The following is a 57,671-nucleotide window of genomic DNA, read 5'->3' on the forward strand; positions in this document are numbered from 1 at the left end:
GTATTTCTAAATTTGATATTGATAAAGCTCAACAAAAAATTGATGCTTTAGAAGATCAGATAGCTCAAATAAAGCATCATTTGGCAAACTTGATAGATTATGCTATTGCTTATTTTGAAAGACTTAAAAAAGAGTATGGAGAAGGCAGAGAAAGGCAAACAGAGATTAGGACTTTTGATGATGTTGATGCTACTAAAGTGATTATTAGAAACACTAAACTTTATGTTAATAGAGCTGAAGGATTTGTTGGAACATCTCTTAAAAGAGATGAATATGTTTGTGATTGTAGCGATATAGATGATATAATAGTATTTACCAAAGAAGGTAAAATGATGGTGAGCAAAGTCGACACCAAAACCTTTGTTGGTAAAGATATTATTCACGTAGCTGTATTTAAAAAGAAAGATAAACGCACCATTTATAACATGATTTATAAAGATGGTAGCAAAGGACCATCTTACGTAAAGCGTTTTGCAGTTACAAGTATGACAAGAGATAGAGAATACGACTTAACCAATGGGAATAAAGGATCTGCAGTTTGGTATTTTTCAGCAAACCCGAATGGTGAAGCTGAAGTAGTTACTATAAATTTAAGACAAGTTGGTAGTATTAAAAAGCTAAAATGGGATTTAGATTTTGCAGAAGTTTTAATAAAAAATCGTACCTCAAAAGGAAATTTAGTTACTAAACATGCCATTAAAAAAATCGAACTTAAAGAAAAAGGAGTTTCCACTTTAAAGCCTCGTAAAATTTGGTTTGACGATACAGTTCAACGTTTAAATGTAGACGAAAGAGGAGAATTAGTTGGAGAATTTAGAGGCGAAGACAGAATATTAATTATTACTCAATCTGGTAATATTAAAACTATAGTGCCAGAATTAACAACTCGTTTTGAAGACGATATGATAGTTATGGAAAAATGGGTGCCTAAAAAACCTATTTCAGCTATTTATTTTGATGGAGAGAAAGAAAGATATTATGTTAAGCGATTTGTGGTAGAAAACGAATTAAAAGAAGAAAGCTTTATTTCCGATCATCCAAACTCTCAACTTGAAATTGTTTCAACAGATTGGAGACCAATGGCAGAAGTTGAATTTACTAAAGAAAGAGGGAAAGATAGAAAAGACAATATGGAAGTTAACTTCGAGGAGTTTATTGCAATAAAAGGTATTTCGGCTTTAGGGAATCAATTAACTAAAGATAAAATAAATCAGGTAAGTTTATTAGAATCATTACCATACGAAGCTCCTAAAGAAATTCCAGCTAATGACATTGAAGTAGTAGATGAAGAAAACATTACATCCATTGATTCAAAAACTGAAGAGCCAAATAAAAGTAAAGAAGATAAAGGTTTAAATGGTGAAGGGCAAATAACCTTATTTTAATAAAAAAATTATTGTGTATTAAGAGTTTGAATTATTTAAATATAGTTCAAACTCTTTTTTCTTAAATACATTAATAATAAAGTCAATTCTGTCCATTAGAAGTCATGATTTCTGCATAAATATCTTGTTGTTAATAATTTAACTGAAATCTATTCTGTAAAAAAGTTAAAATATCAAATTTTGTTTTGTATTTTTAAGTATTAATCAATCCTATATTTTATGAAAAATACTACAATTAAATTGCTGTTTTTGCTTACAGTCTTGTTATTCATTACGTCTGTATATGCTCAAACAGACAAGAACTCTTACGTTCCTTCCGAAGTTGGAAAAGTATTAGAAAAAGTTCAATCAGTTGGTACTACTGTTTTAAATTTTCCAAAAGATTTGCTCACAAAGGAAGAGCAACAAATTTTAAAAAATTATTATAGTGGATTAGAATCTAATAATTCAAATTTCAGAGCAGTTGGTGATGTATATGTTTTAGACATCTTTCCTACTAATGATGGTTATGGAAATCTTCCATTGGCAGGTCCTTTTGCTATAAATAATATCGCTACTATTGCTGGAGCTATATTCGCATCTGATTTTGGCCCAGGTGGAGATATTTATGCTATTGATAATGATACAAGAGGTTTGATGACTATAGCTAAAGACACTGGAGCTACTACTGCAGTAGCTACAATAACTGGAGTTGCAGCAACAATGACTATAACTGGATTATCCTGGAGCGAAACGGATTCTGTTATGTATATGCTTGCTACCGATGGTGTTATTACAACTCTTTTTACATTAGATATAACTACTGGAGTATCTACCACTCTTGGTGACACTGGAACAGCCTTAGGGATTTGGATTGCCATAGATAATGCAGGTATTATATACATGGCAGATATTGGTGATGATAGTTTATATGCTCTAGACTCAACAACTGGAGTTGGAACTTTAGTTGGACCTTTAGGTGTAGACCTTAATTTTGCACAAGAAGCTGATTTTAATGTGTTAAGTAATACTTTATATATGGCAAGCTATACAGCTGCTGGAGAAAGTAGAATTTTTTCAGTTAACACAGCAACTGGTGCTTCAACTTTAGTAGGTTCAATTACTAATGAGCCAGAGTTAGGAATTTTTGCAATTGATGCAATAATTGATGGTAATTTTATTTGCGATGATGCTATTAATATTGGATTAGGAATAACACCATCTAACGGACCTTCAAATGCTGGAGGAGGTGCTTCAAACGTTTGTTTATCTGGAGCAACAAATTCTGAATGGTATGCTTATACTGCTACAAATTCAGGCGATTTAACCATATCTTCAGATTTGGCATCTAATACTGGAGTAGATACAAGAGTTTCGGTTTATAACGACGATTGTAATGCTTTAGCTTGTATTGATTCAGATGATAATTCTGGAGCTAATAATACCTCAATTGTTGTCATTCCAGTTGTAAGTGGTATGACATATTATATTGAATGGGATGATGCTAATAATGCTGATGCTTTCGATTTTGAATTGTCTTTAACTATTTCTTGTCTAGATCCTACAAACTTTGCCGTTGGTACCATTACAGACACGTCAGCTGATTTTAGCTGGGATGCCGTATCTGGAGCTGCTAATGGATATATATTAAGTGTTTTTAATGCTGGAGACGATCCTGATGTAGATACACCAGTTTATACAGAAAATGTTCCTAGTGGAACTTTAACTGCAACTGCAATGCCATTAGTGCCAGAAATGATGTATGATGCTTATTTAATTGCAGATTGCGATACAAATGGGATGTCTAATGCTGTTTCCTTAAGTTTTGAAACGGATATAACTCCTCCAGTTTGTGGAGGAATATACGTAGATACAGGTGGAGCCTCAGGTGAATATTCTCCTAATGAAAGCACTACAACTACAATTACTCCAGATATTCCTGGAGATGTTGTAACTGTGACATTTACTTATGTTGATATTGAAACATCAGTAGGTGGTGGTAATCAAGATGGTTGCTGGGACTTTTTAACTGTTTATAATGGTCCAGATGCTACTTATCCAGTTTTAGCTCAAACTCTTTGTGGAGAGGAAAGTGGCGATGGAGGTGTACCTTCAGTTCCTGGAAGTTTATTGTCAGTAGGTATGTCTTTTACTTCTACGGACGCTTCTGGTGCTTTAACTTTTGTTTTCACTTCTGATGATATTGTTCAAGAAACAGGTTGGTTAGCAGATGTTACTTGTGGGCCACCACCAACATGTGTAACTCCTGGTGCATTTACAAATACATTAACGACTGATGTAACTGCTACTTATACATGGGATGAAATTGCTAATGCAAGTAATGGATATGTATTTAGTGTTTTTAATGATGGAGATGATCCAGATACAGACACACCAGTATATACAGAAAATGTTCCATTTGGAACAAATACAGCAACAGCTACGGGGTTATTGCCAGCAACAACTTATGATGCATATATTATGGCTGATTGTGATACGGATGGTATGTCTACAAGAGATGCCGACACATTTACTACAGAAGCTGCTGCTCCAATTTGCGATGGCAATTTTGTTGATTCTGGTGGAGTAGCAGGTTCTTATGCTGCTGATGAAAGTACAACTACAACTATTACTCCAGCTGTTTCAGGCGAAGCTGTAACAGTAACATTTACTCATGTTGATATTGAAACTGCAACAGGAACAGGTACTCAAGATGGATGTTGGGATTTCTTAACTATTTATAATGGTCCAGACACAACTTATCCAGTAATAGCTCAAACACTTTGTGGTGAAGAAAGTGGAGATGGAGGTGTTCCTTCAGTTGCTACTAGTTTACTTTCAGTAAACGATTCATTTACTTCTACAGATGCTTCAGGTGCTTTAACTTTTGTATTTACATCTGATGGAAGTGTTCAAGAAACTGGTTGGTTAGCTGATATTACGTGTGCCACTTTATCTATTGATGAGTTCTCAACAACTCAATTTAACTACTATCCAAATCCAACAACAGGTTTATTATATATAAATGCAAAACAGAATATAGATTCTGTAACTGTAGTAAATATGTTAGGACAAGAAGTTATAAGCGTCAATCCAAAAGCTATGGAAGCAACAATAGATTTTTCAAATTTAAGTCAAGGAACTTACTTTTTAAGATCATCTGTTAATGGAAATCAAACTACTCATAAAATAATAAAAAGGTAGTTATTATTATTTGTTAATAAAAAAAAAGACCATACGTATTGTATGGTCTTTTTTATTTAATATGTTTTACAACTATTTATTTAGCTTTATTTTTTTGAACTTTAAAATTAATAAACTCAACTAATAATGAGAAAGCAATAGCAAAATATAAATAACCTTTAGGGATAGCTCCAACTGTTTGATCAAAAACAGAAGTGTGAGATAGATGTGCAGCTTCTGTTATAAGCATAAAACCAATAAGAATTAAAAAGGCTAAACCGAGTATTTGCATACTTGGATGTACATCAATAAATTTTCTGATCGGATTTGCAAAAACAATCATAATTATAATCGAAATAACTACAGCAATAATCATTAACACCAGAGCGTAATTATGATTTGGATGCAACCCATTTGTCATCCCAACAGCAGTAAGAATAGAATCTATTGAGAAAATAAAATCAATTATCAATATTTGAGTAATGGCTTGAGTTAAAGATTTAATTTTTTTTCCCTTTACATGGTCTTCATCATGCGAAGGAGTTTCAACCTTTTCTCTTATTTCAGAAGTACTCTTGTAAATTAAAAACAAACCACCTAAAAACAGAATAATCGCTTGACCACTTATTGCAATATGCAGCCAACTGGTTTCAATTGTGTAAAAGGGTTCTTTTAATCCAATTAAAAAGGACACAAAAAACAACAGAATGATACGTTGAACCATTGCAAAAAACAACCCTATATTAGTAGCCTTTGCTCTTTGATGTTCAGGTAACTTATTAGCAGCAATAGAAATAAATACAATATTGTCTATTCCTAGAATAATCTCAAGGAAAGTCAATGTTAATAGTGCCATGATGGCATCACCAGATAATAAAAACTCTAACATCCTATTTAATTTTAGTTGCTATTCCTTTTTGCTTCGTAGTTTCTCCAACATAAGAATATTCAAATGTATATGTAGAGTCAGTTGTTGTTAATATTTTTAAATGTATATCCTTTTGTTCAGCCATACTTTTAGGATTGATAGTTTTAAAAACAACTTCACAATCATTTATCCATCTTACTTGTGACGAATCTATTTTATTGTTATAAATCTCTATTTGAAGGTCTTTAGTTCTAACAAAATCAGACTTATACAATTTGCCATCGATACTAATCTCACTGTAAAAGGAACCTGTTTGAAAATCAGTGCAATTACGCTCAACACTGTAACAGCTTATTAATGTGACAAATAACAAGATGGAAGAGAAATATTTCATATTAAAAAATTAATGATTCAAAAATACTAAAAAACCAATGGATTTATTCATTACGATTCTGTTTTATTTCTTCATTTATTATTAATAGATTAATTATTTATAGTTAATTAAATCTTTATAAATCTATCATAAAGTCTTTTATACTTCCTTTTAAATGTACTATTTTGGCATAGTTTTTAATACATATAATATTTGCTTTTAAAGCCTGAAGTTTATGCGTCAATTTTTTTGCCTCCTAGCGTTTTTTATTATCTCAATAAGCTTGTTTTCACAAACTTCTAATCCATTACTTTCCAAAGATATTGCTGCACAAAAAAAATGGGTAGATAATATCTATGATAATATGTCTTTAGAAGAAAAAGTAGGACAACTTTTTATGGTTAGAGCATTTTCTAATCAAGGTTTAGCACACGAAAACACGATTAGTCAGTTGATAACTAACTATCATATTGGAGGCTTGATTTATTCGACAGGAGGACCTGTAAAGCAAGCTAAATTAAATAATTTGTACCAGGCAACTTCTAAAACCCCTTTGTTAATTGGTATGGATGCAGAATGGGGTTTAGGTATGAGATTAGATTCCACCTATTCTTTTCCATGGAACATGACACTTGGTGCTGTAAAAAACAATCAGCTAATAGAACAAGTAGGCAGACAGGTTGGAGAGCATTGTAAACGCATTGGAGTACATTTTAATTTTGCTCCTGTAGTTGATATTAATACCAATCCAAAAAATCCAATTATTGGAAACAGATCTTTTGGAGAAGATAGAGATAATGTTACGGAAAAATCTTTAGCTTTTATGAAAGGGATGCAAGATGTTGGGGTTTTAGCAAATGCTAAACATTTTCCAGGTCATGGAGATACAGATAGCGATTCGCATAAAACCTTGCCAACTATAGCTTTTGATGAAAAACGAATAGATTCAGTAGAACTATATCCTTATAGAGCATTAATAGATAAAGGCTTATCTAGTGTTATGGTTGCCCATTTAAATGTGCCAGCATTAGAGCCTAGAGATGGTTTTCCTTCGTCTTTATCGAAACATATTGTTACAGATATTTTGAAAGATTCTTTAAATTTTAAAGGTTTAATCTACACAGATGCCTTAGAAATGAAAGGTGTTTCAAACTATAGTGAGCCTGGCGATATCGATTTAGCAGCATTTCAAGCAGGTAATGATGTTCTTTTAATTTCTGAAGATGTACCAAAAGCTATAGGAAAAATAATTGATGCTTATAATTCAGGAGATATATCTGAAGAGCGTTTAGCGCATTCTGTAAAAAAGATATTACAAGCAAAATATAAAGTAGGGTTGAACAATTTTAAACCTATTGAAACCGAACATTTAGTTGAAGATTTAAATAGAATACAAGATGTGATGCTTTCTGAAGTTATTTTCGAAAATGCCATTACTGTTATTAAAAATAAGGAAGACTTACTTCCTATTCGAAAATTAGAGGAAAAGAAGATTGCTTATGTAAAAATGGGAGACGATGATGGTTCAGTGTTTTTAAAAGAGCTTAAAAAATACACTAAGGTTCATGAAGTAGCATCAGAAAATTTAGATGAGCTTTTAATTAAACTCTCTGCTTATAATACAGTTATTGTTGGTTTTCATAGATCTAACGATCATCCATGGAAAAGTCATGAGTTTTCCGATCAAGAATTAACATGGTTGTTTGAAATTGCTAGAACAAATAATGTCATCCTGGATATATTTGTAAAACCTTATGCACTTATTGATTTAGCAACTGTGGAGAATTTTGAAAGTATTGTTGTTAGTTATCAAAATAGTGAAATAGCTCAACAAAAATCTGCTCAACTTATTTTTGGGGCTATAACCTCTAATGGAGCTCTTCCAGTTTCTGTTGGTAATGGTTTTAATGCTGGAGATGGAATTCATTATGCTAATTTATCTCGTTTAAATTATGGTGTTGCAGAACGAGTTGGAATGAGTACCGAAAAACTAAATAAATTAGATTCTGTAGCTCAATATGCTGTTGATAAAAAAATGACACCAGGAATACAATTACTTGTAGCTAGAAAAGGTAAAGTTATATATAATAAAAATTTTGGAACTCATGTTTATGGTACAGATTCAAATCCAGTAGTATTCGATGATATTTACGATGTTGCTTCTTTAACAAAAATACTTGCAACCTTACCATTGTTAATGGAGCTTGAAGAAAAAAAAGTAATTACATTAGACACTAAATTATCAACCATTCTTCCGGAATATTTAAATTCAAACAAAAAGAACATCACTTTAAAAAAGATGCTTTCACATAATGCCAGATTAAAACCTTGGATACCTTTTTATTATGCCACTTTAGATTCTGTAACAAAGCATCCTGCCTCTAAATATTATCAAAAAGAGTTTAGTAAAAAATTCAGTGTGAAAGTTGCCAATGAATTATATATGCGTAAAGATTATGAAGATACAATTCAAAAAATTATTAGAGAGACAGACCTGTTAAAAAAAGAGCGTTACAGATATAGCGACTTACCATATTATATTTTAAAGAAATATATTGAAACTTATTACGACAAAGGATTAGATGTATTAGTACAAGAACATTTTTATGAATCGTTAGGTGCAAATTATACCACTTATAATCCTTATAATAAGTTTAGTAGTAAAAAAATTGTCCCAACAGAAATTGATGATTATTATAGATATCAGGAAATTCATGGATATGTACATGATATGGGAGCAGCCATGCAGAATGGTGTAGGTGGTCATGCAGGAATTTTTAGTAATGCAAACGATGTTGCTAAACTTATGCAGTTGTATTTACAGAAAGGTTATTATGGAGGGAAGCGATATTTTAAGCCGGAAACTATTGATACCTTTAATACCTGCTATTTTTGCGAAAGTGACAATAGAAGAGGAATTGGTTTCGATAAACCACAATTAGGTGATGCTGGTCCAACATGTGGCTGTATTTCCATGACTAGTTTTGGACATTCTGGTTTTACTGGAACGTATGCATGGGCAGATCCAGAAGAAGAAATTGTATACATATTTTTAGCAAATAGAACCTATCCAAAAGCAGATTCTAATTTATTGCTAAAAGAGAATATTAGAACAGATATTCAACGTATGATTTACGAAGCAATTATAGATTAATCAAGGAATTAAAATTTTATAAATGAAAATAGGAATTGTTTGTTATCCAACATTTGGTGGAAGTGGAGTTGTAGCTACAGAATTAGGAATAGAGCTATCTAAAAGAGGTCATGAAGTCCATTTTATTACTTACAAACAGCCAGTTAGACTAGAACTATTAGGAAGTCATGTACATTTTCACGAAGTAACAGTTCCCGAATATCCATTATTTCATTATCAACCTTATGAATTGGCTTTAACAAGCAAGTTAGTCGATATGGTTAAGCTTCATGACATAGAAATACTTCATGTGCATTATGCCATTCCTCACGCTTACGCAGCCTATATGGCAAAAAAAATGCTTCAGGAAGAAGGTATCTATTTACCCATAGTTACAACACTTCATGGTACTGATATAACCTTAGTTGGATCTCATCCATTTTATAAAACAGCAGTTACATTTAGCATTAATAAATCTGATGCTGTTACCTCAGTTTCAGAAAGTTTAAAGAAAGATACTTTAAGATTATTTGATGTTAAGAATCATATAGATGTTGTTACAAACTTTATTGACCTAAGCAAACATACCAATCATTTTACCGATTGTCAACGTGATTTATTAGCTGATGAAAATGAAAAAATTATAACTCATATTAGCAACTTCAGGTCTGTAAAACGAATTCCAGATGTAATAAAAGTGTTTTATAACATTCAAAAAGAAATGCCAGCCAAATTAATGATGGTTGGCGAAGGTCCAGAAAAAGAGCCTGCAGAACAATTATGTAGAAAATTAGGTATTGAAGATAAAGTTGTTTTCTTCGGAAATAGTCATGAAATAGACCGTATTTTATGTTATTCAGATTTATTTATCCTTCCATCTGAAACAGAAAGTTTTGGATTAGCGGCTTTAGAAGCAATGGCATCTGGTGTTCCTGTAATATCAAGTAATTCTGGAGGAATTCCAGAAGTAAATATTCAAGGAGTTTCCGGTTATTTAAGCAATGTTGGAGATATTGAAGACATGAGTAAAAATGCGCTTTCCATTTTAAAAGATGAAGCCACTTTGTCTAAATTTAAAGAGCAGGCAAAAACTCAAGCTAATAAATTCGATATTCATAAAATAGTGCCTCAATACGAAGCTATTTATCAAGCTACACTTACAAAATGTAAAGCCTTGCTTTAATTTTCATAAATATATTTTATACCTTTCTGTTCTAAACAAATTCTTTCAAAAATGAACAGAAAATCCTTCTTAAATTTAACTGCAAGAGCTGGACTTTTTTTGGGCTTAGCTCCAAGCATGTTTGCAAATAAAAGCAGCGAAACTATAGAAAAAGAGCTTGTTGAAGAGCTGTTAAACCAGAAAAAAGCCCTTGGAAATGCTGTTGGCCTTTCTGCAGATCCTATATCTAAAGTATGTGTTGGTATTATTGGTATGGGAAATAGAGGAAGTGTGCTTATCCAAATGTTCGACTATCTGATAAAAAATAATCACGCTGAAATTGTAGCACTTTCAGATTTAAAGCAAGATAAAGTTGAAAAAAACAACGAATATCTTAAAACCATCCAAAATTCATCAGCAGATTTATATTATGGAAATGAAAACGAATGGAAGAAACTAGCAGAACGAGATGATATTGATTTGATACTTATTGCAACTCCTTGGAATTATCATACAGAAATGTCTGTATATGGCATGGAACAAGGCAAACATGTGGCTTGCGAGCAGCCAATGGCTATGACACTTGAAGATTGCTGGAAACTTATTGAAGTGGCTGAACGTACACAAAAACATTGTATGTACATGGAGAATTGCTGTTTTAATGGCGAAGAACTTTGGGTATTGAATATGATTGATCAAGGTGTTTTTGGAGATATTAATCATGCTGAAGGTGCCTATATTCACGATTTACGCAAACACATGATGGATGCTACATATTATGAAAATCAATGGCGCATAAAACATCATGAAACTAAAAACGGAAATTTTTATACAGGTCATGGTTTAGGACCTACCAGTTTCTATATGGATATTGGTCGTGGTGATAATTACGATTATTTAACATCTATGAGCTCTCGAGATGATAGTTTGAAGTTGGGAGCCGAAATTGAAGATTTTCCAGTTAAAAAATTTGCTTGTGGTGATATGAATACCACGTTAATTAAAACAAAATTAGGAAGAACCATCATGCTACAATTCGATACGCATACAGGAAGGCCATACTCTAGATTGAATAATGTGTTTGGAACCAAAGCTGCTCATGAAGGGTATCCATCCAGACTATATGTTGGACAAGATGAGTTACAATGGGGACACAGTTGGTTAAAAGACGAAGAATATAAAGAGTATAGAGAGCGTTACGATCATCCATTATGGAACAAGTTAAGAACTCAAATAGATGCCAATGCTGTTGGTCATGGAGGTATGGACTTTGTTATGGTTTACAGATTAATTCGTTGTTTAAATGAAGGTTTGCCTTTAGATATTAATTTATACGATAGTGTGCTTTGGAGTGCCATAACGCCATTATCTGAATTATCTGTAGCTAATAATAGTGCCAGAACAATAGTTCCAGATTTTACAGGAGGAACTTGGGAAACACCTAGAAAAAATGAAGTTCTAAGAGATATTCTTTAAGTTGAAACTAGAATAAGTGATTGTTTTTAACTCTTCATAATTCTGAATGACGCTTTTTAAAAGTGCCATTTGGTTCTTTGCACGCACTAAATTGTGAGTTGAATACGATGTTTTATAATAGACATCATTATTCAAATAATCGGTTAAAAAGCGTAAACCCATTATATATATCAAGGTTTTAGCACTTAACGGCAAAAAGCTTATTTCTTCTTTAGTTAACAGATTAGAGGTTTCAGAAGCAAATCCTTTACAATAAGCTTCATAGTATTTTAGATTAATTGTTGTTTGTTCTATATTTTCAGAATCTTCAATTGTATTCGAACAAATGGAACGTACAGAATCTCCAAAATCAAAATGAACAATTCCTGGCATAACTGTATCTAAATCTATAACAGCCAATCCATTATCATTTTCATCAAATAGAATATTAGAAAGTTTCGTGTCGTTATGCGTGACTCTTATTGGAAATGTGTTTTTTTCTTTTAATTCTGAAAGCTGAAACATCTCTGTTTTATGTTCTAAAACAAAATCAATCAATTCTTGAGCTTTACTTTTTCTAGATATTTTAGCTTGATTATGCGCTTCTTCAAATTGAAAAAATCGAAAAGGTACTGAATGAAACTCTGGAAGCGTTTCTTTGATTAGTTTTAGATCAAGAGTAGAAGTAGATGCAATAAAATTCCCGTATAATTTTCCAGCTTCAAAAACTTGTTTATTATTTTCAGCTCGTTCAATAGTTTTTGAGTTTGGAATATATTCCATTAATGTCCAAAAACCTTCATTAGTTTCAATAAAAAAAGTATCTGTTTTCGATTTAATAAAATTAGCTACATGATATTTTGTTTCTGTTTTATTGAACTCATTTTTTAAGTGATTACTAACAATAACTTTGTTTAAAATAATGCTATTAATATTGTTAAACACCTTATTGTTAATCTTTTGAAGTATGTAATTTAAATTATTACTACAGCTAATTAAATAAGTGTCGTTAATATGTCCAGAAGCCAAAACATCAATATTTATAACTGGTTGCTCTATTTGAAATTGACGACAAATGTCTTTAAGTGTTTCCATTAACTACCACAGTTTTTTTGGATAAAAACCTTCAGAAATAAGCTTTAGAAGTTGTTTCTTTACAATAGTTTCATCTTCTTTATAAGTTACTCCAAACCATTTGCTGTTAGATTCAAGCATTATAAAAGTACTTATCTGTTCCTTTATCATGTAATCAACCACTTGAGGTATATAAAACTCTGCTGTTTCAGAATGATTATTTTCTTCTAGAAATGTTTTAAATAAGGCATCAGTAATTTTAAAAACTTCAGGAGTAAATCCCCAAAAATTCATTGAAACTATGGTGTCCAAAGGCATTTTTAGGTCTTCTTTACTAATGTTTGTTCGTTCTTTAATACTAATAAGCTCGTTATTTTTGTTTAAAATACACTCTCCTCTAGAAACAGTTCCAAAATCTGACAATGTGTTTTTTAATTGATAGCCAATAAAGTAATTACTATTGTTAGTGCTTTTATATAAAGCATCATGCATCAACTTAAAAGCGTTTTGACCATAGAAATCATCAGCATTAATAAGTGCAAAATTATTGTTTATTGTATTTTTTAAAGAGAGTAAGGCATGTCCAGTTCCCCAAGGTTTCTTTCTTTTTGGTAATTTTTTAGTGTTTTGTAATACAAAATCGACTTGAATGTTTCTGGAAAGTTTGTTTTCATATCGCTCTTTAAAAACAGCTAAAATATCTTCTCGAACAATTATAACAATATGATTAAATCCTGCTTGAAGTGCATCATAAATGGAATAGTCTATAATGGCATAGTTGCTTACAACAGCATGTATTTGTTTTAAACTTCCAAATCTGGAACCCATTCCAGCAGCCATGATAGCTAAAGTTTTTTGCTTCATATTACAAAACTATATAAAAAAACACCTTGATTAAGGTGTTTTACATAGATTATTTAAGATGTTCCTTTAGAATTGGTATCTAACACCTAAACCAACATCAAAATCAAGATTGTCGTTGTCATACACATCATCTCCAAAGCCTAATTCTGGTCTTATATCTAAAGATAGCAATAAAGGAAAATCGAAATGATATTCAATACCAGCAACTCCAGCTAAAATAGCAAAATTATCTCTGTTATCACTACCATCCCGATTTTCGAAATGATATGAGCCAAAGCCAGCTCCTGGACCAGCATACCAATTAAAATTTCCATCAATATTCCAAACCCATTGAAATAAACTAATTAGTTTTATACCATCGTAATTTTTCCCGTCAGACCAACCAAAATTAAATTCTAGTCTATTTTGTTCTAAAATGGCACGTTGATAAGAAATGGAAGCTCCAAAACCATCAGCATCTCCTAGTCTTAATCCTACGGCGTTTTTTGAAATTTCTTGTGCATTTATTTGCATTGTGAAACCCAAGAATACACTTACTATTAAAAATACTTTTCTCATAAAAGGTTCAAATTTTAAATTCAAATAAACGGTTTAGATTAATAAATATTCATAAACTAATCTTAAATTTATAGCTATCATTTAAACTTCAATTTTTCAGAAATATTGCAACAAGATGTTTTTTTTAAAGATTTAAAAAGTCAGTTAGAAGGTGACTTACATTACGATGATTTATTAAAATCCATCTATGCTACTGACGCTTCAGTATATAGAATGTTACCACTTGCAGTAGCTTATCCAAAAACAATTAAAGATATTAAATGTCTAATTGCATTTGCTAGAGATAATAATACTTCACTAATTCCAAGAACTGCAGGCACGTCTTTGGCTGGACAGTGTGTTGGAAAAGGAATTGTGGTTGATGTGTCTAAATATTTTACAAAAATTCTTAATATCAATGAAAAGGAGAAAACTGTTGTTGTGCAGCCAGGAGTTATTCGAGATGAATTAAATAACTATTTAAAGCCATTTGGTCTTTTTTTTGGTCCAAATACATCTACTTCAAACCGTTGTATGATTGGTGGAATGGTTGGCAATAATTCTTCTGGTACAACATCTATTCAATATGGAGTAACACGAGATAAAGTCTTAAAGTTAAAAACCGTTTTAAGTGATGGCTCTGAAGTTGCTTTTGGAGCTATACAAAAAAATGAATTTAATAGAAAAATAGAGCTCAATACATTAGAAGGGCATATTTATAAAACAATTTATAATGAATTAAAGTCTGAATATGTTCAATCTGAAATTATAAATCAATTTCCAAAACCAGAAATCCACAGAAGAAATACAGGTTATGCTATAGATGAATTAATTAAAACGGATATTTTTTCTGAAGCTTTAGAGCCTTTCAATATGTGCAAATTACTTTCAGGTAGCGAAGGAACATTAGCTTTTACTACTGAAATTACTTTGGCATTAGATGTGCTTCCACCAAAAGAAAGCATCATGGTAGCTGCACATTTTAATTCGATCGAAGATTGTTTGCGAACTGTTGAAACCGTTATGGAGCACAATTTGCATACCTGCGAAATGATGGATAAAACTATTTTAGATTTAACAAAACATAATAAAACACAACAGGAAAACAGACAATTTATTGAAGACAATCCAAAAGCCATTTTAATGTGTGAAATTAAAGGTGAAACCATAGAAGACTCCAATTTTCAAGTAAATAAGCTTATAAAGTCTATTGAAGAGTTGGGTTTAAGCTATGCGAACCCTATCCTGAAGTCTGGAGAAATTGACAAGGCCATAGAATTGAGAAAAGCTGGATTAGGTTTGTTAGGAAACATGATTGGCGACAAAAAAACGGCTGCTTGTATTGAAGACACTGCTGTGGCTTTACCTGATTTAGCGAATTATATTAGTGAATTCACCAAGCTTATGTCTGGCTACAACCAAGAAGCTGTTTATTATGCACATGCTGGAGCAGGAGAGTTGCATTTGCGTCCTATTTTGAATTTAAAGAAAAAGGAAGATGTGGTTTTATTTCGAAAAATAACGACAGATGTTGCACACTTAGTAAAGAAATATAGAGGTTCCATGAGTGGCGAACATGGAGATGGAATAGTAAGAGCCGAGTTTATTCCCTTAATGATTGGTGAAGCAAATTATCAAATTCTAAAACGCATTAAAACTGCTTTTGATCCTGATAATATTTTTAATCCCGGAAAAATTGTAGATGCATATCCAATGGATAAAAGTTTGCGCTATCAAACAGATAGAAAAGAGCCAGAAGTTGAAACTTTTTTAGATTTCTCAGATTCATTAGGTATTCTCCGTGAAGCCGAAAAATGCAATGGTTCAGGAGATTGCCGGAAACTACCAGAATTCGGTGGCACTATGTGTCCAAGTTATAGAGCCACCAGAAACGAAAAAGATACTACTAGAGCCAGAGCCAATGCATTGAGAGAGTTTTTAACCCATTCAGAAAAGCCTAACAAGTTTGACCATCACGAATTAAAAGAAGTCTTTGATTTATGTTTAAGTTGTAAAGCGTGTGCAAGCGAATGTCCTAGTAGTGTAGATGTTGCTAGTTTAAAAGCCGAGTTTTTATACCAATATCAGAAAGCAAACGGTGTATCTTTAAGAACAAAATTGTTTGCTTATAATAATCAATTGAATGGTTTAGCAAGTAATGTTCCTAGTTTAACAAATTTCATGTTTTCTAATAGTTTTACGTCATCAGTAATAAAAAAATCATTCGGAATAGCAACAAAAAGAAGTTTGCCTTTAATTTCAAATAAAAGTTTAGGTAAACGTTATAAAAACTTTGTAAATCAAAGTTATACAAATAATTGTATTAAGACTATATATTTATTTAATGATGAATTTACAAATCATTTAGATACACAAATTGGGTTGGATGCTTTGACCTTATTAAAAGCCTTGAATTATAAAGTAATCATTTTAAATCATGCAGAATCTGGTCGTGCATTTTTATCAAAAGGACTTCTTGAACAAGCTAAGAAATTTGCTAACCAAAACATTTATCTTTTTAAAGATAAAATAACTTCTGAAACACCATTAATTGGCATAGAACCTTCAGCAATTTTAACTTTCAAAGACGAATATTTAAAATTGGCTGACGATAAACTTTCAGCAGAAAAGATAGCAAAACATACATTCTTATTAGAAGAATTCATTCAGCAGGAAATAAATTTAGGTAATATTAAATCTGAACAGTTTACAAAAGATGCCAAAACCATTAAGTTTCACGGACATTGTCATCAAAAAGCATTAAGTAATCAGAAGCCCAGTTTTGACATGTTGAATTTACCAGAAAATTATAAAGTAACTATTATTCCAAGTGGTTGCTGTGGTATGGCTGGCAGTTTTGGATATGAAAAAGAACATTATGAGGTTAGTATGCAAATTGGTGAACAAACCTTGTTTCCAGCAATAAGAAACGCTAAGGAAGGTATTATTATTTCAGCTAATGGAACAAGCTGCAGACATCAAATTATGGATGGCACTCAAAAAACAGCAAAACATCCAGTAACTATACTCAAAGAAGCCCTCTTATAATTTTTGTTTCTGTAATATAAAATATATTTTAGCATACTTGATACATAAAACTAACAACTATTATCTACTAGATGGCAGGAAATACCTTTGGAAAATTATTTAAACTAACCACTTTTGGCGAATCTCATGGCATAGCTATTGGAGGAATTATAGATGGCTGCCCTTCGGGATTAAAGCTAGATTTGGAAGCTATTCAAAATGAATTAAATAGAAGAAAACCTGGACAATCTGAAATTGTTACACAACGTAAAGAACCAGACACAGTCGAGTTTCTATCAGGTATTTTTGAAGGTATTACAACTGGAACTCCTATTGGTTTTACAATTATAAATACAAATCAAAAATCTAAAGATTATTCGCATATAAAAGATGTTTATCGTCCAAGCCATGCAGATTATACTTATGAAAAGAAGTATGGTGTACGTGATTATAGAGGTGGAGGACGAAGTTCAGCTCGTGAAACAGCCAGTAGAGTTGTGGCTGGAGCTATTGCTAAACAACTTTTATCTGAAATTAAAATAAATGCTTTTACATCATCTGTTGGAGATATTTTTTTAGAAAAACCATATCAAGATTTAGATTTCTCAAAAATTGAATCGAATGCTATTCGTTGTCCAGATAAGGATACAGCAGACAGAATGATTTCAAAAATAAAAGACATTAAAAAACAAGGAGATACAATTGGAGGAACTATTACTTGCGTGTTACAAAATATACCAGTTGGCCTTGGCGAACCTGTTTTCGATAAACTCCATGCAGATTTAGGTAAAGCCATGCTTTCTATTAATGCAGTTAAAGGATTTGAATATGGTAGTGGTTTTTGTGGAGCAAGAATGACTGGAAGCAAGCACAACGATTTGTTTAATGAAGATGGGAGTACAAAAACTAATCTCTCTGGAGGAATTCAAGGAGGTATTAGCAATGGTATGGATATCTATTTTAGAGTTGCTTTTAAACCAGTAGCTACAATAATTCAAAAACAAAACGCCTTAGATAGTTCTGGAAATATTGTTGAAATGCAAGGCAAAGGTCGTCATGATCCTTGTGTGGTGCCAAGAGCTATTCCTATTGTAGAAGCCATGGCAGCTCTAGTTCTTGCTGACTTTTATTTAATAAATAAATTATATAATTAACTTAAAATAACTAAGAATTCTTTCCCTTAGAGGAATTTCCGAAGAACAAAAGACTTATGAAAAAACTTGAATTACATTGGCAAATTTTAATAGGTATGGTTTTAGGTCTGATTTTCGGATTTATCATGCTTCAAATTGGAGGGAAAGATTTTACTACAGATTGGATAAAGCCTATTGGTACTATTTTTGTCAAGTTATTGAAACTTATTGCCATTCCATTAATATTAGCTTCTTTAATTAAAGGGATTTCAGATTTAAAGGATATTTCAAAATTTAAAAATATTGGTTTAAAAACCATTTTAATTTATATAGGCACAACTGTTATTGCTATTTCTATTGGATTATTATTAGTAAATACATTTAATCCAGGTAGTGGTGTTTCAGAAGAAACAATAACAAAACTTACAGAAACATACTCAACAGATAGTGGTGTACAAAGTAAAATATTAGAGGCTTCAAAGCAAAAAGAAAGTGGGCCACTTCAATTTTTAGAAGATATGGTTCCAGATAATGCTTTTGCTGCTTTAAGCGATAATAGTCTTATGTTACAGGTTATATTCTTTTCTATATTTTTAGGAATTTCTATGTTATTAATAGGTGAAGAAAAATCAAAAACATTAAAAGGATTATTTGATTCCTTGAATGATGTGGTTTTAAAAATGGTAGATTTAATTATGCTAACTGCTCCAGTTGCCGTTTTTGCATTATTGGCAAATGTAGTCGTATCTTCAGATGATCCAGATATATTATTGGCTTTAGTTAAATATGCTGGAGTTGTCGTTCTAGGATTGGTTTTAATGATTGTGTTCTATTGCATTCTAGTTGCTACTATTACAAAAAAGAACCCATTTTGGTTTTTAAAACAAATAAGTCCTGCACAGTTATTAGCATTTTCTACTAGTAGTAGTGCTGCAACACTTCCTGTTACTATGGAACGTGTAGAAGAGCATATTGGAGTAGACAAAGAGGTATCGAGTTTTGTTCTACCAGTTGGAGCTACTATAAATATGGATGGAACTAGTTTATATCAAGCTGTAGCTGCAGTATTTATATTCCAGGCACTAGGATTAGATTTAACTTTTGCAGACCAATTAACAATTGTATTAACAGCATTATTAGCATCTATTGGTAGTGCTGCTGTTCCAGGAGCAGGAATGGTTATGCTTGTTATTGTATTAGAATCTGTAGGCATGCCTGCAGAATTACTACCAATAGGATTAGCACTTATTTTTGCAGTAGATAGACCTTTAGATATGTGTAGAACTGTAGTAAATGTTACAGGTGATGCAACTGTATCTATGATTGTGGCAAAATCTGTTGGAAAACTTGGAGTGCCAAAAATTAAAAATTGGGACGACCATTACGAAGAAGTAAAATAACAGATAAATAATTTGTTATAAATTGCATTTCTATTGAAAAGTCCTGAGATTTAACGAAAACACTTAAAAACTCAAGAAGATGAATGTTTGTTTTTTAATGTATCCATGGGATCAAATCGAACCTGAAAACGATACAAGTCTTGCCTTAATAAAAGAATGTGTAAAAAGAAATCATGGTGTAGCAATTTGCACTCCAGCCAATTTAACTATTCGAGACAGTGTTACTAATGCTTTTTGTACTGTTTTAGGCAGAATGGAAAAAGTACCTGGCTCCTTAAAAGCCTTTTATAAAAAAGCAGAATTACGAGAAGAGATGCTACCATTAGCTGGATTCGATGCTATTTTCTTTAGAGCAAACCCACCACTAGATCCTTTAATGCTTAATTTCTTAGATTCGGTTAAAGACGATGTGTTTATTATAAACTCTCTACAAGGTATGCGAGAAGCTAATAATAAGCTGTATACAGCAGCTTTTGGAGATGCCCACAGTAACATTATTCCAAACACTCATGTATCAAAAAACAAAAATTATTTAATTCGCCAGATTAAAGAGTCTAAATCTGATAAAATGATAATCAAACCTTTAAATGGGTTTGGAGGTTCTGGAGTTATTCTTATTGAAAAATCTGCCATGAGCAATATTAACTCATTGTTAGATTTTTATATAAATAGTGCAGATGGTTCTTCTAACTATGTAATTCTTCAAGATTATATTGAAGGAGCAGATCAAGGTGATGTTCGTATATTAATGTTAAATGGAGAGCCAGTTGGAGCAATGAAACGTGTTCCAGGTTCTGAAGACCATAGATCTAATGTGTCTGCAGGAGGATCTGTTCAAAAACACACATTGTCTAAATCTGAAAAAGCACTTTGCAAGCAAATTGGACCAAAACTAGTAAAAGACGGCTTGTATTTTGTAGGTATAGACGTTATTGGAGGTAAACTGGTAGAAGTGAATGTAATGTCTCCAGGAGGTATTACATACATTAATAAAGTATATAAAAATAAATATAAGGTTGAAGAAAAAGTAATCGATTTTCTTGAAAGCAAAGTATTAGATAATTTAGAAGCGTTTAATAGACGTTCCAGATTAAGAAAAACTGTAGAAGATGCATAAATAATGAATTCAGAATTAATAATATCTTCGCCAATTGTTTCTGTAGAATGGCTTCAAAAGCATTTAAGTCACCCTAATGTTATTATACTTAATGCAACCATTCCAAAAGTAACTGGAAATGATACAGATTTGAATAAAAACCAAATACCTTCTGCAAGATTTTTCGATTTAAAAAAGAAGTTTAGCGATGTCTCAGCTCCATTTCCAACTACCTTTCCAACTGAGATACAATTTGAGAATGAAGCTCAAGCTTTAGGCATTAATAAAAATAGTGCTATAGTTGTTTACGACGAAAAAGGTATTTATTCTAGTCCTAGAGCTTGGTGGTTGTTTAAAGCCTTCGGATTTAATAATGTGGCTGTTTTAAATGGTGGATTTCCTGTTTGGGAAAAAGCAAATTATAAAACTGAAATTAAGCAAGATAATAATGGAAAGAAAGGTAATTTTAAAGCATCACTGCAACCAAAATACATGAAATTTTTTAATGATGTAATTAATGCATCTCAAAACAGAAATCAATTAATTTTAGATGCACGTTCTGAAGCTAGGTTTAAGTCTCTTGAAGCCGAACCAAGAGTAGGATTGAGAAGTGGAAATATGCCAAATTCAGAAAATCTCCCTTTCGAAAATTTAATAAACAATCAAGGTCTTTTAAAGTCGGAAGCAGAATTAAAAAAACTGTTTCTACCTTTAGCTAAAACAAATCAAGATATCATTTTCTCTTGTGGATCTGGTATTACTGCTTGTGTTCTGGCTTTAGGTGCAGAACTAGTTGGTTATAAAAACCTCTCAGTTTATGATGGCTCTTGGACTGAATGGGGAAGTTTAACAACAGACTCAAATTAAACATGCAAAAGCTTTCAGTTAATCAGATTATTAAAAAAATTGAATCAGAAGAAACTTTTCATGCTGTTTCAAACGACTATTCCTTCACAATAAAAATAGAATCATACGTGCCATATGCTTGTGCTGCCATTCACGATGGTCATCAATTTAGAAAAGAATTGTGGGATAATTGCATGCATTCTGCCTACGAACGTTGGTATGAAGAAGATCCAGAAACTAAAAATATGATTGTAAATCATCCAATTGTTATAGCTGGATGCGATTCTCGATTTGAATATGATTTAAATAGACCTCCAGAAGAAGCTGTTTTTGAAACAGCTTGGGGAAAACAATTGTGGAAAACACCACTTAATAAACAAATGAAACTTAAAAGTATAGAAAAACATGCTAATTTTTATAGAGTTGTAAAAGCATTAATTACTAAACTAGAAGAAGTGTTTCAAGTTTGTGTAGTTTATGATATACATAGCTATAATTGGCAACGTTGGAATAGGGAAGTGCCAACCTGGAATTTAGGCACAAGTAACATAGATAATAACCGATTTAATATTTGTGTAGAGGCTTGGAGACAACGCTTATCTGAAATAGAATTACCTAACAATATAAAACAAACAGCTAAAATAAATGATACTTTTCAGGGCAATGGTTATTTTTTAAAATTCATAACAAATAACTTTAAAAATACCTTAGTTTTGGCAACTGAAATTGCAAAAGTATATTGCGATGAGTATAATCAAATTATGTATCCTGAGGTAGTTAATGCTGTTGCCAATGCACTAAATAAAAGCTTGCCAGAACATGCTTCAGAATTTTATAAAATGTATTCTAAATAAATGATTTCTGAAAAAATAATAGAGAAGCATAAAAACCTATTCGATATAGATGCCAATATTAATAGATTGGTAAAAAAAATTGAATTACTTAATTATATCAACCCATTAAATATTGAAAGTGAAAAGAAGCAATTCTTTGCTTCAAAATATAACTACGAGCCACAATTTAAGTATCCGAAATTAAAATTTAATGGATTTAAACTTCATAGATTATTTTATTCCCAAAGACTAGAACGTATTCAAGACGAAGACGTAAGACGTTTATACGAAGACATTATTTATGAATATTCCGGACTAATTGAATGTATAGAAACCATAAATCATGGCAGAAAATTTTATTATAATAGTTTAAAAAGTTTTGGAACACCAACTGAAAAAGATCTAGACAATGCCAAATTTATATTAAGATTTGATGATGATGAATTTTCTGAAGATATGCTACCCATGTATTCGGCAAATGAAGCTATAGATTATTTTGAAGAATTTTCTAAACGTTACGATTTTAAATACCATATCAAGCTTTCTACTAACATTTCGGCTGCAGCTATGGTACAAAATAGTGCACAAACCTTGGTATTAAGAAAAAACCATAAGTTTAGTAAAAACCAGCTGCAAGTTCTGGCAAATCATGAAATTGGAGTGCATATGGTTACAACTTTTAATGCAGTAAATCAACCATTGCAAATATTCTCTAACGGATTTCCAAACAATGTAGAAACCCAAGAAGGGTTAGCAGTATATTCTGAGTATATGTCAGGTTGTTTAACATTAACCAGATTAAAAGAATTGTCTTATCGTGTTATTGCAGTAGATAGTTTAATAAAAGGATATACGTTCTCTGATACTTTCGATTTGCTTTATAACCAGTACAAACTTCAGAAAGACAAAGCTTTTGCTATTACGCTTCGAGTACATAGAGGTGGTGGATTTACTAAAGATCATTTATATTTATCTGGCTTGCAAAAAGTCTATCAATATGCTAAACAAGAAAATGATTTAGATGTTATTTTAACTGGAAAATCATCTTTAGAGTATAAAGATGCTATTTATAAATTACAGGCATTAGGTTTAGCAAATACTTCTAAATATTATACAGACTCTTACTTACTTAAAAATCAATATAACAAGGATTTAGATTTTATTCTTAATAGTTTAAAGTAATATTTTGTAATTATAATTAATGTTTAGTCTTAAATATCAATTAGTTATGTATTTGATAGAAGATTTTTGCATTTTTTTTGAGTAGAACAATTAATTCTATCTGTTCGTCGAGTTTATAAATCAACTTTTAAAAATCATAAGTAAGTTTACATTAACAAAAATATATGCACTTATTTTTATGCATAATTTTAGTTAAGTTTATTTTAATTTTTTTGGTTAGTTGTTAAGTTTAAAAAAAAATGGTCTTGAATGAAAATTCAAGACCATTTTTTAATTTATAGAAATGCTTAATTATTTACTGTTAAGGCTTTCTGCTACTTTCTTTGTGTATTCTTCAGCGTTTTTAGTAACATCTTGTGGATCTTCTATTTGAGACGTTACAACGGCAACTAATTGCTCTTCTTTAGGCTGTTCCAAATCATAAATAACTGTTTCTACAATAAAAGTTTTAACAGTTGTAGTTGTATAAGTACTTGGTGTATAACTACCATAAGTAGAATAAGCCATTGGATGTGCATAGTAACCATAAAATCCACCATATCCATAATAAGATGGATAAAGAGATGAATAGCTAGCACCTGCATAGTAACCACCTTGTTCTGTAGTTTGTGTAGATTCTCTCATGTCTTTAACTACTGTCAAAACAATACCATCGTATCCTTCGTTATTTAAAAAGGCTTCAAAGTTTTTTAATTTTTCTTCAGATAGTTTTTCATCTGGCAACATATTTGGAAATTTTCTAAAGCTTTCAGTTGCTTTTATTCCATTAGATCTCATTTGGTTAGCCATAGCTTGCTCAAAAGCAATTCTTGCTTGTTTATCTTGAGTTCTAGCAATAACTAAAATATTGTTGTCTTTAATAGAACTAGCAGTGTCTGATTTCCAAGAATCTACAACTTTTATGCTAGAGCAACTTGAAACAATAATAATTAAAGCAAGTGTGCAAATAAATTTAAATGTGTTTTTCATAGTAATTTGTTAAAAATAAGGTGTTTGTATAATTAATTAGTTGTTAAAATGTATAGCCAACAGCAATACCATATCTAAATGAAAATGCTGAAAATTTTGATTTGTTATTGACATCTGAAAATCTAAAGTCTGAATTGATAAAATCTAAAATGTTATATTCCTCTAGAGCTTCATTTAAGTCTTCATAGAATTCTTCTGGCAAGTCTTTTTTATTATTAATCTCAAAATTATAGTTTCCAGAACCTGGTCCAGCAATCATAAAATCGATATTTAAATGTTTTGTTACTGGAAGTTTGTAACCAATCAATAAACCAACAGAAGTTATATCTAACTTCATATCGAATTCTAGATCGTAATTTACACCTTCATCATTAATATAAGTTCCAGATAAGCTAGATTTGTAATCAGAAAATTTTAAATAGAGTCCAAGATAAAAACCATCTAAATTATTTTTAGATGTATTTTTTAAGTAATATCTAATTTCTGGTGCTATTTGATACCCAGTATAATAAACCTCTCCTGTTTTAATTTGGTCTGCATCTATTCCAGACAATTTTACAAGACCTTCTTTCCCTTTATACCCAAGAGCTAATGTTGCAGAAAAGTTATTCCAAACATATCGTTCATAAGAAAGCTGATATACACCATTAATTAATTGTAGAACTTCAAAAGAAACTTCATTTTTTACTAGTTTCTTTTCTGGCTTAGTATCCAGATCTTGACTAGAAATATTAGATGACATTAAAAATAATGTCAATAAAAATAAAGGTCTAAAGAGGTTTTTCATAATAAGTTTCAAATGTATAATAAAAGTACTAATAATTTTTACTCTAATTTAAAAATTTAGATTTTAATTTTTCTGTAGGAATCATGCATTCATTTTGCTTTCCATACCACTTGTAACGATTTTTAGCAATATAATCATAAACCAAATTCCTAATAAGAGATGGAACTATAAAAAACACTGACAATAAATTTCTAGGAAATCCTAGTTTTGTTGCGATAGCCAATGCAGCAGTAGATTTTATTTTCAATCCTTTTTCTTCTGAATACAACAGAATAGAATCTGTTTGTGACGTATCTAAATTAAACTTTTCTATAATTGTTCTCCCAGCTTCCCCTTGCAATGGTGCGAACATAAACACATTGTTTTTATCGTGTTTTATAACGTATTGCACACTGGAGTTGCAAAGGTTGCAAACGCCATCAAAGAGGATAAGTTGCTTGTTTTTAGGTAATAATATCATTCTACTTTACTGCTTCTACTAGTTCTAATTGTTCCAAGCTTACATTGGTAGTAAACATGCCATAATTTACTATGGCTTTGTTTTTTTCTATACTATCTATGCTACCAACAGCTCTACCATCTTCCATTCTAACACGATCTCCAACCTTTAAAACAGGTTTAGGTTTTGGTGGTTGAAGTGCTTTTTTTTGTTTTTCAACTTTCTTCTTTTTCCTAATAACTTCTACCTTCTTCTCAGCTTCTTGTTTGATTTGCTTTTCTTTAGCTTTTTCAGTTTTTTTCTGTTTCGCTGAGACCTTTTTACGCTTGGAATTTTCTATTTGGACCAGTTTAAACAACTCATCCATTAATTCTTTTTTACGTTTATTTTCAAAATACTTTTCAGAGAGGTCATTTATTTTTTGCCCTAAATAAATAAGGCGTTGATTACTATCATACAATTCTTGATAGCTTTCTAATTTTTTTTGAATCTTTTCGTTTATTTCTTCTAGTTTATCTGCTTCAGTTTGCTTTTTCTTTTCATTAATCTTTAAAGATTGTTCCGTTTTTTCAAGTTTAGAACGTTCTTTTTGAAGTTTTGCAATAGTTCTATCGAAACGAACTTTGCCACGTTCTATTTTCTTTTTAGCTCTATTAATTAGGCTATATGGAATGCCATTTTTCTGTGCTACTTCAAAAGTAAAACTACTTCCAGCTTGACCTAAAGCTAATTTAAATATTGGTTCTAAAGTTTTTTCATCGAACATCATATTAGCATTCTGCATATATGGTAATTCGCTAGCCAAAATTTTAAGATTGGAGTAGTGGGTAGTAATGATTCCAAAAGCTTCACGATGATAAAATTCTTCCAAAAATGTTTCAGCTAAAGCGCCTCCTAATTCAGGATCGGATCCAGTTCCAAATTCATCTATAAGAAATAACGTGTTTTTATTACACTTTTTCAGGAAGTAATTCATCTGCTTTAAGCGATAACTATAGGTGCTTAAATGATTTTCAATAGATTGATTGTCGCCAATATCTGTAATAATTCTATCGAATAAAAAGACTTTACTTCTCTCATGTACTGGAATTAATAAACCACTTTGTAACATGAGTTGAAGCAATCCTACTGTTTTTAGAGTAATACTTTTTCCTCCAGCATTTGGACCAGAAATAACAATAATTCTATTCTCTTGATTGAGTTCTATGGTCTGAGGGTACGTCTTAGCTTTCTTTTTTTCATTGCTTAAATAAAGTAGTGGATGATAGGCATCTCGCAGGAGCAATTGTCTGTCTTCACTTATATCTGGCAATATGGCATTTAAGGATTTTGCATATTTTGCTTTAGCAGAAACTACATCTAATTCCGTTAAAAACTCTTGATATTGCTTTAAAAGGGGCAAAAACGGACGAATAAAATTAGTAAGAGATTTTAAAATTCTAACAACTTCTTCACCTTCTTCATATTCCAAATTATTTAACTCTCTGGAATGTTGTAACGTGGTTTCAGGTTCGATGTAAACAATACTTCCTGTTTTACTTCCTCTCATTATTGCTCCTCTAACTTTTCGTCTGTACATAGCTTTTACTGCCAATACACGCTTGTTATCTACTACAGATTCTCGTATATCATCTAAATAATCTAATTGATGATACGTGTTTAAAGCTGAAGCAAAACTCTGATTGATTTTGCCTTTTAATTTATTAATTTCTTGTCTTAATTCTAGAAGTAGTGGAGAAGCAGTGTCTTTAACATCTCCAAACCTATCAACTATACCATCAACCTGTTCGATAATAACTTTTGTAACTTCTATGTTTGATGCATACTCATTTAAGTTTGGATAATATTCCTTAAATTTTCTTAAGAAATTAATAATTTCGTTTGAGGTTAAAGAAATAGAAACAATTTTTTTTAAACTATGCGTTTCTAAATACGTGTTCTCTATTTTTAAGAGTTTTAATTCTTTACTAATAGTTTCGAAACCGTGATTTGGTATTCTATTTTCGTTATAAAAAGAAGCTAAATATTCATTAGTTAATGTTAAGGCATTTAAAACAGAATCCTTATTATTATAAGGTTCAATTTTTAAAGTTTTTTCATGACCTAAAGCAGTAATACATAACTCGCTTACTTGATTTAGAACAGTTGCTAATTCTAGATCATGTAGTGTTTTATTATGAATATGTATGTTCGTTTTTTGCTTTGAAACAGGCATGCTTAATCATTTTTAAGATAGCAAAGTTACGTATTAACTTTTAATGATTAAGTTAGAATAATAATTATGTAGATTTGAATTAATAAAAGTTTAGCACAATGCAAAAGTTTATAAAATTTTGTTTGATTCTTATTTTCTTCACTATGATTAGTTGTGGAAATAATTATTCAAAATACACAGATGAACCTGAATATATAGTTCATGCCCAACCGGAATATGAACCATATTTTAATGCTTATAATGAGACGTTGAAACTTTGGGAAATTCCTTTTGAAGAGTTATATATTCCAACAAGTTTTGGCACTGCTCACGTAATAGTCTCAGGTCAAAATAATAAAGAATCTGTGGTTCTATTACATGGTATGAATGCTAGTTCTACTATGTGGTATCCAAATATTAAAGATTTGTCCAACAATTATCGAGTTTTTGCAATTGATTTTATATTAGAACCAGGAAAATCGTTTATAACCAAGGACATAGAAAATATTGATCAGATTGCTACGTGGTATCAAGAAATATTCAAGAAATTAAAACTTAAAAAGTACCATGTTATTGGAGCTTCAAGAGGAGGATGGCTAGCAGTAAATATGGCTTTAAAACACCAAGAAAACATAAAAAGCATGGTTCTTTTAAGTCCTGCACAAACGTTTATATGGATTCGACCAAGCACTAATTTATTGAAAAACATTATTCATACTTTTTCATCTAAAGAAAGGCAAATTCAAGAAACTCTGGAATCGATGTCTAGCAATGTAGAAAATATAAACAATACATATATTGAGCAATTTTCTATTGCCACAGAAAAAGACTCTATAAACAAATTTGTTTTAGATATGATGCCTTATTCTAAACAAGATTTTCAGTCATTAAAAATGCCAGTTCTTGTGCTAATAGGAGATGATGATATGATAAACAATGAGAAAAGCATTCGTCTTGCAAAAGAATTAATTCCTAATGGTCAAGGTGAAATAATAAATAATGCTGGACATTTTTTATCTATAGATCAAGCTGAAACAGTTAATAAAAAGATTCTTGAATTTTTAAAGGTAAACTAAAACTGTTAGCATAATCATAGTAAACAGGGTTAATATAATAACCAATGGCATTACAAATTTCAACCATTTATCATAACCCACTTTTACAATTGCTAAGGATGCTAAAATTAGTCCAGTAGGATTAATAAAAGCAAATAATCCCATGCCATATTGGTAGCAGTTAACTATTATTTCTCTTCCAAAACCAACTGTATCTGCTAATGGAGACATTATTGGCATGGTTAATACTGCCATTCCAGAAGAACTAGGAATAAAAAAAGACAAACCACCATAAATAAACAACATGACATTTGCAAAAACACCTTTATTCATGCCTTCGGTTAAACTACTTGAATGATAGAGTAGCGTGTCGCTAATAAAACCATCTTCCATTAATACTGAAACACCTCTTGCTATACCTATAATAATAGCAACTCCTAATAATTCTCCAGCTCCTTTAACAAAAGTATCAACAAATGTAGCTTCATGAATTTTACCAATAATTCCAATTAAAACAGCTCCTACTAAGAAAACAGTGGTCATTTCTAAAAACCACCATTCTAATTGAGACACACCATATATCATGACTATAAAGCACAAGGCAAAAATAGATAATATGAGACGTAATCTAGTTGTTAGCTTAATTCTAGAGTTTGAATCTGTTCCAAAAAGCGATTCTATTTGCTCCTTTTGACTAAAAATTATAGATTTAGAAGGGTCTTTTTTTACACGATTTGCATAACGTAATATATAAATGATGCAGATTAGTGTTCCTAATGTTAGCATAATTATTCTTCCAGTTAAACCTGTTGTCCAGTTTATTCCAGCAGCATCAGATGCTATAATAACACTAAATGGATTAACTGTGGAACACATGGTGCCAATTGAAGACCCAATATATATAGCCGCTAATGGCACAATAGCATCGTATTTTGCTGCTAAGAACATAGGGATTAAAATAGGGTAGAAGGCAATGGTTTCTTCGGCTAATCCAAATGTTGTTCCACCTAAAGCTATTAATATAGTTACCAAAATAATCAATATGTATTCGTGTCCTTTTAAGGCATTTGCCAACCAGGAAATACCAGCATCAAAAGCACCAGTAAGATTCATGATACCAATTAGCCCTCCAATAATTAATACAAGAAAGATAATATCTGCTGCTTCAATAATTCCTTTTATAGGCGATTTAAAAAAGGCTAAAACCCCTTGAGGTCTCGATTCTACTTCTTGATATGTATTTGGAATAGAAATGGGCTTCCAGATATCTCCATTTGTAAATTTCTCAAGAGGAATATTAATATTTAAATCCTCCAATGTATTCTGAGTTGCATCTAGAGTAGTAGATGTTTCCAAATTACTTCTAGTAAATGTGTTTGAATCTTTATTATAAGCTAGAGAATCATACTTTCCGGCTGGAACTAGCCAAGTTAATAGAGCTACTGCTGCTGCTATAATGATTAGAATAGTTTGAGCAGTTGGGAATTTTAGTTTTTTCAAGTGTTTATTATTTTATTAAGAATAAAGATAGTATTATTTTAGTTGAGACTTTAAAACGAAGATAAAAAATGATGATTAATATCGATAAGAGTTGGCAACCTTTTTTAGAGGGTGAGTTTAACAAACCTTATTTTAATGATTTAAACTCATTCTTAAATACAGAATATAAAAACCATACATGTTTCCCTCCTGAATCAGATGTATTTAATGCTTTTAATCATTGTGAATTCGATAAATTAAAAGTTGTAATAATTGGACAAGATCCTTATCATGGAGTTGGTCAAGCCAATGGATTATGTTTTTCGGTAAATGATGGAATTGCCCATCCTCCTTCATTGAAAAATATTTTTAAGGAGATTGAGCAAGATTTAGGAATTTTATATCCTAAAAGTGGGAATTTAATGCGTTGGGCTGATCAAGGTGTATTTTTATTAAATGCCACCTTAACTGTTAGAGCACACGAAGCTGGAAGCCACCAAAACAAAGGTTGGGAACAATTTACAGATGAAGTTATTAAGATTATAAATGAATATAAAGAAAATGTTATTTTTCTACTTTGGGGTGGCTTTGCAAAAAGAAAAGCTAAATTAATTGATACAAATAAACATTATATTTTAGAAACTGGTCATCCATCTCCATTAAGTGCTAATAGAGGTTACTGGTTTGGTAATAAACAATTTAGTAAAACTAACTTCCTGTTGGTGCAAGATGGGTTGGAACCTCTTGCTTGGTAGGATTATTCTTGATAATTAATGTAGGTTTAGTTTCTTTAATTCCAGTACGCTTTGTTGTTTTATTACAACTAAAAAATAGTAATAAAAAGTTAATTGCAACCAGAAAAGAAAGAATAAAAGTAATGGTCAAAAGCATAAACAATTTGGTTCGTTAATATGAGGTATAAGCAAATATAAGAGATTAGAGTTAAAAAAGTAAATATTTTTTAACATTTTAATAAAGTTAATGGATTTAACTAAGTGGTAATTAGATGTTTTTAAAAATATTTTATGTTAAATAATTGATACTAATTCTGAATAATTACGTTTATTTGAAATAATATTTAAAGCTAATAGTTGATTTTGAATGTCATTAATAGTTGCCTCATTTATAAGCTCTTGAGACCATTCTGTTAAAGAAAGCCATTCTTGAACATCTTCAATTTTCTGTGAATACCTTTCAGCAATAATTCCATCTATATTTGGAATTTCTTTAAAGCCAATAGTTAAATTATTTATGATTTTTAAAATAGTTCTAATTTCGTCTTTATATAACTCTAAAGACTCATTTCTAACTGCAATTACAAAACAAGGCCAAGGAGTAGGACAGTTTCCAATTCGTCTAAATATACCTTTATCTACTATGGGCTTAGTCATGAATTTTTCCCATAAAAAATAATCTGCTTTTCCTTTAGTTAAACCTGCAACAGCTCCATCTAAATTCTTAATAACTTCAAAATTTAAATCTGTTTCAGTATTCCAATGGTTATTTTTTGCATTTATATAAGCCATTAAGTGTGACCCAGAACCATAACGACTAATAGCAGCTTTGGTTCCTTTTAAATCTTCAATGTTTTGATATGTGGAATTATATGCTACATGAATACCCCAAATTAATGGTGTTTGAACAAAAGTTTGAATTATTCTACTTGGATTTCCGTCTACAATATCTTTAATTATTCCTTCTGTTAGAATAACAGCCATATCAATCTCGCCATCACGAAGAGCTTTGCTCATTGCGCCAGTACCACTATGGTAATCTCTCCACCTTAAGTTGATACCAGCGTTTTTGAAATCACCATTTTTTAGTGCTAAATACCATGCTAAATTAAAATGCTCTGGAACTCCACCTATATGAATTGTTTTCATTAAAAATTGTTTGATTCGTAATCCTTAATTAGGGCATTTTAAATTATTACACTATTTTATTTAAAGTATAAATTATTAATTTCTCTACCACAGCTTTTGGGTCTTTACTAAACTGTCCTGTGGCTCTATTTGCAATAATAGCATTTAAAGAAAGAGCATGATGTCCTAAAAGTTTAGACAAGCCATAAATAACAGATGTCTCCATCTCAAAGTTAGTAATTCGCATGCCTTGAAAGCTAAAAGTATCCATTTTTGTGTTTAAACTTGGATCTTGTAATGGTAATCTTAATATTCTTCCTTGTGGACCGTAAAATCCTCCAGCAGTAGCTGTTAAACCTTTGTGGACTTGATTGCTATCGAATATTTTTTCTAATTTTTGACTATTATTAATAACAATTGGTCGTGCTTTATTGGAGTTCCAATTGGTATATTCAATAAAAGCTTTTTCAATATCTGGGTTTTCTATAGTTTCTATTTTATAAAAATGTAGCATCCCATTTAAGTCTAATCCATGAGAGCTTATAACAAAAGCATCTACCGGAACATCTTCTTGTAAAGATCCAGAAGTGCCAACCCTAACAAAATTAAGACTTGTATGCGTTTCTTTTGGTTTTCTAGTTTTTAAATCAATATTAACTAAAGCATCTAATTCATTTAATACAATGTCAATATTATCTGGTCCAATTCCAGTGGAAAGCACTGTTAACCTTTTACCTTTATAAAACCCAGTTTGTGTTTTAAATTCACGTTTTTGAGTTGAAAATTCAATACTATCAAAATGCTTTGTTATCTTCTCTACACGATCTTGATCTCCTACAAGAATAATATCGTGTGCTATGTTTTCTGGCTTTAAATTTAAATGGTAAATACTACCATCTGGATTTAAAATTAATTCTGAGTCTTTAATTGACATTAAGTTGCGTTTTAATTAAAGCATTTGTGTTGTCGTTATAAGAAAAATCTAACCTATTGACGCCTCCAAATGTTAAGTTATTATTTATTTCAGATGAATAATTCTGATTCCCTATCAAGGCTTCATAACCTTTTCTATTTAATGAAATTTTGTTTTCCTCTTCTTCGTAAAAAATTTGAAGCAAATCTATTAATCTTAATATTTGGATGTCTCCAAATCCGTAATATCCTTGATAATTGAGGACGTATCCAATTAATTGGTTTTTAGATTTAATTGATTTTTCTTTAATAATATTAAGAATGTTTTTTTCTAAAACACTCAATCCCGATTTTAAGTTAGGAAAGCGTTTTAAATGAGCTTTTAAACAAGAATTTAAATATTTAAATGAAGACTTTTTTGTAATATATGGCTTAAATAGATTATGATCTTTACCACAGTAGATATGCCATAAACTAATAGCTAATTCTATGTCACTATCTTTTAATCTAACTTTGTCATGATAATGATTAAACAGCTGTTCAGGAGTTAATTCAGATAAACCTTTTAATTGTGTTTCTCCTTTAATTCTGCCACTACATACTAAATAGAGTGGTAGTTGGACATTTTTTTCTTTTAATAATTTAATTACTGCCAACATATTGATATGGCAAAACAAATCGTATTCAAACCAAAGTATAATTTCTGAAAAACCCTCAGTAGCATCAAGCTTGCTTAATTCCTGCTTAAATTCTTCTTCATTAATTTCTATATGATAAAAATCATTTAAAAAGCCCTTCCTTTTGGTTAAAAATTCTTCTGTATCAATATTTCTAGTAGTTGGTCCTTCACAAAGCATTTCTTGCCATGTAAGTATGTCACCTGTTATATCTAATTCTTTTAGATAATTAGTTAAGGCATTGCCATTTGTAATATGTAAAATATTTTGACTCATTATCCACCAACACGTTTTACAAGAAATCCTTTTTCTTTAAGAATCTCCATTATTTTATCTCTAAAATCACCTTGAATAATAATCTTGTCATCTTTAAAACTTCCTCCAACACTTAGAGTTGTTTTAATATCTTTTGCAAGTGCTTTAAAATCTTCTGTGGCTCCAGTATAACCTTCAAGAATAGTAATGGGTTTCCCTTTGCGTTTCTCGTATTTACAGATAATTGGTTCGTTTTGCATCCATAAACCTACAGATTCTTCATTTTGTTTTTCAGTTGAAGGGTCTGGTTTATGCTCTGGAAAGAGGCTTTTTAATTGGTCTTGTAAATCCATATGTAATTATTTCTTAATAAGACCAAGCTCAATAAGTCGCTCATTTAAAAACTCTCCTGCAGTTATATCATCAAATTGTTTTGGATTATTGTCATCTATACAACTTTCAAGCACATCTAATTTCATGTCGCTAATTGGATGCATAAAAAATGGTATGGAATAACGAGACGTTCCCCAAAGTTCTCTAGGTGGATTAATAACACGATGAATGGTTGATTTTAGTTTGTTGTTGGTATGTCTAGACAACATATCTCCAACATTTATCATCAACTCATCTGGTTCGGCAATAGCATCTAGCCATTCTCCTTTGTGGTTTTGAACTTGTAACCCTCTACCTTGAGCTCCCATTAATAGAGTAATTAAGTTAATATCTCCATGAGCAGCTGCGCGAACTGCATTTTTAGGTTCTTCTATAATAGGAGGATAATGTATTGGTCTTAAAATACTATTTCCATTATGAATGTAATTATCAAAATAAGTTTCTTCTAAGCCCAAATGCAAAGCTAAAGCACGTAGTACATACTTAGCTGTTTTCTCAAGCATTCTATAAGTTTCCTTTCCTGTTTTATTAAAACTAGGAAGTTCTTCTACTTCAACGTTTTTTGGATATTCGGCTTCTAATTTTGGATTATTCTCTACATATTGTCCAAAATGCCAAAACTCTTTTAAATCGCCTTCTTTTTTACCTTTAGCACTTTCTTTTCCAAAAGAAATATAACCTCTTTGTCCTCCAATACCTTCAATTTCGTATTTTCTCTTTGTTTCAACAGGTAAGTCAAAAAATTGTTTTACTTCATTATAAAGATTATCAACTAAGGTATCGTCTAAAAAATGGCCTTTTAATGCTACAAATCCTATTTCTTCATAAGCTTTACCAATTTCATCAACAAATTTTTGTTTTCTTACAGAATCTCCCGAAATAAAATCGTTTAAATTAACGCTAGGTATATTATTCATGGTATTTATTTTAATATGAATGTAATACAAATGTACGAAAACATTATAAAGATAAGAACACTAAATATTGTAAGAATTTCAATGAGAATTATCAATTTATACTATATTTGACAAACAATTTTTATGAGTACTCACGTGTCTATACCTACTGAAATACAATACAATAAAGAGAATCTAGATTCAACCGAATTACTAGAATTATATAAAAACATGCTTAAGCCTCGATTGATTGAGGAAAAAATGCTCATTCTTTTACGTCAGGGAAAAGTGTCTAAATGGTTTTCTGGTATTGGACAAGAAGCCATTTCTGTTGGTGTTACTATGTCTTTGCAAAAAGATGAATATATCTTACCAATGCATCGAAATCTTGGCGTATTCACAACAAGAGAGATTCCTTTATATCGTTTATTTAGTCAATGGCAAGGAAAAGCCAATGGTTTTACTAAAGGTCGGGACAGATCGTTTCATTTTGGTACTCAAGAGTTCAAAATTGTGGGAATGATTTCACATTTAGGACCACAATTAGGTGTTGCAGATGGTATTGCTTTAGCAAGTAACTTGCAAAGTAAAAAACAAGTAACTGCTGTGTTTACAGGCGAAGGAGGTACAAGCGAAGGAGATTTTCACGAAGCACTAAACGTGGCATCGGTTTGGAAATTGCCAGTAATGTTTTGTGTGGAGAATAACGGTTATGGATTATCCACACCAACAAGTGAACAATATAATTGCGAGCATATTGCAGATCGTGCTATTGGTTATGGTATGGAATCTCATATTATAGATGGAAATAACATTATAGAAGTATATACAAAAGTTAGAGACATTGCAGAAAGTATCAGACAAAACCCTCGTCCTGTGTTACTAGAATTTAAAACTTTTAGAATGCGTGGACATGAGGAGGCTAGTGGTACCAAATATGTGCCTCAGGACCTAATGGATGCTTGGGCTAAAAAAGATCCTCTTGAAAATTTTCAGGCTTTTTTAAAGGATGAAAATATTTTAACTGAAGAGTTAGAGGTGACTCTTAAACAAGACATTGTTCATGAGATTAATGAACATCTTCAAATGGCATTTGATGAAGATGCAATTACTCCTAATGAAAGTGAAGAATTAAATGATGTTTACAAACCATTTGAATATAAAGGAGTTAAAGAAAATTCAAAAACTAACGAGTTACGTTTAATAGATGCCATATCTGAAGGTTTAAAACAATCTATGGAGCAACATGATAACTTAGTTATTATGGGTCAAGATGTTGCTGAATATGGTGGCGTTTTTAAAATAACTGATGGTTTTGTAGATCAATTTGGGAAAGACAGAGTTAGAAATACACCTATCTGCGAATCTGCCATTGTTGAAGCTGGAATGGGCTTATCTATTGCAGGAATGAAAAGTGTTGTAGAAATGCAGTTTGCCGATTTTGTAACGTCTGGGTTTAATCCGGTAGTTAATTATTTAGCGAAATCTCATTACAGATGGAACCAAGAAGCAGATGTGGTAGTTAGAATGCCTTGTGGAGCAGGAGTTGCTGCTGGTCCTTTTCATTCTCAAACAAACGAAGCTTGGTTTACTAAAACACCTGGATTAAAAGTAGTTTATCCAGCATTTCCAGCCGATGCTAAAGGCTTATTAGCAACTGCTATTAACGACCCAAATCCTGTGCTATTTTTCGAACACAAAGCGTTGTATAGAAGTATTAGACAAGACGTTCCTACAGATTATTTTACATTACCTTTTGGAAAAGCATCTCTTTTAAAAGAAGGTGACCAAGTAACGATAATAACTTATGGTGCTGGAGTTCATTGGGCCTTAGAGACTTTAGAAAACAATCCAGACATTCAAGCAGACTTACTGGATTTAAGAACTTTGCAACCATTAGATAAAGAAGGTATTTATGCGTCAGTTAAGAAAACTGGTCGTGCTATTATTTTACAAGAAGATTCCTTATTTGGTGGTATTGCTTCAGATATTTCTTCTATGCTTATGGAAAACTGTTTCGAATATTTAGATGCACCTGTTAAACGTGTGGCTAGTATGGAAACACCTATTCCTTTTATCAATCAATTGGAAGTTCAATATTTAGCTAAAGGGAAGTTTGAAGCTGCTTTGAAGGAGTTGTTGGAGTATTAATAAACGCTACAAATTCTTTTTAATTAATGCCTGGTCAAGTGCAGTCGAGATTTTAAAGCGAGAAAATTGAATTGAGTTCTCGACTGCGCTTGAACAGACCACTAAGAATTTTATTTTAAAGTTTCAGCATAGGCTTGAACATCATCTAGCACACGTAACAAATTCCCACTCCATATCATGGCAATCTCTTCTTCAGTATAACCACGTTTTACCAATTCCAAAGTTACATTAAAGGTTTCGGACGCATCATTCCAATCTTCAATACCGCCACCACCATCAAAATCACTACTAATACCAACATGTTCTATTCCAATTTTTTCAATAATATAATCTATATGATCTACTAAATCTGCTACATTCACGTTAGGAGGGAAGCCTTCTATAATATTTGCTTTAGCATTTGCTAAGTCTAACACTTTTTTATAATATCCAAAGAAAATCTCTTGCTCATGATGGTCTAAAGCCATAACTTCTTCTTTAGAAGCGTACCACTTGACACCTAACGAATCTGCTACTTGTTTTTGAATGCTAAATATTTCAGCATTTCTTGTTGCCATTTTTTTTGTATTTATATATTCATCTAAAGCAACTACTTGTATAACACCACCATTTTCTTTCATCCATTGTAATTGTTCATCGTCCAGATTTCTACTTTCATCACTTAATGCTCTAGCTGCCGAATGAGATGCTATTATTGGCGCTTTAGTCAGTTCAATCATTTGTTTCATAGCTTCTTTAGATGGATGCGAGACATCTACCATCATACCTAAACGATTCATTTCTACAATTACTTCTTTGCCTAAGTCGCTTAACCCTTTATTTAGCCAAACACCATCTGCTTCACCAGTATGACTGTCACTTAACTGACTGTGTCCATTATGAGCTAAGGACATATATCGAGCTCCAAGATTATAGAATTTTTCAACATTCGAAATATCTAAACCTATTGGATAACCGTTTTCAACTCCAATCATGGCCACTTTCTTTCCAGAAGCATTGATGCGTCTAACATCATCAGAGGTTAATGCCAATTCTATTTGATCTGGAGCAAAATCTTCAACCAATTTATGGATGGCATCAAATTTAGACATGGCATTATCATATGCTTTTTTATAACCCTCATCAGTTAATGTATCTTGTCCTGTATAAACTATAAACCAAGCCACATCCAAGCCTCCAGCTTTCATTTTTGGTAATGTTATTTGTGAATTTAAATCTTGGGTATAATTAATGGAATCTGTAAAATTACTTACTTCAATATCATCATGAGTATCAAGTGTAATCACACGTTCATGAATTGCTTTAGCTCGTTCGATTAAAGCTAGGGAATCGTTTTTCATATTAGAATCGTCCGTTTGTTTCACATCTTTCTTACAAGAAAAACATGTTATTAGAATCACTAAAGTTAAAAGATTGGTTTTCATATGTTTGTTTGGTTGGTTTAAGATGTGAAGTTACAAAAAAGAAGTTCAAATTTTATTTATATATAAATGTTGTATATTTATTCTGAATGTTTTAAAAAATGATAATCAAAATATTTCTATCCTTATTAATAGTAATATGGAATTCCAGTTGTACATCAACTGTCGAAGATCCTTATACATGGAAAACTATAAAGGTTACTGTAACTGCATATAACTCATTAGCATATCAAACAAACGATAATCCACAAATTACTGCTTTTGGCGACAGTTTAAAACCTGGTTTAAAATATATTGCGGTTTCTAGAGATTTACAAGCTTTGGGACTAACCTATAATACACCTGTTAAAATAGAAGGCCTTGAAGGTATTTATTTAGTAAAAGATAAAATGCATTATCGATGGAAAAATAAAATAGACATTTACATGGGAGAAGATGTTAAAGCTGCTAAGAAATGGGGAAGAAAAAAATTGAACATCCAATATGGAGTTATAGAGGAAGAAGAAACAAGAACAGCATCTAAAAATAATTAATAAAAAAAGCCAACATATTTATGTTGACTTTTCACTTACTGTCCCAATTCAATTAATGCGAATATCGCTTAATACCTGTCCAGAGGCCATCATTTGAGTTATTAAACTTCGGAATGAGTTTGTTAACCGAAAGATGTTTTACCTTCTCGAAAGAATCTCTAGAAATTTTAATAACTGCTTTCATAATATTTGTTTTTTGATTGATTGATCTTATAAAACATTCAACCTTCCTAGCTATCTCTATGTTATAGGCTAACAAAGGAAGATTGATAATTATCTTCAATACACTTATCTGTATCTTCTTTTACTATTCCAAGTATGACTTTTACTTGTACTAACTCGTTCTGTTACTTGGTTACTGTCTAATGTTCTCATGATTTCTTGATTTTTTTTGATTGATGAATTTTAATTTAGATACGCTTATCTGTATCTTCTCTTACTGTTCCAAGCATAACTATTACTTGTACTTATTCTCTCTGATACTTGGTTACTGTTTAAAGTTCTCATAATTTTAAGTTTTAAAGATTGATTGATACTAAATAGACGACACAATTTTAAAATTGTTACAGTACTATGCATAACATAATAGATATTTAACAATATTTAACACAAATAGAGTAGGTTAAGGTTAGGAATTATATTGTTTTCTAATAATTTTAATTAAAGTTTTAATAAAAAATTGGATTTGTATTTTTTAGGAACGATTTTTGTCTAACAACATTTGGTTTTATAAACCGTTATAAAAATTAACGATACTGTATGAAAAACTTTTGCTTCATTTTCTTTTGTTTAGTTACTATGTCTATGTATTCTCAAATAGATAATAGAAACGAATCGACTGTTATACCAGCAAAAGAAAGCAAGGATGGAAGTGAGAGTAATACGCTTCTAGAATCTAAGCCAATTGAAAACAATGGACTAAGTAATGCAGATTCAGATAGAATTAATGGTTTGTCAGTACCAAAACAAAACCCTTTATCTAATTCTAACGAAAAAGAGTTTTCCATGTTTGGAAGTGAAGAGTTTGGTAATCCAGCCGAACTCTATTCAAATCAGTTAAATAAGCATACTAAATACACTAAAGAAGAGGCAGGTTCCAGAGAGAATGGCAGTACAACCAATCAATATTTAGGAGATTTTAAAACAGGAGTTTCTAAAGTAAATGTTATATATAGAGATCATATGTATCCTGATGGTGACAGAGTGAGAGTCTTTGTAAATGACGATGTGGTAATGGCAAATGTCCTTTTACAGTCTTCTTTTAAAGGGTTTCAATTAGATTTGGTTGAAGGATTTAATAAAATAGATTTTCAGGCATTAAATCAAGGAGATTCTGGTCCAAATACAGCCGAACTTCAAATTCTGGATAGCTCTGGAAATATCATTGCTTCAAGCCAGTGGAATTTAGCAACAGGAGTTAAAGCCACACTTATAGTTATTAAAGAGTAGGTTCTATTTTTTTAATGTCTCCAGGTTGCATCTCATCAATATTATAATTACCAATTCTTACACGAACCAAACGTAAAGTTGGAAACCCGATAGCAGCTGTCATTTTTCTTACTTGTCTAAATTTTCCTTCTGTAAGTGTTATAGAAAGCCAACTTGTTGGTCCATGTTTTTCGTCTCTAACATAGCGTTCATGAACTTTAGGTGCAGTTTCAATAAGAAAAGCTTTACAAGCTTTAGTAAGATATGGCTTTCCATCTATAGAAATTTCAAGGCCTTTTTTTAGTTTCTCTATGGCTTCAGTAGTAATTAAACCATCAACCATAACATAATATTCCTTTTCAATTTTCGAGCTTCTTATATAATCGCTCATTTTACCATCGGTAGTTAATAAGAGTAAACCTTCAGATTTTTCATCCAATCTACCAATAGCCATCAAATTATCTGGTGCTTCAATAATGGAACCTAGAAGCTTTTTATTTCGCCTTTTATTCTGATTATTAACAAACTGACTTAAATATCCATAAGGCTTATAGAGCTTAAAATGCATGTGATTTTTAGTCTTGGACATAATATAAGAAAACATTAGAGTTTATTAATATAAAATTGAATCTCATTCTAGAATCTTATTAACTACAAATGTTAAAAAAACTTGAGAATAAATTTCTGTTTTAAGCTATAAAAACCTAGAAAAGAACTTATTTTTGCACATCACAAAATTTTTATGAGTAAAACCATCACATCTCTTGAGTTAGAAGACAGACAAGTCGGTAAAAACCTATATAGCTATCAAAAAGGCGCTATCGATAAGATTTTTAAATGCTTTGAAGAAGCTCCTGAAGATTATCACTTACTATACCAACTACCAACAGGTGGTGGGAAAACTGTTATTTTTTCTGAAATAGTTAGACAATATTTAAAACACCATAAAAAAAAGGTGTTAGTTATGACTCACAGAATAGAGTTATGCCGACAAACATCGAGCATGCTTGAGGAATTTGGTGTAGATAATAAAGTAGTAAGCAGTAAAGCTAATCTAGACGACCAATCTCAATACAGTTGTTTTGTGGCAATGGTTGAGACTTTAAATAACCGTTTGCAAGAAGATAAACTGGATATTTCAGATATTGGTTTGGTAATTATTGATGAGGCTCATTACAATTCGTTTACCAAATTATTTAAGTATTTCGAAAAATCTTTCATTTTAGGAGTTACTGCAACACCATTAAGCTCGAATATTAAGCTACCAATGAAAGACAATTATAATGAGTTAATTGTTGGCGAAACTATAGAGTCTTTAATTAATAACGAGTTTTTATCTCAAGCCGAAATATTTTCATACAATGTAGGGTTAACCTCTTTGGTTGTTGGTGCTAATGGAGATTATACTGTTAAATCTTCTGAAGATTTATACACTAATAACGACATGCTTACGAAGTTAATGCAAGCATACGAAGAGCGTTCTAAAGGAAAGAAAACACTGATTTTTAATAATGGTATTAATACTTCTTTACATGTATATGATACCTTTCGTTCTGCAGGATATCCAGTAGCACATTTAGATAATACCAATACAAAAAAAGAAAGACGTAAAATATTAAAATGGTTTAGAGATACTCCAGATGCTATTCTTACTTCTGTAAGTATTCTAACCACTGGATTCGATGAACCTACTGTAGATTCTATTATTTTAAATAGAGCAACAAAATCTTTGACACTATATTACCAAATGATAGGTCGTGGATCTCGTATTTTACACAACAAAAACACCTTTACAGTTATAGATTTGGGTAATAATCTCCATCGTTTTGGACCTTGGGGAGCAGATTTAGATTGGCAACGTATTTTTAAATCACCAAATTTCTATTTAGACAATATTTTAAGTGATGAAGACTTAGAAGATACTTTTAGGTATGAAATGCCAGATGAATTAAGAGCTGAGTTTTCTAATTCAGATGTTGTTTATTTTAATATTAAAGAAACCTATATAGATGCTGTTAGAAGTGGCGAATCTTCAAAAGTGGTTTTAGAGCGTTCTATAGAACATCATGCTAAAATATGCATTGAAAATAGCGAAGATTTGTATGATGCACTAGATCTTGCAAAAAAACTAGGCGATGATATTGACTACAGAATTCATCGTTATACCAAATGCATTAGTAAGAGTACTTTTAACTTTGTAGAATGGTTAAAAAACGATTACCGAATGAAACTAAGAGCCTATTTGCGTAGTAATTTCGATGAAGTATTTGAAGAAATTCATGGCAGACCAGCTGAAACTTAGGAACTTAGTTTAGGCATTTTATTTATTCAAATTAACTCAATTTACACCAGTTACTTTTAAGAATTTCTTTCTTCGAAAGTGACAAATGTCAATAAATGTTTTATAAATAAACAGTATCTTTAAGTTTTAAATAGATAACCTATGAAAAAGATATTACTGCCAACAGATTTTTCTGAAAATTCTTGGGAAGCCACCCTTTATGCTTTAAAATTATTCAAAGATCAAGCCTGTACATTTTACATCATGCACTCGCTAGAACCTTTAGTTTCTGCACCATCTACAGGTGTTTCTTCCAAAAGAGCCTATGATGCTATTATTAAATCGAGGCTTAATGAATCTAATTTAGAATTAGAAAAAGAATTAGACAAAATTCATGAACTTCCTAAAAACAATAAGCATACATTCGAAACAATGATTGTTCATGATTATTTTTTAAGTGCTGTTCATTCAACAGTTAAAAAATTAAATTGCGATGTCGTAATTCTTGGAACAAAAGGGGCTAGTGGTATTAAAGAAATGACTATTGGAAGCAATACGGCAAACTTAATTAATAAGCAAACCTGTACAATTATTGCTGTACCAGAAAATTCGCTTTCTAAAGATATGTTGGAAATTGGATTTGCATCCGATTTTAGTATTGGTAATTATGGAAATGAACTCGATTTATTAAAAGAAATCGCTACAACCAATGCGTCTAGGATTTCTCTAGTACATATTGTTAATAAAAATGGAGAAATGACTACCGAATTACGTGCAAATAAACTTGCTCTAGAAATGGCTTTAAATCCACTACCTATGGACTTTTATCGCATAACAGATGTTGCTGTAGAATTAGGAATTCGTGTTTTTAGTGAAAGTAGAAATTTAGGAATGCTTTGTATTATCAATAAAAAACGTAGTTTCTTTGAAAATTTATTTAGAAAAAGTAATAGCAAGTCTATTAGTAGTCATATTAATGTGCCATTAATTATATTCAATCACAGTGCGTTTTAAAACATAAAAAAAGCGACTAACTTTAGTACTCATTTTACTAGAATGAATTAAGAAGTTGTATTTTTATAGAGAAATCTATATGTATGAACAAGCAGCTTATTTTAGTAAAGCGTCCTGAAGGACTCCCTGACGCATCAACTTGGACTTTAAAAACCAATCCAATTCCAACTATTTCTGATGGAGAATTTTTAGTACAACAATATTATGTGTCCTTAGATCCTGCCATGCGTGGTTGGATGAACGACTCTAAATCATACATCGAACCCATAGCTATTGGAGATGTTATGAGAGCTGGTTCTATAGGAAAAATCATTAAATCGAATCATGCAGATTTTAATATTGGAGATACTGTAACGGGTTGGGGAGGCGTTCAGCAATATGCCATTGGTACAGAAAAAACGTGGTATAAAGTAGATACCAAATTAGCTCCTATGCCAATGTATTTAGGCACTTTAGGTATGCCTGGAATGACTGCATATTTTGGAATTCTGGAAGTTGGAAAAATTAAAGCAGGAGATGTTGTTCTGGTATCAGCTGCTGCTGGAGCAGTAGGAAGTATTGTTGGCCAGATAGCTAAACTAAAAGGTTGTTACGTGGTAGGCATTGCTGGTGGAAAAGACAAATGTAATTATCTTAAAAACGAACTAGGTTTCGATGCTACCATAGATTATAAATCTGAAAACATCTTCGATGCTGTTAAAGAAACCTGTCCAAAAGGCATCGATGTGTATTTCGATAATGTTGGAGGAGAGATTCTTGAAGCAGCCTTATCCAGATTACGTATGCATGCCAGAGTTGTTATTTGTGGCGCCATTTCTCAATACAATAATTTAGAAGAAGTAAAAGGACCTAAAAACTATATGTCTTTATTGGTAAATAGAGCTACCATGCAAGGAATGATTGTTATGGATTATGCACCAAATTATGGTAAAGCTGCAAAAGACATGGGACAGTGGCTTATGGAAGGTAAACTAAAAAGTAAAGAAGATATTTACGAAGGTATTGAGAATTTTCATAAAACCTTTATACGACTGTTCTCAGGAGATAAAAAGGGAAAACTCGTTTTAAAAGTTATAGAATAACCTTTTATATATTACTTATAATTTAAAGTTACAATTGGAAACTTTTACCACCAAACAATAAAACATTTATTTATTTCGCCATTTGGATGCTTAATCCATACTAGAGGAGATGTCTGTTTTTCTAAAATAAGATGCACTTTAATTAAAAAAGTATCGTATGTCATCCAATTAGATTGGACTTGAGTTTCTAATAACCAATTCGCTTTACTTGGTATGTAAAATTTACAATTATCAAAGGCTATTAAGGTCTCTTTTTTTAAATAAAACCCAGCAATACAAGCAGGATTAATAGGTTTAAAGTCTATTGTTTTTATGTTATATGGAACAAATAATTGCGCTTTAAACAAGACGTTTTGCTCTATTTTCTCAATTTCTAAGTTGTGTTTTTGCAGGTATGTTAGGGTTTCAGGAAGATAGAGCAGTGGCAACTGCTTATTTTTTAGCTTGTTTAATTTCTCTACCAAACTGTCTTTACGGTTTGGACCAATCCAATGGTCTAATTGGGTAGTACCAACAGTATCATCATACACATAAAACTTATAGATAATTTCTAAATGAATGGGTTTGTTATCCATTAAGAGTAACATATCCATTTCGCCTAAAGTCCTTTTTTCTTGTTGGATTTGTAAATTTTCTGCTAGTATAGAAATTTGGGGAAGTTGTTTTAACTCATGGAAAACAAATTGTTCCACACGTTTTCCCAAACGAATGTTTTTAGGAAGTGTTTCGTTAAAACTCGAATTTATTTCTGAAATACATTCTAATTGCTGTAAGTTATATACCAAATGACCGTTCCAAAGATTGGGTGTTTTTAAATAGCCTTGGTATTGTAAATTTAAATTCGAATTCATTTCTTACAAACAGATAACATAATTTTAAAGGTATAAATATAAACAAGGTAAGTTGTAGAACTATCTGTATGGCGTTAAAAATTCTTTTTTTGATTAAAACCTCTATATAGAGGCGTGTGTTAAAATATTCTATTTTAAATACTATTCAGTTTATAGATTTAGTATTAATAAAACTATATACAATGACTAGTAGAAGTGCTAATTGATAATTTCTATTTTACATAATATAAATTATAGTACAAATGTATAGTATGAGTAAAATGGCGAATACTGTGTATTTAACATAATTGTAGATATAGTGACACGCTAGTGTTCTATATCGTCAACAATTATGTTACAGTCATTTTACGACCAAGTGTTTATTTATATTCATAAGTTATAATTACACACATCATTCATATTATAAAGCTTTTTTATGTTTTTTAAAATATCTCAGAATGTTTATAGTATTATATACATTGTTTTTACTTTCCGTATAATTTGATTATTCCATACAATCATCCATAATTTTTTAAATACGCGATTCTCGTGGATTTGGAATTTTAAGGAGAATTATAAAATTTCTTTTAATAAACAAAACGTCATTGAAACATTATGTACAAACACTTTGATGATAGATTTGAAAAACCTTCTTATCATATTTATTATAATTATGCTGAATTCCCTAATTATTCTTAGTCTGATATAACTTTCACTCGAGGTTTCCCCGACTTTAACCCGAAGCAGACATGGCTTTACCCCGGAGTTACTACGGGTGAACCCTTAAGAAAGCTTTTGTTTATGCTGGGTTAAAGCAGGCCGATACACTGCATGGCTTTATGGCTTTTATAGGTATAATATTCCAAACCTTCAAGTTTTAGATACTGAATGCCAAGCCAAACTGTTATAGAAACATTTGATTGAAGCTGTGTTGTTACAGGTGTCTGGAGTTGGATTTGCAGGTTTGTATGTTCTATTTTACATAATAAAGGCTCGGTGTTTTTGCTTATGCCTAAAGCATTTTGTTTTAGAGACATGGGATGGTATGTTTTTTTGTTTGGCGAATATTTGTACTTTGATACCAAACTAAGTGCCCCAATTAGCTGAAAATGTGTGGCATTTTTTGGCTGTTTTTTAAGGTGAAAAACACTGCTTTTAGGTATGTTTATGGTTATTATACGTCTGTTGTTATGACTTGTAACTATTGTTTTTGCTGTATATACTTGATTGAAAACAACCTGTTTGTTGAGCTGAAAACCTATTAGTGCCTGAGGGTTGTTGCCTATATAAGCCTCTCTTTCTCCTAACGTTCCACTCCCCTTTTGAATGATTTTACGACACACACCCGATAAGCGACTTGCCATATAGGTGTCCTGAAAGTTTTTTGCTGTTTCTGACTAGCCTGTTCTAATGGCTTTTGAGAGTTTGGAAGCCATACCAAACTCCTGGTTGTTTGCTTTTACATTTGCAAAGGCTGGGTCTGTAAGGATGCGTTTTCTGGAAGGCCCTGTAGCTACACGAGACAGATACACCCCATGAAGTGGATAATAACAGATCCCGTTTAAAGTCCCATGGATTTTTATAATTCCTTTTTGCTTAGGCATTTGATTTGGAGTTGTTTGTGTTACTCTAAGTTACTAAAAAGACAGGGACTGTGTTATTAAAGGTTTCTTAAAATGCCTTGGGTAGAATGTTTAGTTGATTAATATGTGTTGTATCCATAGGATCATTGTATTTGGATAGCCTAAAATTTGGACGCTCACTACCCAGCCACATCAACTTGCAGATTTAAATAATTGATGTGTTAAGCAATAATTTAAACTCCTGTTTTACCAAAATTTTATGAGGTCGTTCATTTATTATTTCAAGTTTTTCTTCTTTCAACACTTATAGATTGTATAAATTAAAATCTGAATATGATGGTGGAAACAATTAGAATTATAAAAATATTAACATTTTTATAAACGGTTACGTTCAATAAATAATTTACATTTGCTTACTAAACGTTAACGTCTAATAAGATGCCTAAAATAGTTGCACAAAAAAAAGATTGGTTAAAGCTTGGCTATAAATTGTTTTCTGAAAAAGGAATTTCTGGCATAGTGGTTGAAAATATGGCTAAAAACCTAAACTGTAATAAATCCAGTTTTTATTGGCATTTTAAGACCAAAAAGGAATTTATAAGGCAGATGGTTAACTATTGGGTAGAAAACAAAACGAAAAAAATCATTGAAATCACAAGTGCCGAAGATAATGCGTCCCAAAAATTAAATACACTCATAGAGATAACCTATAGCAAGATGCCGTATTTAGACTTTGTTTTTTACCTAAAAAGATACGCTGTTAAGGACAAAATGATTTCAAAAATCATTGACGATGTTGATAATCAAAGAATTGAGTATGTAAAAGAATTGTTGAAAGAAAATGGCTATAAGGACAAAGAGGCAAAGATTAAAGCATCGTTGCTCTACAAGCATTTAATCGGTTTTTATGAAATGACGCGCTATAAAGAACTGGATAGTAAATATATGACAGAAGTAAAAAAAGAGATTGAACAAATTATTGACATATAAAATAAAAAACCATGACAATTATTGCACAGTATTTATGGCTTATAGGCGCTTTAATTTTTTTTATTTTAGGAGGCATTCATTTAACCTATACATTCTTTACCAATATGTTTTCTTCAAGAAACCAAAATGTTATTGTAGAAATGAAGTCATCTTACCCAATATTAACTAAACGCACTACCATATGGAAAGCATGGATTGGCTTTAATGCAAGTCATAGTATGGGAGTGCTGTTTTTTGGCATTATAAATCTATATATAGCCTTCAAGTATTTTGATGTTTTACAATCAGACCATTTCTTTTTCCTTTTAAATATATTAATAGCTGGATTTTATGTTTGGCTTGGAAAGAAATATTGGTTTAATGTACCTTTTATTGGAGCATTTATTACTCTAATATGTTACTTATTATCCTATAGCATCATATTTACAGCATAAAGAAATACATCATTACTATTATTAAAAACTAGAAACCTATGAAATACCTTAAAACTCTTTCATTAACTATTTTTATAATCCTTAATAGCTCATGTACAGAAGCTAAAACAAAAAAGGAAACCAACAAAACAACACAAACTGAAAGTAAGACTACAAAGCATTCAGATTTTATCCAACAAAAAATAACAGACAATTTATACATCCTAAAAAATCCAAATTATAACACCAATGTTGGCGTTTATATTGGCGAGAAGGAGATTCTTTTAGTTGACCCAATGACAGGAAACAACAATCAAGAACAATTGTTGAACGCCATAAAACAACTGTCTGAAAAACCTGTTACATATGTCATCAACACCCATCATCATATGGATCATAGTGGTGCAAATACGTTTTTTAAGGATTTAGGAGCAACCATTATTTCACAGGAAAATACTAAATATACAAATGCAACTTACGATGTTACTTTTAAAGACACTTATACATTGAACTTGGGTAATGAAACAATAGAACTTTACCATACTGTTGCACATACTTTTGATGACGTTTTGGTGCACTTTAAAAGCAATAATGTTGTATTCATGGGAGATACCTATATGACCAATTCCTTTCCACATTTTTATTATGGTGGTGGCAGTAAAGGGCATTTAAGTATCATTGACAAAGCATTGGCTCTTGGAGATGCAACTACTGCTATAGTACCAGCTCACGGAAATTTGAACATCACCAAAAATGAACTTACTACTTATAGAGAAAGCTCGGTAAAATGGATGAGCAGAATCAAACAACTTCACAGTGAAGGGAAAAATTCTGATGCCATTGCTGATGATGCACAAATACAACAATTGAGTATGGTTTTTAATGATGGTAAGGATGTGTCTAAACAAAACATCCAACGTACCATAGACAAAACAATAGCTGTTGATTTTGTTGATACCATTGAGCTTAACGCTAATGCCTTAAAAAATTATGAAGGTATTTATCAATATGAAAATGGTCAAGTTGATGAAATTATTCTTCAAAACGGCACATTGATTTTACGAAGTGAAGGCAATTACATGTATGAAATTGTCCCGATTTTAGAAACCAAATTCCATATAAAAGGACAATTTCCAAATAAGTATTTAACCTTTGATGCCACCAATACACAATTTGTTTTCTTTAATGGAAAAGAACGTTTAACAGCAAAAAGAAAGTAACAAGCATCAAAACTTACCGTCGTAACATTATTACATCTTCAAAAAACGCATAATCAATCATCAAGCATGAAAAATAAAGTCAACATCGTACTAGAGATTATTAGTGTATTAGCCATAATGCTTGCAATTAAATCGATTGCAGATTATTTTGAAATCAATGGTGCTGGTTCTATAGCAATATGGTCTGCCATTTTTATAGCCACTATTTTTATGAGGAGAAGAAAAACCACTTGGAGAGATTTGGGGTTGGTTTTACCAAAAGGGAAACGAGAGTGGCTTACTAGTATCGGATTAGCTTTCTTAACAGTGATTATTGTATTCCTCCTAATGGGACTTATTTTAGACCCAATTCTTACTCACTTCGGATTGGAAAAACCGTCAGATGTTGCCGATAGGTTTCAGTTTTTTCTTGGAAACCCCATACTCTTCATCACTTACCTTGTAACAGTTGTTTGGATTGGTGCTGCTTTAGGAGAGGAATTATTAATGCGAGGGTTTCTACTCAATCGCCTTACTGATGTATTTGGTAAAAATAAAATTGGTTGGATAGCAGCTATGGTAATTCACGCCATAATATTTGGTATGTTGCATATCTACCAAGGAATCGCAGGAATCATTACAACTACATTTATAGCGCTTATTTTTGGTAGTATTTATTTAATTGCAAAAAGAAGGTTTTTCCCAGTTATATTGGCTCATTTAATTATTAATACCATTAGTTTAACAGCTTTTTATATTACTGGTGGCGTTGTGAACTAAGGAATCCACAAAAACATTAGATAAATGAACATCTACTTTTTCATAGCTGGAATTTTATGCTTTCTATTAGGAATTGCTCACTCAATCCTTGGTGAATACTTGATTTTTAAAAACATAAGAAATAAAGAAAAATTAGTTCCTACAAAAGAAACCATAGAATTAAAGGAAAGGCATGTGCGCATCCTTTGGGCAACCTGGCATCTGGCTACAGTTTTTGGTTGGTGTCTTGGAGCCATATTGATAAAAATTTCAATTTTAGAAGAATCACAGTTAATTGACTTTATAGTTAATACAATTGGCTTAACTATGTTTTTATCATCGTTATTGGTTCTCATTGGAACTAAAGGAAAACATCCAGGGTGGCTTGTACTTTTAGCCATAGGAATAGTATTGATAATTGGAACTTAAAACAGTTTAAAATGACCACAAAGAAACTACATTACTTCTCTGGAATTATCCTATCCATTTTTGTTGGCTTTCACTTATTCAATCATTTGTATAGCCTATTTGGTCCAAACGCTCATATTGAATTGATGGAGAAATTAAGAATTGTTTATAGAAATGTATTTGCCGAAACCATTTTGCTTTTGTCTGTTGCAGTTCAAATAATTACTGGGGTAAAACTGTTCTCAAAAAAACGTGGAACTGCTTCAGGTTTTTTTGAAAAACTGCATATTTGGTCAGGGCTTTATTTGGCGTTTTTTTTAGTAATCCACGTTAGTGCAATATTGTCAGGTAGGCTTATTTTAAATTTAGACACCAACTTTTATTTTGGAGTTGCTGGTCTCAACATATTTCCTTTGAGTTTGTTTTTTATTCCTTATTATGGTTTAGCTATCTTCTCGTTTTTTGGGCATGTTGCTGCTGTACATTTTAAAATAATGAAGCTTCGTATATTTGGAATGTTACCTAACAAACAAGCGTATTTCATTCTAATCATTGGAATTTTTGTAGCTATAGCTATACTTTATGGGCTAACAAATGGATTTAATGGCGTAGAAATTCCAAAAGAATATAATTTGTTTACTTAAATGTATAAGATATATTATTAGTCATTCCACACACATTATTCATGCGCACTTATTTTATTTTAAAGAATTAGAGAATCTCACAAGTTCGATTTTCACTTCCCTCCTATGGTTCGACATGCTCTACACAAACTCTTTGTATAACAAGACCCTGAAACAGGTTCAGGTTGACAAGTGTTAGAAACCTTGTGGTTGTCTTTCTCTTTAAGATGATATATCTTATCTGCTATTCGCTATATTTGCTATTTTAAAATTTGAACCCTTATTTATGTCTCACATCCGGTCTTTTTATGTTGCTTTTATTTTTATGTTTTTACACCAAATGATGAGTTTTTCACAAAACGACAAGCTAAGCATTACGGGTCTTGTTTTAGACACCCAAAGCAATGCACCTATTGAATATGCTACTATTGCCATAGTTGATTCTCAAACAAAAGAAGCTATTACAGGGACTATTACTGCTCAAGATGGGCGATTTTCATTACAAACGGATGCCACCCATTTTTATATAGACATTAGTTTTATTGGTTATAGCACCAAAAGCATTCGTACTTTTAACACGGTTAACAACAGTATTGATTTAAAAACGATTCTATTGGAACCCCAATTAGAAGGTCTGGATGAAGTGTTGATTCAAGCTGAAACTTCTCAAACAGTTTTTAAATTGGATAAGCGCATTTTTAATGTAGGTAAAGATTTAAGCGCCTCTGGTGCCAGTGCTCTAGAAGTATTAAATAATGTGCCTTCAGTTAGTGTTAATATTGAAGGTGCTATTAGTTTGCGTGGGAATGAAGGTGTACAAATACTTGTTAATGGGAAACCTTCGGTTTTAGCTGGTGATGATGGTAGTGCGCTAGGTATTATAACAGCTGATATGATTGAAAGTATTGAGGTTATTACCAACCCTTCTGCTAAATATGATGCTCAAGGTACTTCGGGTATTATAAATATTATTCTTAAGAAATCTGAAAAACGAGGCTTAAATGGTTCTGCCACCTTAAATGTTGGTGTTCCTAATAGTAATAGCTTTGGTTTAAGTGTTAATAAACGTACTGAGAAATTCAACCTTTTTAGTCAGTTAGGATTTGGAATACGGACCTACCCTACTGAATTTGAATCTATAAATGCCGATTTAATAGATGATATTACCATTACAAACATTGGTGACAGTGAGTTTGATGAAAAGTTTGGGAATATTCTTATTGGTGCCGATTATTATATCAATGATAGAAATGTGATTACCTTGTCTGGTTCTTATGCCTATGAAGTTGAAGATCAAACGGCTTTTTCAGAATTCTACCAAACGGATGCTACCAATGCCATTACTGACCAATGGAATAGAAATGAAAATACGGAAGCTACCAACCCAAAAATACGTTACGAGCTACAATACAAAAGCGATTTTAAGCGTCACGAAGATCAAACGTTATTGTTTAGCGCTATGGGAAACTATTTCCGTAAAGACCAGACCTCCGAATTTAATAATACAACCATCTTTGGGGATATGGATAGCTTTAGACAGGAATCTCGAACCGATTATAAGTTAGAGGATTACATTTTTAAATTAGATTATACCCATCCTTTTTTAGAATATTACACTTTAGAGATAGGATCGCAATACACCCTTAACAAGGTGTCTAATGATTATGCTGTGTCTAATTTTACAGGAGGTGTTTGGGTTGAAGATCCTTTTTTAACCAATATTTTTGATTTAAATCAGAATGTGTTTGCTGCTTATACTACAGCTGCTTATGAAGCTAACAAATGGGGTTTTAAATTAGGGTTGCGTTTAGAGAACACCGTTATTAATACCTTATTGGAAACTACCAACGAAACTGATAATCAGAATTACACTAATCTATTTCCAAGTGCATACGCTTCTTATAACGTATCTGATGATTTTTCGTTGCAACTGGGATATTCAAGTCGTATAAACAGACCCAGTTTAAGGCAGTTAAATCCTTTTTCTAATATTAGGAATAATTATAGTATCTCTGAAGGGAATCCTGAATTACAACCAGAATATACCAATTCTTATGAGCTAACTGGCATTCAGAAATTTGACAAGCTCTCTTTTAGTATGAGTTTGTATCATTGGTACACCACAGATGTTATAGAATACATTACCGTTTCTGAAAACAATGTAAGCATCTCCAGACCTGAAAATGTAGGTACTAACAACACTACAGGTTTTGAGGCTAATGGGAAGTATCGTCCGTTAGATTGGTTGACAATTAATGGGGATTTTAACTTTAATTATTTTGATAGAAATGGTTATTTTGAATTACAGTCGTTTGATTTTACAGGCAATAGATGGTCGACTACCCTAACTGCAAAAGTTAAACTCCCAGCTGATTTTGATTTTGAAATCTCTGAAAACTATAATTCCAAATACAAAACCTTACAGCAGGAGGTTTCTGCTATAAATTTTGTAGATCTAGGAGTTAGAAAAAAAATAGTAAAAGGACGTATTATCCTAAATTTAAGTATTCGCGATGTCTTTGCGACTCGTGTGGATGAAACGGTAACCTCTGAACCAGATTTTTATTTATATAACAGTCGCCAACGTGGTCGTTTTGTTAATTTTGGAATTAGCTATGGTTTTGGTAAAGGTGAAGCCATGCAATTTTCTGGACAGCGCAGGTAGATTATTCAATTATTTTTCCTTGAGAATTAGTAAGCAAATCATTAAAATGTTCTAGATTATCTTGTTGTATTGCATTTACATATTAGTTTAAGAGTTGTCACGACTGGGTTATTACTATTTAATGTTCACAAATCCTTTGCTTTACGTAAGATTTTTACAACACGGTTATATGTTATTTGAAGCAAATTCCATTGGTAGCCTGTAAAATCTGTGGTATTCATAAACTGTATAACCACTGCATCAATGTCTTTATGATATTCTGCCATACATTGGTAACCAGGAATAAGACCTCCATGTTCATAAACGTAAGAGTATAGTTCCTGTTCCCCTTCATTAAACACTGTGCCATCGTTTAATGCCCTTAAGAATATACCAACATCTTGTGCTGAAGCTATCATTGAACCATAACCATTCATGCCATAATCATTGGTCTTTAAATCCTCATCAATTCCTACATAATATCCACTCATTAATTCATCAATATTTTTAACTTCACTAAGCGAGCTAAACGTATTGTTGAGTTCAAGAGGTATCAAAATTTCGTCCTTGATATATATGCTAAATTTATACCCTAAAACCTTATCAATAATTTTTTCAAGCAATAAATAATTCGTGTTGCAGTATTCATATTTTTTATCAGGTTTAAAGTTAGCTGGTAAGTCAAGTACTAATTCAAGTTTTTCGTTTTGGGTTTTAGGTGGGTTATTCCAATAACCAGGATGGTCAGTAAAATTAGGAATGCCACTCCTATGTTGTAACAGCATTCTCAAGGTGATTTTATCTGCATATTCAATTCTTTCTGCAAGCTCAGGCAAATAATCGCCTAGGGTTTTATCTAAAGACAATCTATTGTCTTTAACTAATTTAGTTGTAGCCACAGCTAAATATAATTTAGTAATACTACCAATTTTAAATAAGGCATCAGGCTTGGCTGGTATCTTGTTCTCGCGGTTGTGATAACCTGCTGTATAGAAAGCTGGTGGTTTGCCAGCTTGATCTACATAAACAATTACACCATCAAAACCATAACTCAATGTTTGGTCTACTTGTTCTTGTACTGTTTTAGGTAAAGGTCTAATCCATGCCTTTACTAATATCCAAGGCACAAACCATAACGATACAATGGTTCCAACTAATAAGGCTATACGTAACATAAGTTTGGTTTTACTGATTTTGCTGTTCATACTATGATTATTAGACTACAAATATATTTCAGATTGCAATAAAAATAAATTATGAATTACCCAACTGTTAAATAGTATGGATGAAATGATTTAGATCTTTAAAACTCTTTATAGACCAATTAGTATAAGGTCTTTTTTAAGTGGTGCTCATTGATTTCTTGAGAAATTTAATAGCAACTAGTATTAAGATTAAAATTAAAGAAATAAAGAATACACTAGTAGAAACGCTTTTTATAATTGAAAACATGTTGGTAGTACTAACTGTAGTTTCAGTAATATCTGGATAACTGTTTAGCATTACGATAATTCCTATGTTTTCGAAATAATCTGCAATTCCTGCAATAATTGGCAAAACACATAGATACATAAACGGTGCATTAAGTTTGTTTATTTTCTTTAGGAAATATGCCATCACTAAACAATAGGTAATCCCAAAGAGTAATGGATATATCATATCTACAGGTATTTGATTGGTTAGATATGTTTCACGTCCATTGTGCTTGAATAATAACAATACTGAATAAAATAAAGAGTAAAGAAAACAGAGATTTCATAAGTAGTTTAAATTGGTTGGGCTAATATACAATACTAACCTTAAATCGCAATTAATAACCCTTAATACAAAGTTGAACCAGCCTGCTAATAAGTTAACTTATGAAATAAGGCTGGTAAATAAATCGGCATTATCATTCAAGTATTGATAATTAAATGTTCTTTGTTTTAATCGGGTTTCTATTTTTTTGAAATCATTTGGGTTTTTCAACTCAATCCCTACAACAGCAGGACCACTTTCACGGTTATTTTTTTTAGAAAACTGAAAATAAGTAATATCATCATCTGGACCTAAAATAGCATTCACAAACTCCTTTAATGAGCCTGGTCTCTGTGGAAATTGCACGAGGAAATAATGCTTCAAGCCTTCGTACAACAGCGAGCGTTCTTTTATTTCTTCGGTACGGGTAATATCGTTATTACTGCCACTAACAATACACACCACGTGTTTTCCTTGGATCTGTTTCTTATATAAATCGAGAGCAGCAATTGTTAATGCTCCTGCAGGTTCCACCACGATAGCTTCTTCATTATACATACGCAAAATGGTGGTGCATATTTTTCCTTCTGGAACAAGCACTATATCTTCCAGGTTATCCTTACAGATCTCAAATGTTTTTTCACCCACACGTTTTACAGCTGCACCATCAACAAACCTGTCTATATGTTCCAGAGTTGTATTGATGCCTTTTTCGATAGAGTTTGTCATGGAAGGTGCACCAGCTGGCTCCACACCAATTATTTTGGTATTGGGACTTAATTGTTTAAATACCGTAATAAGGCCAGCTGCTAAACCTCCTCCACCAATAGGGATAAATAGATAATCAATGGGTGTTCTGGCATCTTCTAATAATTCTAAAGCTATTGTCCCTTGTCCTGCAATTACTTTGTCATCATCAAAGGGATGAATAAAGATTCCTCCCATATCCTTACATAAACGCTTTGCTTCGTGAAAGGATTCATCAAACGTATCTCCTTTCAAAACCACTTCTACTTTATCTTTCCCAAAGAGTTTGACCTGTTTTGTTTTTTGAGGTGGTGTAGTAACAGGCATAAATATCGTTGCCTTGATATTTAATTTATTGCAGGCATATGCCACACCTTGTG

At 31.5% G+C, this 57,671-nt stretch carries 51 protein-coding genes (2 of these 51 only partly in view); 27 read left to right on the forward strand and 24 right to left on the reverse strand.

The window, feature by feature from the left end; translation table 11 throughout:
• Both LX78_RS05780 and LX78_RS05785 read left to right on the forward strand, forming a co-directional pair.
• Nucleotides 1–1,385: the 3' portion of a DNA gyrase/topoisomerase IV subunit A gene (locus LX78_RS05780; RefSeq protein WP_109681697.1), read on the forward strand. The gene continues 1,258 nt to the left of window position 1, outside the view; only the last 1,385 of its 2,643 coding nucleotides appear in the window; its start codon lies beyond the left edge, outside the window; the stop codon is at nucleotides 1,383–1,385.
• A gap of 219 nt (nucleotides 1,386–1,604) precedes the next feature.
• On the forward strand, nucleotides 1,605–4,568 hold the full coding sequence (locus LX78_RS05785) for a T9SS type A sorting domain-containing protein (protein WP_109681698.1): 2,964 nt from the start codon (nucleotides 1,605–1,607) through the stop codon (nucleotides 4,566–4,568).
• 76 nt (nucleotides 4,569–4,644) lie between these two features.
• Here LX78_RS05785 and LX78_RS05790 read toward each other — a convergent pair whose 3' ends face one another.
• Nucleotides 4,645–5,436, reverse strand: a complete 792-nt coding sequence (locus tag LX78_RS05790; RefSeq protein ID WP_109681699.1) for a TerC family protein — start codon at nucleotides 5,434–5,436, stop codon at nucleotides 4,645–4,647.
• A gap of 1 nt (nucleotide 5,437) precedes the next feature.
• A complete protein-coding gene (locus LX78_RS05795; protein WP_109681700.1) occupies nucleotides 5,438–5,809 on the reverse strand; it encodes a DNA topoisomerase IV in 372 nt (123 codons plus the stop codon).
• Nucleotides 5,810–6,023: 214 nt separating this feature from the next.
• Here LX78_RS05795 and LX78_RS05800 point away from each other — a divergent pair, with 214 nt between their 5' ends.
• Genes LX78_RS05800 through LX78_RS05810 form a run of 3 tightly spaced genes read left to right on the forward strand, consistent with a single transcriptional unit; the run spans nucleotide 6,024 to nucleotide 11,559 of the window.
• A complete protein-coding gene (locus tag LX78_RS05800) occupies nucleotides 6,024–8,942 on the forward strand; it encodes a glycoside hydrolase family 3 N-terminal domain-containing protein (RefSeq protein ID WP_109681701.1) in 2,919 nt (972 codons plus the stop codon).
• Nucleotides 8,943–8,964: 22 nt separating this feature from the next.
• On the forward strand, nucleotides 8,965–10,104 hold the full coding sequence (gene bshA / locus LX78_RS05805; protein WP_109681702.1) for an N-acetyl-alpha-D-glucosaminyl L-malate synthase BshA: 1,140 nt from the start codon (nucleotides 8,965–8,967) through the stop codon (nucleotides 10,102–10,104).
• Between the two features lie 51 nt (nucleotides 10,105–10,155).
• Nucleotides 10,156–11,559, forward strand: a complete 1,404-nt coding sequence (locus tag LX78_RS05810) for a Gfo/Idh/MocA family protein (RefSeq protein WP_109681703.1) — start codon at nucleotides 10,156–10,158, stop codon at nucleotides 11,557–11,559.
• Here the strand turns inward: LX78_RS05810 and LX78_RS05815 are convergent.
• The 3 genes from LX78_RS05815 to LX78_RS05825 form a co-directional block, all read right to left on the reverse strand.
• Nucleotides 11,542–12,633: a phosphotransferase enzyme family protein gene (locus LX78_RS05815; protein WP_245881483.1), complete on the reverse strand. Its 1,092-nt coding sequence runs from the start codon at nucleotides 12,631–12,633 to the stop codon at nucleotides 11,542–11,544. The genes LX78_RS05810 and LX78_RS05815 overlap by 18 nt on opposite strands.
• A gap of 3 nt (nucleotides 12,634–12,636) precedes the next feature.
• Nucleotides 12,637–13,476, reverse strand: coding sequence for a nucleotidyltransferase family protein (locus tag LX78_RS05820; protein WP_109681704.1), 840 nt, complete (start codon nucleotides 13,474–13,476; stop codon nucleotides 12,637–12,639).
• 66 nt (nucleotides 13,477–13,542) lie between these two features.
• Nucleotides 13,543–14,034, reverse strand: coding sequence for a hypothetical protein (locus tag LX78_RS05825; protein ID WP_109681705.1), 492 nt, complete (start codon nucleotides 14,032–14,034; stop codon nucleotides 13,543–13,545).
• Between the two features lie 105 nt (nucleotides 14,035–14,139).
• Here LX78_RS05825 and LX78_RS05830 point away from each other — a divergent pair, with 105 nt between their 5' ends.
• The 7 genes from LX78_RS05830 (at nucleotide 14,140) to LX78_RS05860 (ending at nucleotide 23,530) form a co-directional block, all read left to right on the forward strand.
• On the forward strand, nucleotides 14,140–17,061 hold the full coding sequence (locus LX78_RS05830) for an FAD-binding and (Fe-S)-binding domain-containing protein (protein WP_109681706.1): 2,922 nt from the start codon (nucleotides 14,140–14,142) through the stop codon (nucleotides 17,059–17,061).
• 71 nt (nucleotides 17,062–17,132) lie between these two features.
• Entirely contained in the window at nucleotides 17,133–18,194 is a 1,062-nt protein-coding gene (gene aroC / locus LX78_RS05835; protein WP_109681707.1) for a chorismate synthase, read from the forward strand.
• A gap of 56 nt (nucleotides 18,195–18,250) precedes the next feature.
• Entirely contained in the window at nucleotides 18,251–19,573 is a 1,323-nt protein-coding gene (locus tag LX78_RS05840) for a dicarboxylate/amino acid:cation symporter (protein ID WP_109681708.1), read from the forward strand.
• A 79-nt stretch (nucleotides 19,574–19,652) separates the two neighbouring features.
• On the forward strand, nucleotides 19,653–20,690 hold the full coding sequence (gene gshB / locus LX78_RS05845; protein WP_109681709.1) for a glutathione synthase: 1,038 nt from the start codon (nucleotides 19,653–19,655) through the stop codon (nucleotides 20,688–20,690).
• A gap of 3 nt (nucleotides 20,691–20,693) precedes the next feature.
• The gene (locus LX78_RS05850; protein ID WP_109681710.1) at nucleotides 20,694–21,536 is read left to right on the forward strand and encodes a sulfurtransferase; all 843 of its coding nucleotides are present in this window, start codon (nucleotides 20,694–20,696) and stop codon (nucleotides 21,534–21,536) included.
• A gap of 2 nt (nucleotides 21,537–21,538) precedes the next feature.
• Nucleotides 21,539–22,369 carry an N-formylglutamate amidohydrolase gene (locus tag LX78_RS05855; protein WP_109681711.1) on the forward strand — a complete coding sequence of 277 codons (831 nt, stop codon included), beginning with the start codon at nucleotides 21,539–21,541 and terminating at the stop codon, nucleotides 22,367–22,369.
• On the forward strand, nucleotides 22,370–23,530 hold the full coding sequence (locus LX78_RS05860; protein WP_109681712.1) for a flavohemoglobin expression-modulating QEGLA motif protein: 1,161 nt from the start codon (nucleotides 22,370–22,372) through the stop codon (nucleotides 23,528–23,530).
• Between the two features lie 291 nt (nucleotides 23,531–23,821).
• Here LX78_RS05860 and LX78_RS05865 read toward each other — a convergent pair whose 3' ends face one another.
• From LX78_RS05865 to LX78_RS05880, 4 genes are read right to left on the reverse strand one after another with little or no spacing between them, the layout of a single operon-like run.
• Nucleotides 23,822–24,499 carry a hypothetical protein gene (locus LX78_RS05865; RefSeq protein WP_109681713.1) on the reverse strand — a complete coding sequence of 226 codons (678 nt, stop codon included), beginning with the start codon at nucleotides 24,497–24,499 and terminating at the stop codon, nucleotides 23,822–23,824.
• Nucleotides 24,500–24,542: 43 nt separating this feature from the next.
• Nucleotides 24,543–25,286 (reverse strand): DUF3575 domain-containing protein, encoded by a 744-nt coding sequence (locus LX78_RS05870; protein WP_109681714.1) that lies wholly within the window; start codon nucleotides 25,284–25,286, stop codon nucleotides 24,543–24,545.
• Between the two features lie 43 nt (nucleotides 25,287–25,329).
• Nucleotides 25,330–25,746 (reverse strand): thiol-disulfide oxidoreductase DCC family protein, encoded by a 417-nt coding sequence (locus LX78_RS05875; RefSeq protein ID WP_109681715.1) that lies wholly within the window; start codon nucleotides 25,744–25,746, stop codon nucleotides 25,330–25,332.
• Nucleotide 25,747: 1 nt separating this feature from the next.
• Nucleotides 25,748–27,940, reverse strand: a complete 2,193-nt coding sequence (locus LX78_RS05880; protein WP_109681716.1) for an endonuclease MutS2 — start codon at nucleotides 27,938–27,940, stop codon at nucleotides 25,748–25,750.
• A 98-nt stretch (nucleotides 27,941–28,038) separates the two neighbouring features.
• On the opposite strand from LX78_RS05880, the gene LX78_RS05885 reads away from it, so the two are divergent.
• Complete coding sequence (locus tag LX78_RS05885; RefSeq protein ID WP_245881484.1) at nucleotides 28,039–28,995, forward strand: alpha/beta fold hydrolase; 957 nt, start codon at nucleotides 28,039–28,041, stop codon at nucleotides 28,993–28,995.
• Here the strand turns inward: LX78_RS05885 and LX78_RS05890 are convergent.
• On the reverse strand, nucleotides 28,981–30,474 hold the full coding sequence (locus LX78_RS05890) for a YfcC family protein (protein ID WP_109681718.1): 1,494 nt from the start codon (nucleotides 30,472–30,474) through the stop codon (nucleotides 28,981–28,983). The genes LX78_RS05885 and LX78_RS05890 overlap by 15 nt on opposite strands.
• Nucleotides 30,475–30,542: 68 nt before the next feature.
• On the opposite strand from LX78_RS05890, the gene LX78_RS05895 reads away from it, so the two are divergent.
• Nucleotides 30,543–31,208, forward strand: a complete 666-nt coding sequence (locus LX78_RS05895; RefSeq protein WP_109681719.1) for a uracil-DNA glycosylase — start codon at nucleotides 30,543–30,545, stop codon at nucleotides 31,206–31,208.
• 273 nt (nucleotides 31,209–31,481) lie between these two features.
• Here the strand turns inward: LX78_RS05895 and LX78_RS05900 are convergent, their stop codons facing one another.
• The 5 genes from LX78_RS05900 to LX78_RS05920 are packed head-to-tail and all read right to left on the reverse strand — an operon-like array spanning nucleotide 31,482 to nucleotide 35,469.
• Nucleotides 31,482–32,336 carry a substrate-binding domain-containing protein gene (locus LX78_RS05900; RefSeq protein WP_109681720.1) on the reverse strand — a complete coding sequence of 285 codons (855 nt, stop codon included), beginning with the start codon at nucleotides 32,334–32,336 and terminating at the stop codon, nucleotides 31,482–31,484.
• 46 nt (nucleotides 32,337–32,382) lie between these two features.
• Nucleotides 32,383–33,249: a nucleoside phosphorylase gene (locus LX78_RS05905; protein ID WP_109681721.1), complete on the reverse strand. Its 867-nt coding sequence runs from the start codon at nucleotides 33,247–33,249 to the stop codon at nucleotides 32,383–32,385.
• The gene (locus tag LX78_RS05910; protein WP_109681722.1) at nucleotides 33,239–34,180 is read right to left on the reverse strand and encodes a DUF1835 domain-containing protein; all 942 of its coding nucleotides are present in this window, start codon (nucleotides 34,178–34,180) and stop codon (nucleotides 33,239–33,241) included. Before LX78_RS05910 ends, LX78_RS05905 begins: the two co-directional genes overlap by 11 nt.
• Nucleotides 34,180–34,512: a translation initiation factor gene (locus LX78_RS05915; RefSeq protein ID WP_109681723.1), complete on the reverse strand. Its 333-nt coding sequence runs from the start codon at nucleotides 34,510–34,512 to the stop codon at nucleotides 34,180–34,182. The genes LX78_RS05910 and LX78_RS05915 overlap by 1 nt, the downstream gene beginning before the upstream one ends.
• A 6-nt stretch (nucleotides 34,513–34,518) precedes the next feature.
• A complete protein-coding gene (locus tag LX78_RS05920) occupies nucleotides 34,519–35,469 on the reverse strand; it encodes an isopenicillin N synthase family dioxygenase (RefSeq protein ID WP_109681724.1) in 951 nt (316 codons plus the stop codon).
• Nucleotides 35,470–35,592: 123 nt separating this feature from the next.
• Between LX78_RS05920 and LX78_RS05925 the strand changes: the two genes are divergently transcribed.
• On the forward strand, nucleotides 35,593–37,599 hold the full coding sequence (locus LX78_RS05925) for an alpha-ketoacid dehydrogenase subunit alpha/beta (RefSeq protein ID WP_109681725.1): 2,007 nt from the start codon (nucleotides 35,593–35,595) through the stop codon (nucleotides 37,597–37,599).
• Between the two features lie 110 nt (nucleotides 37,600–37,709).
• Here the strand turns inward: LX78_RS05925 and LX78_RS05930 are convergent, their stop codons facing one another.
• On the reverse strand, nucleotides 37,710–39,023 hold the full coding sequence (locus LX78_RS05930) for a dipeptidase (RefSeq protein WP_109681726.1): 1,314 nt from the start codon (nucleotides 39,021–39,023) through the stop codon (nucleotides 37,710–37,712).
• Between the two features lie 98 nt (nucleotides 39,024–39,121).
• Between LX78_RS05930 and LX78_RS05935 the strand changes: the two genes are divergently transcribed.
• Nucleotides 39,122–39,553, forward strand: a complete 432-nt coding sequence (locus tag LX78_RS05935) for a 3D domain-containing protein (protein WP_170109804.1) — start codon at nucleotides 39,122–39,124, stop codon at nucleotides 39,551–39,553.
• Between the two features lie 52 nt (nucleotides 39,554–39,605).
• Here the strand turns inward: LX78_RS05935 and LX78_RS14990 are convergent, their stop codons facing one another.
• A complete protein-coding gene (locus tag LX78_RS14990) occupies nucleotides 39,606–39,737 on the reverse strand; it encodes a hypothetical protein (protein ID WP_281267905.1) in 132 nt (43 codons plus the stop codon).
• A gap of 575 nt (nucleotides 39,738–40,312) precedes the next feature.
• Between LX78_RS14990 and LX78_RS05940 the strand changes: the two genes are divergently transcribed.
• Nucleotides 40,313–41,002, forward strand: a complete 690-nt coding sequence (locus LX78_RS05940; protein ID WP_109681727.1) for a hypothetical protein — start codon at nucleotides 40,313–40,315, stop codon at nucleotides 41,000–41,002.
• Here LX78_RS05940 and LX78_RS05945 read toward each other — a convergent pair.
• The gene (locus LX78_RS05945) at nucleotides 40,992–41,549 is read right to left on the reverse strand and encodes a pseudouridine synthase (protein ID WP_245881485.1); all 558 of its coding nucleotides are present in this window, start codon (nucleotides 41,547–41,549) and stop codon (nucleotides 40,992–40,994) included. The two genes, LX78_RS05940 and LX78_RS05945, sit on opposite strands and share 11 nt — an antisense overlap.
• A 174-nt stretch (nucleotides 41,550–41,723) precedes the next feature.
• Here LX78_RS05945 and LX78_RS05950 point away from each other — a divergent pair, with 174 nt between their 5' ends.
• The 3 genes from LX78_RS05950 to LX78_RS05960 all read left to right on the forward strand — a co-directional run bounded on the left by LX78_RS05950 (nucleotide 41,724) and on the right by LX78_RS05960 (nucleotide 45,358).
• Nucleotides 41,724–43,283, forward strand: coding sequence for a DEAD/DEAH box helicase (locus LX78_RS05950; protein WP_109681728.1), 1,560 nt, complete (start codon nucleotides 41,724–41,726; stop codon nucleotides 43,281–43,283).
• 141 nt (nucleotides 43,284–43,424) lie between these two features.
• The gene (locus LX78_RS05955) at nucleotides 43,425–44,276 is read left to right on the forward strand and encodes a universal stress protein (protein ID WP_109681729.1); all 852 of its coding nucleotides are present in this window, start codon (nucleotides 43,425–43,427) and stop codon (nucleotides 44,274–44,276) included.
• Nucleotides 44,277–44,359: 83 nt separating this feature from the next.
• The gene (locus LX78_RS05960; protein ID WP_109681730.1) at nucleotides 44,360–45,358 is read left to right on the forward strand and encodes an NADP-dependent oxidoreductase; all 999 of its coding nucleotides are present in this window, start codon (nucleotides 44,360–44,362) and stop codon (nucleotides 45,356–45,358) included.
• Nucleotides 45,359–45,402: 44 nt separating this feature from the next.
• Here LX78_RS05960 and LX78_RS05965 read toward each other — a convergent pair whose 3' ends face one another.
• The 3 genes from LX78_RS05965 to LX78_RS05975 form a co-directional block, all read right to left on the reverse strand.
• Complete coding sequence (locus LX78_RS05965; RefSeq protein WP_109681731.1) at nucleotides 45,403–46,209, reverse strand: DUF1853 family protein; 807 nt, start codon at nucleotides 46,207–46,209, stop codon at nucleotides 45,403–45,405.
• Nucleotides 46,210–46,997: 788 nt separating this feature from the next.
• Complete coding sequence (locus tag LX78_RS05970; RefSeq protein WP_109681732.1) at nucleotides 46,998–47,552, reverse strand: hypothetical protein; 555 nt, start codon at nucleotides 47,550–47,552, stop codon at nucleotides 46,998–47,000.
• A 33-nt stretch (nucleotides 47,553–47,585) separates the two neighbouring features.
• Nucleotides 47,586–47,792: a hypothetical protein gene (locus tag LX78_RS05975; protein ID WP_109681733.1), complete on the reverse strand. Its 207-nt coding sequence runs from the start codon at nucleotides 47,790–47,792 to the stop codon at nucleotides 47,586–47,588.
• Nucleotides 47,793–48,209: 417 nt separating this feature from the next.
• On the opposite strand from LX78_RS05975, the gene LX78_RS05980 reads away from it, so the two are divergent.
• The 7 genes from LX78_RS05980 to LX78_RS06010 all read left to right on the forward strand — a co-directional run bounded on the left by LX78_RS05980 (nucleotide 48,210) and on the right by LX78_RS06010 (nucleotide 54,828).
• A complete protein-coding gene (locus LX78_RS05980) occupies nucleotides 48,210–48,761 on the forward strand; it encodes a TetR/AcrR family transcriptional regulator (protein WP_109309484.1) in 552 nt (183 codons plus the stop codon).
• A gap of 11 nt (nucleotides 48,762–48,772) precedes the next feature.
• A complete protein-coding gene (locus LX78_RS05985; RefSeq protein WP_109681734.1) occupies nucleotides 48,773–49,195 on the forward strand; it encodes an LIC_13387 family protein in 423 nt (140 codons plus the stop codon).
• 38 nt (nucleotides 49,196–49,233) lie between these two features.
• Nucleotides 49,234–50,394, forward strand: coding sequence for an MBL fold metallo-hydrolase (locus LX78_RS05990; RefSeq protein WP_109681735.1), 1,161 nt, complete (start codon nucleotides 49,234–49,236; stop codon nucleotides 50,392–50,394).
• A gap of 66 nt (nucleotides 50,395–50,460) precedes the next feature.
• Nucleotides 50,461–51,153, forward strand: coding sequence for a CPBP family intramembrane glutamic endopeptidase (locus LX78_RS05995; RefSeq protein ID WP_109309481.1), 693 nt, complete (start codon nucleotides 50,461–50,463; stop codon nucleotides 51,151–51,153).
• Between the two features lie 24 nt (nucleotides 51,154–51,177).
• Entirely contained in the window at nucleotides 51,178–51,561 is a 384-nt protein-coding gene (locus LX78_RS06000; protein ID WP_109681736.1) for a hypothetical protein, read from the forward strand.
• Nucleotides 51,562–51,572: 11 nt separating this feature from the next.
• Complete coding sequence (locus LX78_RS06005; RefSeq protein ID WP_109681737.1) at nucleotides 51,573–52,184, forward strand: hypothetical protein; 612 nt, start codon at nucleotides 51,573–51,575, stop codon at nucleotides 52,182–52,184.
• 265 nt (nucleotides 52,185–52,449) lie between these two features.
• Nucleotides 52,450–54,828, forward strand: coding sequence for a TonB-dependent receptor domain-containing protein (locus LX78_RS06010; RefSeq protein ID WP_109681738.1), 2,379 nt, complete (start codon nucleotides 52,450–52,452; stop codon nucleotides 54,826–54,828).
• A 125-nt stretch (nucleotides 54,829–54,953) separates the two neighbouring features.
• Here the strand turns inward: LX78_RS06010 and LX78_RS06015 are convergent, their stop codons facing one another.
• The 3 genes from LX78_RS06015 to ilvA all read right to left on the reverse strand — a co-directional run.
• Nucleotides 54,954–56,012, reverse strand: coding sequence for a serine hydrolase domain-containing protein (locus tag LX78_RS06015; protein ID WP_109681739.1), 1,059 nt, complete (start codon nucleotides 56,010–56,012; stop codon nucleotides 54,954–54,956).
• A 136-nt stretch (nucleotides 56,013–56,148) separates the two neighbouring features.
• A complete protein-coding gene (locus tag LX78_RS06020) occupies nucleotides 56,149–56,466 on the reverse strand; it encodes a hypothetical protein (RefSeq protein WP_185117701.1) in 318 nt (105 codons plus the stop codon).
• 198 nt (nucleotides 56,467–56,664) lie between these two features.
• Nucleotides 56,665–57,671 carry the 3' portion of a threonine ammonia-lyase IlvA gene (gene ilvA / locus LX78_RS06025; protein WP_109681740.1) on the reverse strand. It continues 238 nt past the right edge of the window, so the window shows 1,007 of its 1,245 coding nt (coding positions 239–1,245); the start codon falls outside the window, past its right edge — the gene reads right to left on this strand; its stop codon occupies nucleotides 56,665–56,667.

This window comes from Xanthomarina spongicola, assembly GCF_003148645.1.
GTDB lineage: Bacteria > Bacteroidota > Bacteroidia > Flavobacteriales > Flavobacteriaceae > Xanthomarina > Xanthomarina spongicola.

Excerpts from the sequence above, each read along its gene's own strand:
- aroC (WP_109681707.1), top strand. The coding sequence starts at position 17,133 with ATGGCAGGAAATACCTTTGGAAAATTATTTAAACTAACCACTTTTGGC.
- LX78_RS05865 (WP_109681713.1), bottom strand. The coding sequence starts at position 24,499 with ATGAAAAACACATTTAAATTTATTTGCACACTTGCTTTAATTATTATT.
- LX78_RS06020 (WP_185117701.1), bottom strand. The coding sequence starts at position 56,466 with ATGATATATCCATTACTCTTTGGGATTACCTATTGTTTAGTGATGGCA.
- LX78_RS05970 (WP_109681732.1), bottom strand. The coding sequence starts at position 47,552 with ATGGCAAGTCGCTTATCGGGTGTGTGTCGTAAAATCATTCAAAAGGGG.
- LX78_RS05910 (WP_109681722.1), bottom strand. The coding sequence starts at position 34,180 with ATGAGTCAAAATATTTTACATATTACAAATGGCAATGCCTTAACTAAT.
- LX78_RS05915 (WP_109681723.1), bottom strand. The coding sequence starts at position 34,512 with ATGGATTTACAAGACCAATTAAAAAGCCTCTTTCCAGAGCATAAACCA.
- LX78_RS05790 (WP_109681699.1), bottom strand. The coding sequence starts at position 5,436 with ATGTTAGAGTTTTTATTATCTGGTGATGCCATCATGGCACTATTAACA.
- LX78_RS05860 (WP_109681712.1), top strand. The coding sequence starts at position 22,370 with ATGATTTCTGAAAAAATAATAGAGAAGCATAAAAACCTATTCGATATA.
- LX78_RS05795 (WP_109681700.1), bottom strand. The coding sequence starts at position 5,809 with ATGAAATATTTCTCTTCCATCTTGTTATTTGTCACATTAATAAGCTGT.
- bshA (WP_109681702.1), top strand. The coding sequence starts at position 8,965 with ATGAAAATAGGAATTGTTTGTTATCCAACATTTGGTGGAAGTGGAGTT.
- LX78_RS05965 (WP_109681731.1), bottom strand. The coding sequence starts at position 46,209 with ATGAATTCGAATTTAAATTTACAATACCAAGGCTATTTAAAAACACCC.
- LX78_RS05885 (WP_245881484.1), top strand. The coding sequence starts at position 28,039 with ATGCAAAAGTTTATAAAATTTTGTTTGATTCTTATTTTCTTCACTATG.
- LX78_RS05960 (WP_109681730.1), top strand. The coding sequence starts at position 44,360 with ATGAACAAGCAGCTTATTTTAGTAAAGCGTCCTGAAGGACTCCCTGAC.
- LX78_RS05930 (WP_109681726.1), bottom strand. The coding sequence starts at position 39,023 with ATGAAAACCAATCTTTTAACTTTAGTGATTCTAATAACATGTTTTTCT.
- LX78_RS05935 (WP_170109804.1), top strand. The coding sequence starts at position 39,122 with ATGATAATCAAAATATTTCTATCCTTATTAATAGTAATATGGAATTCC.
- LX78_RS05905 (WP_109681721.1), bottom strand. The coding sequence starts at position 33,249 with ATGTCAATTAAAGACTCAGAATTAATTTTAAATCCAGATGGTAGTATT.
- LX78_RS05810 (WP_109681703.1), top strand. The coding sequence starts at position 10,156 with ATGAACAGAAAATCCTTCTTAAATTTAACTGCAAGAGCTGGACTTTTT.
- LX78_RS05815 (WP_245881483.1), bottom strand. The coding sequence starts at position 12,633 with ATGGAAACACTTAAAGACATTTGTCGTCAATTTCAAATAGAGCAACCA.
- LX78_RS06005 (WP_109681737.1), top strand. The coding sequence starts at position 51,573 with ATGACCACAAAGAAACTACATTACTTCTCTGGAATTATCCTATCCATT.
- LX78_RS05985 (WP_109681734.1), top strand. The coding sequence starts at position 48,773 with ATGACAATTATTGCACAGTATTTATGGCTTATAGGCGCTTTAATTTTT.
- LX78_RS05990 (WP_109681735.1), top strand. The coding sequence starts at position 49,234 with ATGAAATACCTTAAAACTCTTTCATTAACTATTTTTATAATCCTTAAT.
- LX78_RS05920 (WP_109681724.1), bottom strand. The coding sequence starts at position 35,469 with ATGAATAATATACCTAGCGTTAATTTAAACGATTTTATTTCGGGAGAT.
- LX78_RS05940 (WP_109681727.1), top strand. The coding sequence starts at position 40,313 with ATGAAAAACTTTTGCTTCATTTTCTTTTGTTTAGTTACTATGTCTATG.
- LX78_RS05945 (WP_245881485.1), bottom strand. The coding sequence starts at position 41,549 with ATGCATTTTAAGCTCTATAAGCCTTATGGATATTTAAGTCAGTTTGTT.
- LX78_RS05785 (WP_109681698.1), top strand. The coding sequence starts at position 1,605 with ATGAAAAATACTACAATTAAATTGCTGTTTTTGCTTACAGTCTTGTTA.
- LX78_RS05980 (WP_109309484.1), top strand. The coding sequence starts at position 48,210 with ATGCCTAAAATAGTTGCACAAAAAAAAGATTGGTTAAAGCTTGGCTAT.
- LX78_RS05975 (WP_109681733.1), bottom strand. The coding sequence starts at position 47,792 with ATGCCTAAGCAAAAAGGAATTATAAAAATCCATGGGACTTTAAACGGG.
- LX78_RS06010 (WP_109681738.1), top strand. The coding sequence starts at position 52,450 with ATGTCTCACATCCGGTCTTTTTATGTTGCTTTTATTTTTATGTTTTTA.
- LX78_RS05955 (WP_109681729.1), top strand. The coding sequence starts at position 43,425 with ATGAAAAAGATATTACTGCCAACAGATTTTTCTGAAAATTCTTGGGAA.
- LX78_RS05825 (WP_109681705.1), bottom strand. The coding sequence starts at position 14,034 with ATGAGAAAAGTATTTTTAATAGTAAGTGTATTCTTGGGTTTCACAATG.
- LX78_RS05875 (WP_109681715.1), bottom strand. The coding sequence starts at position 25,746 with ATGATATTATTACCTAAAAACAAGCAACTTATCCTCTTTGATGGCGTT.
- LX78_RS05995 (WP_109309481.1), top strand. The coding sequence starts at position 50,461 with ATGAAAAATAAAGTCAACATCGTACTAGAGATTATTAGTGTATTAGCC.
- LX78_RS05880 (WP_109681716.1), bottom strand. The coding sequence starts at position 27,940 with ATGCCTGTTTCAAAGCAAAAAACGAACATACATATTCATAATAAAACA.
- LX78_RS05840 (WP_109681708.1), top strand. The coding sequence starts at position 18,251 with ATGAAAAAACTTGAATTACATTGGCAAATTTTAATAGGTATGGTTTTA.
- LX78_RS05895 (WP_109681719.1), top strand. The coding sequence starts at position 30,543 with ATGATGATTAATATCGATAAGAGTTGGCAACCTTTTTTAGAGGGTGAG.
- LX78_RS05820 (WP_109681704.1), bottom strand. The coding sequence starts at position 13,476 with ATGAAGCAAAAAACTTTAGCTATCATGGCTGCTGGAATGGGTTCCAGA.
- LX78_RS05925 (WP_109681725.1), top strand. The coding sequence starts at position 35,593 with ATGAGTACTCACGTGTCTATACCTACTGAAATACAATACAATAAAGAG.
- LX78_RS05870 (WP_109681714.1), bottom strand. The coding sequence starts at position 25,286 with ATGAAAAACCTCTTTAGACCTTTATTTTTATTGACATTATTTTTAATG.
- LX78_RS05900 (WP_109681720.1), bottom strand. The coding sequence starts at position 32,336 with ATGAAAACAATTCATATAGGTGGAGTTCCAGAGCATTTTAATTTAGCA.
- LX78_RS14990 (WP_281267905.1), bottom strand. The coding sequence starts at position 39,737 with ATGAAAGCAGTTATTAAAATTTCTAGAGATTCTTTCGAGAAGGTAAAA.
- LX78_RS05950 (WP_109681728.1), top strand. The coding sequence starts at position 41,724 with ATGAGTAAAACCATCACATCTCTTGAGTTAGAAGACAGACAAGTCGGT.
- LX78_RS06000 (WP_109681736.1), top strand. The coding sequence starts at position 51,178 with ATGAACATCTACTTTTTCATAGCTGGAATTTTATGCTTTCTATTAGGA.
- LX78_RS05850 (WP_109681710.1), top strand. The coding sequence starts at position 20,694 with ATGAATTCAGAATTAATAATATCTTCGCCAATTGTTTCTGTAGAATGG.
- gshB (WP_109681709.1), top strand. The coding sequence starts at position 19,653 with ATGAATGTTTGTTTTTTAATGTATCCATGGGATCAAATCGAACCTGAA.
- LX78_RS05855 (WP_109681711.1), top strand. The coding sequence starts at position 21,539 with ATGCAAAAGCTTTCAGTTAATCAGATTATTAAAAAAATTGAATCAGAA.
- LX78_RS05800 (WP_109681701.1), top strand. The coding sequence starts at position 6,024 with ATGCGTCAATTTTTTTGCCTCCTAGCGTTTTTTATTATCTCAATAAGC.
- LX78_RS06015 (WP_109681739.1), bottom strand. The coding sequence starts at position 56,012 with ATGAACAGCAAAATCAGTAAAACCAAACTTATGTTACGTATAGCCTTA.